At 55.6% G+C, this 55,531-nt stretch carries 60 protein-coding genes, 1 other RNA gene and 2 pseudogenes; 42 read left to right on the forward strand and 21 right to left on the reverse strand.

The features are described 5' to 3' along the window. Positions 1-263: 263 nt before the first annotated feature. The 24 genes from trxA (at position 264) to B5F88_RS01960 (ending at position 18,019) form a co-directional block, all read left to right on the forward strand. Positions 264-578 (forward strand): thioredoxin, encoded by a 315-nt coding sequence (gene trxA / locus B5F88_RS01845; RefSeq protein ID WP_087341294.1) that lies wholly within the window; start codon positions 264-266, stop codon positions 576-578. 10 nt (positions 579-588) lie between these two features. Beyond that, positions 589-1,512: a thioredoxin-disulfide reductase gene (gene trxB / locus B5F88_RS01850; RefSeq protein ID WP_087341365.1), complete on the forward strand. Its 924-nt coding sequence runs from the start codon at positions 589-591 to the stop codon at positions 1,510-1,512. 16 nt (positions 1,513-1,528) lie between these two features. Then, positions 1,529-1,972: an Rrf2 family transcriptional regulator gene (locus B5F88_RS01855; protein WP_087341295.1), complete on the forward strand. Its 444-nt coding sequence runs from the start codon at positions 1,529-1,531 to the stop codon at positions 1,970-1,972. Continuing rightward, the gene (locus B5F88_RS01860) at positions 1,962-3,227 is read left to right on the forward strand and encodes a cytochrome c biogenesis protein CcdA (RefSeq protein ID WP_087341296.1); all 1,266 of its coding nucleotides are present in this window, start codon (positions 1,962-1,964) and stop codon (positions 3,225-3,227) included. Before B5F88_RS01855 ends, B5F88_RS01860 begins: the two co-directional genes overlap by 11 nt. Before the next feature lie 99 nt (positions 3,228-3,326). Beyond that, positions 3,327-4,457 carry a tRNA guanosine(34) transglycosylase Tgt gene (gene tgt, locus B5F88_RS01865; RefSeq protein WP_087341297.1) on the forward strand — a complete coding sequence of 377 codons (1,131 nt, stop codon included), beginning with the start codon at positions 3,327-3,329 and terminating at the stop codon, positions 4,455-4,457. 166 nt (positions 4,458-4,623) lie between these two features. Then, positions 4,624-4,920, forward strand: coding sequence for a preprotein translocase subunit YajC (gene yajC, locus B5F88_RS01870; protein WP_087341366.1), 297 nt, complete (start codon positions 4,624-4,626; stop codon positions 4,918-4,920). A 63-nt stretch (positions 4,921-4,983) separates the two neighbouring features. Further along, a complete protein-coding gene (locus B5F88_RS01875) occupies positions 4,984-5,409 on the forward strand; it encodes a TIGR04086 family membrane protein (protein WP_242959588.1) in 426 nt (141 codons plus the stop codon). 58 nt (positions 5,410-5,467) lie between these two features. After that, positions 5,468-5,608 carry a six-cysteine ranthipeptide SCIFF gene (gene scfA, locus B5F88_RS01880; RefSeq protein WP_007489363.1) on the forward strand — a complete coding sequence of 47 codons (141 nt, stop codon included), beginning with the start codon at positions 5,468-5,470 and terminating at the stop codon, positions 5,606-5,608. Between the two features lie 66 nt (positions 5,609-5,674). After that, on the forward strand, positions 5,675-7,054 hold the full coding sequence (scfB, locus tag B5F88_RS01885; protein ID WP_087341299.1) for a thioether cross-link-forming SCIFF peptide maturase: 1,380 nt from the start codon (positions 5,675-5,677) through the stop codon (positions 7,052-7,054). Between the two features lie 342 nt (positions 7,055-7,396). Next, positions 7,397-7,999: a hypothetical protein gene (locus B5F88_RS01890; protein WP_242959589.1), complete on the forward strand. Its 603-nt coding sequence runs from the start codon at positions 7,397-7,399 to the stop codon at positions 7,997-7,999. A gap of 25 nt (positions 8,000-8,024) precedes the next feature. After that, positions 8,025-8,903 (forward strand): site-specific tyrosine recombinase XerD, encoded by an 879-nt coding sequence (gene xerD, locus B5F88_RS01895; RefSeq protein ID WP_087341301.1) that lies wholly within the window; start codon positions 8,025-8,027, stop codon positions 8,901-8,903. 106 nt (positions 8,904-9,009) lie between these two features. Beyond that, the gene (gene ruvC, locus B5F88_RS01900; protein ID WP_087341302.1) at positions 9,010-9,543 is read left to right on the forward strand and encodes a crossover junction endodeoxyribonuclease RuvC; all 534 of its coding nucleotides are present in this window, start codon (positions 9,010-9,012) and stop codon (positions 9,541-9,543) included. Between the two features lie 11 nt (positions 9,544-9,554). After that, a complete protein-coding gene (gene ruvA / locus B5F88_RS01905; RefSeq protein WP_087341303.1) occupies positions 9,555-10,157 on the forward strand; it encodes a Holliday junction branch migration protein RuvA in 603 nt (200 codons plus the stop codon). A 16-nt stretch (positions 10,158-10,173) separates the two neighbouring features. Further along, positions 10,174-10,506 carry a DUF3784 domain-containing protein gene (locus B5F88_RS01910; protein ID WP_087341304.1) on the forward strand — a complete coding sequence of 111 codons (333 nt, stop codon included), beginning with the start codon at positions 10,174-10,176 and terminating at the stop codon, positions 10,504-10,506. Between the two features lie 4 nt (positions 10,507-10,510). Then, positions 10,511-11,569 (forward strand): Holliday junction branch migration DNA helicase RuvB, encoded by a 1,059-nt coding sequence (gene ruvB, locus B5F88_RS01915; protein WP_087341305.1) that lies wholly within the window; start codon positions 10,511-10,513, stop codon positions 11,567-11,569. Positions 11,570-11,578: 9 nt separating this feature from the next. Then, the gene (locus tag B5F88_RS01920; RefSeq protein WP_087341306.1) at positions 11,579-11,956 is read left to right on the forward strand and encodes an SdpI family protein; all 378 of its coding nucleotides are present in this window, start codon (positions 11,579-11,581) and stop codon (positions 11,954-11,956) included. A 6-nt stretch (positions 11,957-11,962) separates the two neighbouring features. Next, positions 11,963-13,315: a phosphoglucosamine mutase gene (gene glmM, locus B5F88_RS01925; protein WP_087341307.1), complete on the forward strand. Its 1,353-nt coding sequence runs from the start codon at positions 11,963-11,965 to the stop codon at positions 13,313-13,315. Positions 13,316-13,389: 74 nt separating this feature from the next. Further along, positions 13,390-14,022, forward strand: a complete 633-nt coding sequence (locus tag B5F88_RS01930; protein WP_087341308.1) for a sigma-70 family RNA polymerase sigma factor — start codon at positions 13,390-13,392, stop codon at positions 14,020-14,022. Between the two features lie 76 nt (positions 14,023-14,098). Beyond that, positions 14,099-14,380, forward strand: coding sequence for a zinc-ribbon domain containing protein (locus tag B5F88_RS01935; RefSeq protein ID WP_087334122.1), 282 nt, complete (start codon positions 14,099-14,101; stop codon positions 14,378-14,380). Positions 14,381-14,505: 125 nt separating this feature from the next. Beyond that, on the forward strand, positions 14,506-14,712 hold the full coding sequence (locus tag B5F88_RS01940; protein ID WP_087341309.1) for a DUF1858 domain-containing protein: 207 nt from the start codon (positions 14,506-14,508) through the stop codon (positions 14,710-14,712). Between the two features lie 56 nt (positions 14,713-14,768). Next, entirely contained in the window at positions 14,769-15,482 is a 714-nt protein-coding gene (locus tag B5F88_RS01945) for a class I SAM-dependent methyltransferase (protein WP_087341310.1), read from the forward strand. After that, the gene (locus B5F88_RS01950) at positions 15,470-16,267 is read left to right on the forward strand and encodes a Nif3-like dinuclear metal center hexameric protein (RefSeq protein WP_087341311.1); all 798 of its coding nucleotides are present in this window, start codon (positions 15,470-15,472) and stop codon (positions 16,265-16,267) included. The genes B5F88_RS01945 and B5F88_RS01950 overlap by 13 nt, the downstream gene beginning before the upstream one ends. A 72-nt stretch (positions 16,268-16,339) precedes the next feature. Then, positions 16,340-17,068, forward strand: a complete 729-nt coding sequence (locus tag B5F88_RS01955; RefSeq protein ID WP_087341312.1) for a YebC/PmpR family DNA-binding transcriptional regulator — start codon at positions 16,340-16,342, stop codon at positions 17,066-17,068. 78 nt (positions 17,069-17,146) lie between these two features. Further along, positions 17,147-18,019, forward strand: coding sequence for a putative ABC transporter permease (locus B5F88_RS01960; RefSeq protein WP_087341313.1), 873 nt, complete (start codon positions 17,147-17,149; stop codon positions 18,017-18,019). 111 nt (positions 18,020-18,130) lie between these two features. Here the strand turns inward: B5F88_RS01960 and rnpB are convergent. Then, positions 18,131-18,480: RNase P RNA component class A (gene rnpB / locus B5F88_RS01965), an RNA gene on the reverse strand. A 118-nt stretch (positions 18,481-18,598) separates the two neighbouring features. Between rnpB and murD the strand changes: the two genes are divergently transcribed. The 8 genes from murD (at position 18,599) to ligA (ending at position 27,778) form a co-directional block, all read left to right on the forward strand. Then, a complete protein-coding gene (gene murD / locus B5F88_RS01970; protein ID WP_087341314.1) occupies positions 18,599-19,990 on the forward strand; it encodes a UDP-N-acetylmuramoyl-L-alanine--D-glutamate ligase in 1,392 nt (463 codons plus the stop codon). A gap of 25 nt (positions 19,991-20,015) precedes the next feature. Further along, the gene (locus B5F88_RS01975; RefSeq protein ID WP_242959590.1) at positions 20,016-21,050 is read left to right on the forward strand and encodes a M42 family peptidase; all 1,035 of its coding nucleotides are present in this window, start codon (positions 20,016-20,018) and stop codon (positions 21,048-21,050) included. Further along, on the forward strand, positions 21,047-22,072 hold the full coding sequence (locus tag B5F88_RS01980; protein ID WP_087341315.1) for a M42 family metallopeptidase: 1,026 nt from the start codon (positions 21,047-21,049) through the stop codon (positions 22,070-22,072). Before B5F88_RS01975 ends, B5F88_RS01980 begins: the two co-directional genes overlap by 4 nt. A gap of 2 nt (positions 22,073-22,074) precedes the next feature. Further along, positions 22,075-23,070 (forward strand): M42 family metallopeptidase, encoded by a 996-nt coding sequence (locus tag B5F88_RS01985; protein ID WP_087341316.1) that lies wholly within the window; start codon positions 22,075-22,077, stop codon positions 23,068-23,070. A gap of 34 nt (positions 23,071-23,104) precedes the next feature. Then, positions 23,105-24,358, forward strand: coding sequence for a methionine gamma-lyase family protein (locus tag B5F88_RS01990; protein ID WP_087341317.1), 1,254 nt, complete (start codon positions 23,105-23,107; stop codon positions 24,356-24,358). Positions 24,359-24,400: 42 nt separating this feature from the next. Next, positions 24,401-25,096, forward strand: a complete 696-nt coding sequence (yunB, locus tag B5F88_RS01995; protein WP_087341318.1) for a sporulation protein YunB — start codon at positions 24,401-24,403, stop codon at positions 25,094-25,096. A gap of 83 nt (positions 25,097-25,179) precedes the next feature. Further along, the gene (locus B5F88_RS02000; protein ID WP_162612092.1) at positions 25,180-25,854 is read left to right on the forward strand and encodes a VanZ family protein; all 675 of its coding nucleotides are present in this window, start codon (positions 25,180-25,182) and stop codon (positions 25,852-25,854) included. Then, positions 25,796-27,778 carry an NAD-dependent DNA ligase LigA gene (ligA, locus tag B5F88_RS02005; protein WP_087341320.1) on the forward strand — a complete coding sequence of 661 codons (1,983 nt, stop codon included), beginning with the start codon at positions 25,796-25,798 and terminating at the stop codon, positions 27,776-27,778. Before B5F88_RS02000 ends, ligA begins: the two co-directional genes overlap by 59 nt. A 46-nt stretch (positions 27,779-27,824) precedes the next feature. Here ligA and B5F88_RS02010 read toward each other — a convergent pair whose 3' ends face one another. Further along, positions 27,825-28,418 carry a helix-turn-helix domain-containing protein gene (locus B5F88_RS02010; protein ID WP_087341368.1) on the reverse strand — a complete coding sequence of 198 codons (594 nt, stop codon included), beginning with the start codon at positions 28,416-28,418 and terminating at the stop codon, positions 27,825-27,827. 146 nt (positions 28,419-28,564) lie between these two features. Between B5F88_RS02010 and B5F88_RS02015 the strand changes: the two genes are divergently transcribed. From B5F88_RS02015 to B5F88_RS02025, 3 genes are read left to right on the forward strand one after another with little or no spacing between them, the layout of a single operon-like run. Next, on the forward strand, positions 28,565-29,464 hold the full coding sequence (locus B5F88_RS02015) for a DNA/RNA non-specific endonuclease (RefSeq protein ID WP_087341321.1): 900 nt from the start codon (positions 28,565-28,567) through the stop codon (positions 29,462-29,464). Between the two features lie 15 nt (positions 29,465-29,479). Beyond that, a complete protein-coding gene (locus B5F88_RS02020) occupies positions 29,480-30,760 on the forward strand; it encodes a 2-hydroxyacyl-CoA dehydratase family protein (RefSeq protein ID WP_087341322.1) in 1,281 nt (426 codons plus the stop codon). Beyond that, on the forward strand, positions 30,757-32,412 hold the full coding sequence (locus B5F88_RS02025) for an acyl-CoA dehydratase activase (protein ID WP_087341323.1): 1,656 nt from the start codon (positions 30,757-30,759) through the stop codon (positions 32,410-32,412). Before B5F88_RS02020 ends, B5F88_RS02025 begins: the two co-directional genes overlap by 4 nt. A gap of 40 nt (positions 32,413-32,452) precedes the next feature. Here B5F88_RS02025 and B5F88_RS02030 read toward each other — a convergent pair whose 3' ends face one another. From B5F88_RS02030 to B5F88_RS02040, 3 genes are all read right to left on the reverse strand, one after another. Then, positions 32,453-33,052: a manganese catalase family protein gene (locus tag B5F88_RS02030; protein ID WP_087341324.1), complete on the reverse strand. Its 600-nt coding sequence runs from the start codon at positions 33,050-33,052 to the stop codon at positions 32,453-32,455. Further along, positions 33,052-33,519: a spore coat protein CotJB gene (locus B5F88_RS02035; protein WP_242959591.1), complete on the reverse strand. Its 468-nt coding sequence runs from the start codon at positions 33,517-33,519 to the stop codon at positions 33,052-33,054. Before B5F88_RS02035 ends, B5F88_RS02030 begins: the two co-directional genes overlap by 1 nt. A 130-nt stretch (positions 33,520-33,649) precedes the next feature. Then, entirely contained in the window at positions 33,650-34,108 is a 459-nt protein-coding gene (locus B5F88_RS02040; RefSeq protein ID WP_087341326.1) for a YhcH/YjgK/YiaL family protein, read from the reverse strand. A 160-nt stretch (positions 34,109-34,268) separates the two neighbouring features. Here B5F88_RS02040 and B5F88_RS02045 point away from each other — a divergent pair, with 160 nt between their 5' ends. Then, positions 34,269-34,970: an N-acetylmuramoyl-L-alanine amidase gene (locus B5F88_RS02045; RefSeq protein WP_087341327.1), complete on the forward strand. Its 702-nt coding sequence runs from the start codon at positions 34,269-34,271 to the stop codon at positions 34,968-34,970. A gap of 21 nt (positions 34,971-34,991) precedes the next feature. Next, positions 34,992-36,353, forward strand: coding sequence for a DNA repair protein RadA (gene radA, locus B5F88_RS02050; RefSeq protein ID WP_087341328.1), 1,362 nt, complete (start codon positions 34,992-34,994; stop codon positions 36,351-36,353). A 63-nt stretch (positions 36,354-36,416) separates the two neighbouring features. On the opposite strand, the gene B5F88_RS02055 is transcribed toward radA, so the two are convergent. Further along, a complete protein-coding gene (locus tag B5F88_RS02055; RefSeq protein ID WP_087341329.1) occupies positions 36,417-37,664 on the reverse strand; it encodes a 6-phosphofructokinase in 1,248 nt (415 codons plus the stop codon). 128 nt (positions 37,665-37,792) lie between these two features. On the opposite strand from B5F88_RS02055, the gene fba reads away from it, so the two are divergent. Continuing rightward, a complete protein-coding gene (gene fba / locus B5F88_RS02060; RefSeq protein ID WP_087341330.1) occupies positions 37,793-38,758 on the forward strand; it encodes a class II fructose-1,6-bisphosphate aldolase in 966 nt (321 codons plus the stop codon). 102 nt (positions 38,759-38,860) lie between these two features. Then, complete coding sequence (locus B5F88_RS02065; protein ID WP_087341331.1) at positions 38,861-39,376, forward strand: amidase domain-containing protein; 516 nt, start codon at positions 38,861-38,863, stop codon at positions 39,374-39,376. Here B5F88_RS02065 and B5F88_RS02070 read toward each other — a convergent pair. The 3 genes from B5F88_RS02070 to purB all read right to left on the reverse strand — a co-directional run bounded on the left by B5F88_RS02070 (position 39,373) and on the right by purB (position 42,995). Continuing rightward, positions 39,373-40,290 carry a tyrosine recombinase XerC gene (locus tag B5F88_RS02070; RefSeq protein ID WP_343286445.1) on the reverse strand — a complete coding sequence of 306 codons (918 nt, stop codon included), beginning with the start codon at positions 40,288-40,290 and terminating at the stop codon, positions 39,373-39,375. The genes B5F88_RS02065 and B5F88_RS02070 overlap by 4 nt on opposite strands. 254 nt (positions 40,291-40,544) lie before the next feature. Then, the gene (pfkA, locus tag B5F88_RS02075; RefSeq protein WP_087341333.1) at positions 40,545-41,528 is read right to left on the reverse strand and encodes a 6-phosphofructokinase; all 984 of its coding nucleotides are present in this window, start codon (positions 41,526-41,528) and stop codon (positions 40,545-40,547) included. A gap of 30 nt (positions 41,529-41,558) precedes the next feature. After that, complete coding sequence (gene purB / locus B5F88_RS02080) at positions 41,559-42,995, reverse strand: adenylosuccinate lyase (protein ID WP_087341334.1); 1,437 nt, start codon at positions 42,993-42,995, stop codon at positions 41,559-41,561. A gap of 161 nt (positions 42,996-43,156) precedes the next feature. Here purB and B5F88_RS21915 point away from each other — a divergent pair, with 161 nt between their 5' ends. Together B5F88_RS21915 and B5F88_RS21920 are read left to right on the forward strand one after the other, a co-directional pair. Next, positions 43,157-43,777, forward strand: coding sequence for a hypothetical protein (locus B5F88_RS21915; protein WP_343286446.1), 621 nt, complete (start codon positions 43,157-43,159; stop codon positions 43,775-43,777). Between the two features lie 161 nt (positions 43,778-43,938). Next, positions 43,939-44,612, forward strand: a pseudogene (locus tag B5F88_RS21920) (hypothetical protein). Between the two features lie 65 nt (positions 44,613-44,677). Here B5F88_RS21920 and B5F88_RS02090 read toward each other — a convergent pair. The 6 genes from B5F88_RS02090 to leuC form a co-directional block, all read right to left on the reverse strand. Then, positions 44,678-45,868, reverse strand: coding sequence for a pyridoxal phosphate-dependent aminotransferase (locus B5F88_RS02090; RefSeq protein ID WP_087341335.1), 1,191 nt, complete (start codon positions 45,866-45,868; stop codon positions 44,678-44,680). Positions 45,869-46,029: 161 nt separating this feature from the next. Continuing rightward, positions 46,030-46,617: an ECF transporter S component gene (locus B5F88_RS02095; protein ID WP_087341336.1), complete on the reverse strand. Its 588-nt coding sequence runs from the start codon at positions 46,615-46,617 to the stop codon at positions 46,030-46,032. A gap of 90 nt (positions 46,618-46,707) precedes the next feature. After that, a complete protein-coding gene (locus B5F88_RS02100; RefSeq protein ID WP_087341337.1) occupies positions 46,708-47,496 on the reverse strand; it encodes a type III pantothenate kinase in 789 nt (262 codons plus the stop codon). Between the two features lie 99 nt (positions 47,497-47,595). Further along, complete coding sequence (gene leuB, locus B5F88_RS02105; protein WP_087341338.1) at positions 47,596-48,672, reverse strand: 3-isopropylmalate dehydrogenase; 1,077 nt, start codon at positions 48,670-48,672, stop codon at positions 47,596-47,598. Next, positions 48,669-49,154, reverse strand: coding sequence for a 3-isopropylmalate dehydratase small subunit (locus B5F88_RS02110; protein ID WP_087341339.1), 486 nt, complete (start codon positions 49,152-49,154; stop codon positions 48,669-48,671). Before B5F88_RS02110 ends, leuB begins: the two co-directional genes overlap by 4 nt. A gap of 13 nt (positions 49,155-49,167) precedes the next feature. After that, positions 49,168-50,427 carry a 3-isopropylmalate dehydratase large subunit gene (leuC, locus tag B5F88_RS02115; protein ID WP_087341340.1) on the reverse strand — a complete coding sequence of 420 codons (1,260 nt, stop codon included), beginning with the start codon at positions 50,425-50,427 and terminating at the stop codon, positions 49,168-49,170. 98 nt (positions 50,428-50,525) lie between these two features. On the opposite strand from leuC, the gene B5F88_RS02120 reads away from it, so the two are divergent. Then, entirely contained in the window at positions 50,526-51,140 is a 615-nt protein-coding gene (locus tag B5F88_RS02120) for a Crp/Fnr family transcriptional regulator (RefSeq protein WP_242959592.1), read from the forward strand. Positions 51,141-51,181: 41 nt separating this feature from the next. Here the strand turns inward: B5F88_RS02120 and B5F88_RS02125 are convergent. The 6 genes and pseudogenes from B5F88_RS02125 to B5F88_RS02150 form a co-directional block, all read right to left on the reverse strand. Beyond that, positions 51,182-51,466, reverse strand: a pseudogene (locus B5F88_RS02125) (sporulation stage IV protein A); the annotation flags it as partial. Continuing rightward, positions 51,454-53,109, reverse strand: a complete 1,656-nt coding sequence (locus tag B5F88_RS02130; protein ID WP_087341342.1) for a recombinase family protein — start codon at positions 53,107-53,109, stop codon at positions 51,454-51,456. The gene B5F88_RS02130 and the pseudogene B5F88_RS02125, both read right to left, overlap by 13 nt. 330 nt (positions 53,110-53,439) lie before the next feature. After that, positions 53,440-53,652, reverse strand: a complete 213-nt coding sequence (locus B5F88_RS02135; protein ID WP_204244415.1) for a DUF3791 domain-containing protein — start codon at positions 53,650-53,652, stop codon at positions 53,440-53,442. A gap of 2 nt (positions 53,653-53,654) precedes the next feature. After that, positions 53,655-53,894, reverse strand: a complete 240-nt coding sequence (locus B5F88_RS02140; protein WP_087240396.1) for a hypothetical protein — start codon at positions 53,892-53,894, stop codon at positions 53,655-53,657. Then, positions 53,894-54,385, reverse strand: a complete 492-nt coding sequence (locus B5F88_RS02145) for a DUF3990 domain-containing protein (protein ID WP_087341343.1) — start codon at positions 54,383-54,385, stop codon at positions 53,894-53,896. Before B5F88_RS02145 ends, B5F88_RS02140 begins: the two co-directional genes overlap by 1 nt. Before the next feature lie 2 nt (positions 54,386-54,387). Continuing rightward, entirely contained in the window at positions 54,388-54,672 is a 285-nt protein-coding gene (locus tag B5F88_RS02150) for a hypothetical protein (protein WP_140402036.1), read from the reverse strand. Positions 54,673-55,531 lie beyond the last annotated feature (859 nt).

The following is a 55,531-nucleotide window of genomic DNA, read 5'->3' on the forward strand; positions in this document are numbered from 1 at the left end:
GGACAGGGGGGCGGGCAGCAGCCTGGCGGACAGCGGCAGGCTGCGCCCTCTTGCTTCCGGTTCCACTCCCAATCGGTGGGATGATAGTGATTCATGATATACTCCTTTATCCGCTTGGCTTGTGGCTATGCCACATGACCAATTTATGCCGTGCATAATAGGATGGTGCGTGGGCAAAAAAGGATTGACAAAGCAAACTGTAACTGTTATAGTTACAGTACAAATTGAAACCAAAAAAGTTACAGATGGAAAGGATGTTCTATATGACTCCCATTACGATTACAAAAGAGAATTTTGAATCTGAGGTCCTTCAGTCCAAGCTGCCTGTGCTGATTGACTTCTGGGCGCCTTGGTGTGGATACTGCCGCCGGATTGCTCCTGTACTGGATCAGCTGGCTGAGCAATATGATGGACAACTGGTGGTTGGAAAGGTGGACATTGACGAGCAGCCTGAGCTGGAGGCCCGGTTTGGGGTAGAAATCATTCCAACTTTGTATCTGTTCCGGGATGGAAAAGCCAGTGAACCCATTGTCAACCCCGGGTCTAAGGCCCAGATCGTGGAGTGGGCCGGACTCTGATGGAGGAGGGATTCCTGTGAAAATCTATGATGTGCTGATTGTCGGCGGTGGGCCGGGTGGTTACGCGGCGGCACTGTATGCGGCCAGAAGCGGACTGTCTACGGTGGTTCTGGAGAAGCTGTCTGCCGGAGGCCAGATGGCTACGACCAGCCAGATTGACAATTATCCCGGATTTCCGGATGGAGTAGACGGGTTTGAATTGGGGCAGCAAATGGAGCGGCAGGCCCACAAATATGGCGCGGAAACCATTTATGGCGAGGTAACCGGCGTAGAACTGCAGACGGATCCCAAACTTGTACACAGCAGCGAGGGGGATTTTGCCGGCAGGACGGTGATCCTGGCTACCGGGGCCTATCCCAGGGAACTGGGCCTTTCTGGAGAGCAGGAACTGAGAGGCAAGGGGGTGGCCTACTGCGCCACCTGCGACGGCATGATGTTCCGGGGCAAGACAGTTGTGGTAAACGGCGGAGGCAATACAGCGGTGGAAGACGCGCTTTACCTCTCCAAGCTATGTGCCAAAGTCTATCTCGTTCACCGGCGGGACCAGCTCCGGGCCTCCGCTGTATATCGCAAGGCTCTTGACGAGCAGGGCGTGGAAATTATATGGAACAGCCGGGTGACTGGTCTGAAAAAAGAGACCAGACTGACCGGTGTGGAGCTGGAGAATGTGCAGACCGGGGAAAAGCGGGAGCTGGCCTGCGACGGCATCTTTGTGGCCATCGGGCGGGTGCCGGATACCGGAGTATTTGCCGGTCAGGTGAAACTGGATCCTGCTGGATACCTGGAGGCAGACGAAACCTGCCGCACCAGCGTCCCTGGTGTGTTTGCAGTGGGGGACGCCCGGACCAAGGCGGTGCGCCAGGTGGTTACGGCGGCGGCAGACGGTGCCAACGCCGCGCATTTTGCGGAGGAATATCTGCTGAACAAGATGTAAAGGGGAAACACCTAACATGAACGGAGTGTTTTGTGTGGCGGTGCACGCCCTGATCTATTTGGACAAACGGAATTGTATGCTTTCCAGCGAAGAGCTGGCAGCCAACATTTGCACCAATCCCGCCAGAGTGCGGCGTGTGATGTCCAAGCTGAAAAAAGCGGGATTGGTAACAACCAAAACTGGAAATGAAGGTGGCTATCATCTGCTGCGCAAGGCTGGAGAAATCACGCTGAAGGAGATTGCGGATGCGTTGGAGGTCCGGTTTGTGGAGCTGGCCTGGCACAGCGGGGGAACGGACCTGCCCTGCATGGTGGCCTCCGGCATGGCGGAGGTCATGGACGGGCTATTTGATGACTTGGACCAGCGCTGCCGGGACAGGATGGCTCAGCTTCGGCTGTCAGACCTGGAAACCCAGCTGGAGCACGCCGCCGCCCGAAAGGAGATGACCCATGGGCTTTGATCTTGAAACCAGCGTACCGGCCATTACCGTCTTTATACAGGGCGTGCTGAGCTTTTTCTCTCCTTGTGTGCTGCCACTGGTACCTCTCTATGTCAGTTATCTGGCGGGCGGAACCGGCGTGGTGGATGAAAACGGGAACATCCGCTATCCAAAGGGAAAAGTGCTGCTCAATACGGTGTTTTTTGTGCTTGGAATAAGTTTTGCCTTTTTCCTGCTGGGATTTGGGTTTACCGCTTTAGGTCGGTTCTTTTCCGATTATCAGACCTGGTTTGCCCGGGTCAGCGGAATCATTATGATCCTCTTCGGTATCTATCAGTTTGGATTTTTTGGCCAATCCGCCGCCCTGGGCCGGGAACGTAGGCTGCCATTCCGCCTGGACCGCTGGGCCATGAATCCTCTGGTGGCTCTGATTCTGGGATTTACCTTCAGCTTTGCCTGGACCCCCTGTGTGGGTCCCACCCTGAGCAGCGTGCTGCTGATGGCCTCGTCTGCCTCCAGCGCATCCAAGGGCTTTTTGCTCATCGGGGTCTATACCGCCGGCTTTGTCATTCCCTTTTTGACGGTGGGGTTGTTTACGGGCACGGTGCTGGGATTTTTCAAGCGGCATCAGAAAGTGGTGCGCTATACGGTCAAAATAGGAGCGGCGCTGCTGATTCTGATGGGTGTAATGACGCTGACGGGATTTATGAACGGAATTACCGGTTATCTGTCCAGTGCAGTTGGCAGCGTTTCGCCCCAGCAAACTGAGGCAGCGGAGAGCGCGGAGCCGGAGGCCTCGCCGCAGGCCAGCCAGCGTCCTGTGGTGCCTGCCCCTGACTTTACCCTCACCGATCAATACGGCAATACCCATACCCTCTCTGATTACAAGGGCAAAACGGTGTTCCTCAATTTCTGGGCCACCTGGTGCGGGCCGTGCAAAAGCGAGATGCCGGACATTCAGAAGCTTTACGAGGACTATGGGGAAAATGGGGGAGATCTTGTGGTGTTGGGTGTGGCCAGTCCTAGAACAGAGCAGAATCCTTATACCAACGAGGGAACCCAGGAGGAAGTGGAACAGTTCCTGGAGGACAACGGTTACACCTTCCCGGTGGTGATGGACCTGACGGGGGAGACCTTGTACTACTATGCCATCTCCGCCTTTCCTACCACGTTTATGATTGATTCCAACGGTAATGTATACGGGTATGTACCTGGCGCGCTTACCGGAGATATTATGGAATCCATCGTGCAGCAGACCATGGACAGCGTATCATAAACAGCAGGAGGGGACTTCGCTGCGGCGAGTCCCCTCTTGTTATTTGTTCCGCGGTCTGGTATGATGGAACCAATTTATGATAAAGGGGTTTTCTTGACTGTGTTTGAAGTGATCCGGACAGAAGGCAAGGCCCGGCGGGGCGTGTTTACCTGTGCGCACGGTACGGTGCAGACGCCGGTGTTTATGAATGTGGGAACTCAGGGCGCCATCAAAGGGGCTGTGTCCGCTCTGGACCTGAAGGAGATTGGGTGTCAGGTGGAGCTGTCCAATACCTACCACCTCCATCTTCGCCCCGGCGACCAGGTTGTTCGCCAAATGGGAGGACTGCACAAATTTATGAGGTGGGATGGACCTATCCTCACCGATTCCGGCGGCTTTCAGGTATTTTCCCTGTCTGGACTGCGGAAGATCAAGGAGGAGGGGGTCACCTTTGCCTCCCATATTGACGGTCGGCGCATTTTTATGGGGCCGGAGGAGTCCATGCAGATCCAGTCCAACCTGGGCAGCGACATTGCTATGGCGTTTGATGAGTGCGTGGAAAATCCAGCTACCTATGAGTATGCCAAGGCTTCCTGTGAGCGCACATTGCGGTGGCTGGAGCGGTGCAAGGCGGAACATGACCGGCTGAATGCCCTGCCCGATACAATCAACTCAAGCCAGATGCTTTTCGGCATCAATCAGGGGGCCACGTTTGAGGAACTGCGGGTCTGGCACATGAAGGAAATCTCCAAAATAGACTGCGAGGGCTATGCCATCGGCGGTCTGGCAGTAGGGGAGCCCACCCAGGTGATGTACGACATCATTGACGCGGTGGAGCCTCATATGCCCGTGGACAAGCCCAGATATCTGATGGGGGTTGGTACCCCCTCCAATATTATCGAGGCGGTGGCCCGCGGCGTGGACTTCTTCGACTGTGTGATGCCAGCCCGCAATGCCCGCCATGCCAAGCTGTTTACCTGGTCGGGCGCCCTGAACATCCGCAACGAAAAGTACAAACTGGATGAGCGGCCCATTGACCCCGACTGTGATTGTTCGGTATGCCGAAATTTCTCCCGGGCCTATCTGCGCCATCTGTTTGTGGCGGAGGAGATGCTGGCTATGCGTCTGGCGGTGCTCCACAATTTGTATTTTTATAATAAGTTGGCGCAGCGTATCCGGGACGCGCTGGACAGTGGCGTATTTGCCGCTTTTCGGGAGGAATACAGCGAGAAGCTGGCGGGACGGGTATAAGGTTTTGGAAAATTAGCGGAAAATGCTTGTCAAATCCTGAGATTCGTTTTATAATGTCCCATTGATGACATACCACATCAAGTAACTATCGGAGGGGATCAATTTGCTGACACAGGTTGCAGGCGCGATGCTGACGCAGAGCGGAGCTGCGGGCGGTGGCGTGAGCATGATTATTATGGTCGTGGCGATGCTCGCGATCTTCTATTTCCTGCTCATTCGTCCCGAAAACAAGAAAAAGAAAGCAGCGGCCCAGATGCGCTCTGAGCTGGCGGTGGGGGACCAGATCACCACCATCGGCGGCGTCGTAGGCACTATCTGCGCGGTGAAGGAAGATACCATCGTGATCGAAACCAGCGCCGACCGGGTCCGTATGGAGTTTACCAAGTGGGCCGTTTCCACTAAGGGCACTCAGACCACTGAGAACGGCGTCGGTGAGACGAAGGACAGCAAGGACAAAAAGTAAGACATAAGAACGCCCTCCCTGCATAGGTTTCAGTAGGAACCGATGGTAAGGGAGGGTGTTTTTATGCGGAAAAAAGAGGAAGACCAGAGCGCCCGCCTCATCCGCTGCGGATTGGGTGTTCTGCTGGGCGGTATACTTGCGTTGGCGATCTGCTGTCTGTTTTTATTGGGTTGCTCGGTAGCCATCTCCAGCGGCGCGGTAGGGGAGGGGCTGGGGTATCAGCTCACGATCGTGGGGTGCGTCTTGGGTGGCTTTGGAGGCGGTTTGTTTGCGGTGGGACAGTGCGGAGGGGGCTTGTTTACCGGTTTGACGGTGGGCGGGATCCTGTTTCTGTTGCTCCTCACGATCGGTGCACTTTTCTTTGAGACTATGGCACTGGAAGCGGGTGGGATCGGTCTGCTGTGCGGTGGGCTGTGCGGAGGCGCCGCCGCCGGACTGCTGGGCCATGAAAAAGGAAGGCCATCCCGGAAAAAACGCAGAAAACGTTGAAATCCCCTGGTCCATATGCTATAATACCTTCAACCTTTGTTAGAGGAGGGAAATCGAAATGAAGCATGTTAAGACGCTCAACGGCGCGACGTTGAAGAAGAGCGCCGCCCACGGCGGCTGCGGGGAGTGCCAGACCTCCTGCCAGTCCGCCTGTAAGACCTCTTGCACCGTGGCGAATCAGAAGTGCGAGAATCAGTAAACATACAGGGGAAAGGGTGGGTGTGCAGCCCACCCTTTTCTATGCCCTGAGGAAGGAATCAAATATATGGTACATACCTTTCGTTGCCTCGGCGTGAATATCGCCGTGGATGTAAACAGCGGCGCTGTTCATGTGCTGGACGGGCTGATGTATGACCTGCTCACCGCACTGGCGGAACGGGATGAGAGCGGCAAGCTTCTGTCCGGTCCCATGCCGGAGGAGCTGTTGGCGCGGCTGCCTCAGCACGACCCCGCCGCGCTGAAGGAGGCCTGGGCTGAGCTGGGTGAGCTGCGGGAGCAGGGGCTTCTGTTTGAAGAGGATGATTATATAGACCGGGAAAAGGCTGCCTCCATGCAGCAGCAGGCTCTGGTAAAGGCGCTCTGCCTCCACGTGTCCCATGACTGCAACCTGCGGTGCAAATATTGCTTTGCCTCTACCGGCGACTTCGGCACCGGCAAACGCATGACCATGGATGTGGAGACCGCCAAAAAAGCCATTGATTTTGTCATTGCCAAATCGGGGAATCGCCGCAATATCGAAGTGGACTTCTTCGGCGGAGAGCCACTGATGGCGATGGATACCGTAAAGGCCACCGTGGAGTACGCCCGCTCCATCGAGAAGGAGCACAATAAATGTTTCCGCTTTACCATTACCACCAATGGCGTATTGCTCGATGATGAGAATATCGCGTACATCAATCGGGAGATGTCCAATGCGGTGCTCTCTCTGGATGGGAGAAAAGAAGTCAACGACGATCTGCGTCCCACTGTCAACGGCAAGGGTTCTTACGATGTGATCGTGCCCAAGTTCAAAAAACTCATTGAGGGCAGAGGCACCAAAGATTATTATTTGCGGGGCACCTTCACCCGCTTCCATAAGGATTTTGCTGAGGATGTAAAGGCCCTGGCGGCCATCGGAAAGCATGTTTCTGTGGAACCTGTGGTAGGGAAGGAGGATGATCCCTACGCTCTTCAGGAGGCCGATCTTCCGGAACTCAAGGCAGAGTATGAGCGGCTGGCGGAATATTTGAAGGATCACCGGGAGACAAATTTCTTCCACTTTAATGTGGATCTAGCCCAGGGGCCTTGTGTGATCAAGCGGCTGCGCGGCTGCGGCGCGGGCTGCGAGTATGTGGCTGTCACGCCGGATGGGGATATTTACCCCTGCCATCAATTTGTGGGCAACGAGGACTACAAGCTGGGCAGTGTATATGATGGCACCTTTGCCAAGGAGCTCTCCAGCCAATTTGCCGCCCTGAATATTTACACCAGGGAAGAGTGCTCCCACTGTTGGGCAAGATTTTACTGCTCTGGCGGATGCTCGGCCTCCAACCTGCTTGTCAACGGCGACATAAAGCATCCTCATAAAGTGGGGTGTGAGCTGGAACGCAAGCGGCTGGAATGTGCCATTGCGCTGCGCGCCCTGGCTGCTGGTATGGCGGAGTGACCTATACAAGATGTAATTATACATTTCGTAATCGTTTGCGCAAATGGATCGGTATATATAGACCTGTAATCACCTAAAAACACAAAATATAGAAGCAAGGGCGGCACCTCTAACGGGGTGCCGCCCTTGCTTCTATATAAAGTTTACATAAATAAGTATACATAATTCGTTGTCATAATAGACAAAAATAATATTTTTCCTTGAGACTTCTTGCACAAATCCAGTTGGTGGGATATAGTAATATAAAATTGGGTGCGTTTTCCGGTTCTGGTGCCGTCTGCTCAGGCATAAAATGCCTTGAGGTGATATCGGATGCGCAGAGCGGTAGGTGGCGCCTGGAACATGCCGGAGGAGCGTATTCTGCCTGCTCTGGCAGTGATATCGGTCAGCTTTTTGGTGGGCGGCCTGGCAGGTTCTCTGATGTCCACATTTGTGGGAGGAGCGGGGCAGGAGAGCCTGAGAAATTATTTGGAAGTGTTTTTAGTCTCTGCTCAGAGCGGTGAAATGTGCGTCCCGGGTCTGGCGGTTCAGCTTTGGGACCTGCTCCGGTGGCCTGCTGCCGCGTTACTGCTGGGATTTACAGCACTGGGCGTGTTGGGGCTTCCGTTGCTGTTTGCGGTTCGCGGTTTTTTACTGGCCTTTTCCATTGCGGCCTTTGTGCAGATATTTGGAAGTGCCGGATGTCTGATGGCTTTTTTAGTCTTTGGAATCGGTGGCGGTATTTCGGTATCCGCCCTGTTTGTGCTGGGCGTTCAGAGTCTGGCGGCTTCCCGCAGATTGGCCAGCCGTTTTTTGGGCGAGGGGAAGGAGCCTTCTCCATATGGAAGGGCCTATTTCCTGCGCTGCGGCGGCTGCGCCGTCGCCTTGTGTGTGTGTCTTTTTTTGGAGCGCTTTGCTGTACCTGTGCTGGTATCCGGTGCAGCTGGTGCGATTTTGGGTGGATAGAGAAAAGTAAGAAGGTGTTGGATGGATGGAGTATCTGACAGAATATGAAAGGTATTTGGCAGAGCGCAAGAAAGCCTCTCCCAATACGCTCAGCTCCTATTTGCGGGACATCCGGCAATACCTTGCCTGGCTGTCTGAGGAAGGGCTCACCCCGGAACAGGCGGCTCAGAGCGATGTGGAGCGCTATATCAAGGTGCTGACCAGCAAGGGGAAATCTGCGGCCACAGTGACCCGTTCTCTGGCATCTCTGAAATCCTTTTATACATATCTGCTTGGAACGGGAAGAGTTCTGGTCAATCCCGCCAAGGGTCCCGCTCCCGCCAAGGTGGAGCGAAAGCTGCCCCACATTCTCACCGCAAAAGAGGTAGAGCTGTTTTTGGAGCAGCCGGACGCTTCTGACGCCAAGGGGTGCAGAGACCGGGCTATGCTGGAACTGCTGTATGCTACGGGCATCCGGGTTTCGGAGCTGATCGGCCTGAACCTGGATAACGTCAATCTGTCCGCAAGCTTTATCCGCTGCTCCAGCCGGGGAAAGGAGCGGATCATCCCGCTCTACCCCGCAGCGGTCAGGGCGCTGCAGGACTATCTGGAGCACGTGCGTCCGCAGGTGATTGAGCACGTGGATGAAAGGGCCCTGTTCGTCAACATGAACGGGGAGCGCATGAGTCGTCAGGGCTTTTGGAAGATCATCAAGCACTATCAGGAGACGGCGGGTATCCAGAAGGACATTACCCCACATACCCTCCGCCACTCCTTTGCCGCCCATCTGCTGGAAAACGGCGCGGACCTCCACTCCATTCAGGAGATGCTTGGACATGCCGATATTTCCTCCACCCAGATTTATGCGCAGCTGGTTAATCAAAAATTGAAGGATGTTTACCAAAAAGCCCATCCCAGAGCATGAAAAGAGAGCCGGCCCCATCTGGGCCGGCTCTCTTTTTCGTCTTGCGCAAGGGGTAAACCCCGTGGTAAAATAAACTCTGTATGGATGCAGGAAAGGAGCAAAACCGATGCTGATTCTGGGGATTGATCCTGGCTTTGCCATCGTGGGGTTTGGACTGGTGGAAACCGCCGGCAGCAGACAGCGTCTGGTACAGTGCGGCGCCATCACCACGCCGGCAGGGGAGCCTCTGCCCGCCCGCCTGAAACAGATTTCCGACGACATGGGGCTTCTCCTGAGTCAGTTTAAGCCGGACGTTATGGCCATCGAGGAGCTGTTTTTTAATAACAACATCACCACCGGAATCGGTGTGGCCCAGGCCAGAGGCGTGCTTCTCCTGTCCGCAGAGCAGCACGGGGTTCCAATCTATGAATACTCACCCAGCCAGGTTAAGCAGGCGGTGGTTGGATACGGAAAGGCGGAAAAGAGGCAGGTCATGGATATGACCCGTCGGCTATTGAATTTAAAGGCTGTCCCCAGGCCGGACGACGCCGCCGACGCTGTGGCGATTGCCCTCTGCCACGCCAGATCCTTTACCTCTCGGCTTCAAAGCCCTGACGCTGCCCGGCCGGGCAGCGGGCGTTACGCAGTACATCATGATTAGGAGTTTGCGGTATGTTTTATTATGTAAAAGGAGTAGTGGCCCACACTGCGCCATATTTGGCGGTTATCGACTGTAATGGTGTGGGCTATGCCTGCCGTACCACCAACAATACCCTTTCCAGGCTGAAAAAAGGGGAGAGCGCCAAGCTGTTTACCTATCTGAATGTCCGGGAGGACGCTATGGAGCTCTATGGCTTTGTCTCCGAGAACGAGCTGAACTGTTTTCAGCTGCTGATCTCGGTGTCCGGTGTGGGTCCCAAAGCCGCTCTGTCTATTCTGTCCGCCGCCACGCCGGAGTCACTGGCTATGAGCATCATCACTGGAGATGAGAAAGCGCTCACCGTCGCCCAGGGCATCGGAAAGAAAATTGCCCAGCGGATCATTCTGGAATTGAAGGATAAGCTGGCCAAAGGTCAGATCACGCCCGGCGGAGAGGCTTACGGCGGCACCGCTGTCACCGTCATTCCGGAAAACAAGTCCTCTGAAGCTGCCGCAGCCCTGGCGGTGTTGGGCTACTCCCAGACCGAGATCGGTATGGCCCTCAAGGGTATCGATTTGGAAGCCCTAAGCCTGGAGGAAATCATCAAGCAGGCCCTCAAAAAAATGGTGAAATAGTAGAGGGAAAGCGACTATGGACAAGATCATTGCATTTGTCATACAGTTGGCTTTCATCGCTCTGCTTGTCATTTTAGGAATTGTATTTTCCAAAAGGAAGGGGAGTTTCCTCATCGCGGGCTACAATACCGCCGGCCCGGAGGAAAAGAAAAAGTATGACGAAAAAGCGCTCTGCCGGTTTATGGGTAAGCTGATGTTTATTCTGGCCGGCTGTTATGCCGTGATCATGTTTGCCACTGTTCTGGATCGCACGGAGTTCATATGGGGTGGAATTGTCCTGATTCTGGTCATATGTGTTTGGGCGGTGATCTACGCAAATACCGGAAACCGGTTCCGGAAAAGGAAGTGAGACTTTGAGTATCGCGTTTTCTGAGGATGGATTTGAGACTGAGGAGCCTCTGGTAACCACCTCCCTGACCAGGGACGATGAGAACGAGGGTTCTCTGCGGCCCAAGACATTAAATGAATATATCGGTCAGCAAAAGGCGAAAGGGAATCTGGAGGTGTTTATCCAGGCAGCCAAGATGCGCAATGAACCTCTGGACCACGTTCTGCTCCACGGCCCTCCGGGACTGGGCAAGACCACCCTGAGCAATATTATTGCCAATGAGATGGGGGTCAATATCCGCATTACCTCCGGCCCTGCCATTGAAAAACCGGGAGACTTGGCCGCGCTGCTGACCAACCTTGCGGAAAACGATATCCTGTTTGTGGACGAAATTCACCGGCTGAACCGGCAGGTAGAGGAAATCCTTTATCCTGCCATGGAGGATTTTGCCATTGATATTATCATCGGCAAGGGTCCGTCCGCTAACTCCATCCGGTTGGATCTGCCCAAGTTCACCCTCATCGGCGCGACCACCCGGGCAGGGCAGCTTTCCGCGCCGCTGCGGGACCGCTTCGGCGTAACCCTGCGTCTGGAGCTGTATACGCCGGAGGAACTGGCCCTCATCGTCACCCGATCGGCGGGTATCCTGGGGGTTCCCATTGAGGCGGATGGTGCCATGGAGATTGCTAAGCGAAGCCGGGGGACGCCTCGTATTGCCAACCGGATGCTTCGTCGGGTACGGGATTTTGCCCAGGTGAAAGCAGGAGGCGTTATAACCCGCGATGTGGCGGATGCCGCTCTCACCGCTCTGGAGGTAGACCATCTGGGCCTGGACGCCATTGACCGCCGGATGCTTTCCAGCATCATCCACCACTACAGCGGCGGTCCTGTTGGCCTGGAGACGCTGGCCGCCACCATCAATGAGGAGGCGGTCACCCTGGAGGATGTGTATGAGCCCTATCTCATGCAGATGGGATTTCTCACCCGTACGCCCCGGGGCCGGTGTGTCACCCGGCGCGCCTATGAGCATCTGGGCCTGCCGGTTCCAGGCGGGAGCGGCATGGAGCAGCTTACCTTTTCTTAGGAGGGCTTGATGAGCTTTTGGATTTTTTGCCTGGTAATGAACCTGCTGCTTCCTGCCGTCATGCTCTGTTTCGGCAGGCGTTTTCAAAGAAAACCGCCTGAACGGATCAACAGCGTTTACGGCTATCGCACCGCACGCTCCATGAAGAGCCAGCAGACCTGGGACTTTGCCCATCGGTATTGCGGCAGACTCTGGTTCCGTTTGGGGCTGGTTCTGCTGCCGGTGAGCATATGTGCTACGCTGCTGTCTCTGGGCAAGGAAATCGACACAATCGGCATCTGGTGTGCCGTGGTGGAAGGAGTTCAGCTGGTAGTGCTGATAGGGAGTATTTTTCCTGTGGAGCGGGCATTGAAACATAATTTTGATGATTTGGGCAGAAAGAGGTAATCAATTATGGGTAAACTGTTTGGAACCGACGGTATTCGCGGTGTGGTAAACGCTGGCCTGGATGCGGAACTGGCCTTCCAGGTTGGACTGGCTGCCGCTTATGTGATGGCACAGGAGAAGGAAGGGGGGCAGCCCCGTTTTGCCATTGGTAAGGATACCCGCATTTCCTCCGATCTGCTGGAGGGCGCGCTCATTGCCGGACTGTGCTCCGCTGGAGCGGACGTCCTTCATCTGGGCGTGATCCCCACCCCCGGCGTGGCCTGGGTGACGGTGGACAGCGGCTGCGACGCCGGTATCGTCATTTCCGCTTCTCACAACCCCTTTGAACATAACGGCATTAAAATCTTCAACAGCCAGGGCTTCAAGCTGTCCGATGAGCTGGAGGGGAAAATCGAAGATATCATCTTGAATAACGTGCAGGTTCCGCGCAAAACCGCCGGAGAGATCGGCAGAGTGGTGTATGCCGATCAAAAGGAGAGTCAGGACTACATTGATCATCTGGTGTCCACCATTAACTCCGATCTGGCTGGCCTGCATATCCTGGTGGACTGCGCCAATGGAGCCTCTTCCGCCACCGCCGGACGGCTGTTTGATCAGTTTGATGATCTTCACGCTGATATCATCAATGCAGACCCTGATGGAGTGAATATTAACAATGGATGCGGATCTACCCATCTGGATAGTCTGAAGGCTATGGTAACGGCGGGAAACTATGATCTGGGCATTGCCTTTGACGGTGATGCCGACCGCTGCCTGATGGTGGACGAGACAGGGGAGGAGATTGACGGCGACCAGGTGATCGCCGCCTGCGGGCTGGACCTTCTGAACCGGGGCAAACTTCCTGGGAGCGCCATTGTGGGCACGGTCATGAGCAATTTGGGCCTGCATGTGTTCTGCAGAGAACACGGCATGGAGCTGTTCTGTACCGCCGTGGGAGACCGGAACGTGCTGGAGAAGATGGAGGAGAGCGGCTATGTTTTGGGCGGGGAACAGTCCGGCCATACCATTTTCCGCAAATATGCCACCACGGGGGACGGTCAGCTGACCGCGCTGCAGTTCCTGGCGCTGCTGCATCGTTCCGGGAAAAAGGCGTCTCAGCTGGTAGAGGGCTGCAAGCGGTATCCCCAGGTGTTGATTAACGTCCCTGTGGCGGATAAGGCAAAAAAAGAGGCCATCATGGCGGCCCGGACGATTCAGGACGCGGTGGCGGAACAGGAGGCTATGCTGGCCGGTTCCGGACGTGTTTTGGTCCGCCCCTCCGGCACGGAAGCGTTGATCCGGGTCATGGTAGAGGCCAGCAGCCAGACGGATGCACAGAAAATTGCAGAGCACTTGGCAAATGTGATAAAAAATTACTGAGGAATTGGAAATATTTTTCGTAAATGCTTGACAAAATGGCAGCGCGACGCTTATAATGTGCAAGGAGAAACAGCATGACACCAGAACAGATTTACCAGGAACCCAGTGATGAAATCCTGTGCGCCCAGGCCGCGGCGGGTGACCGCATGGCGGAGGAGTCCCTTGTTTTGCGCTACAACCGTTTGGTGCGGATGTGCGCCCGGCCGTATTTTCTGGCCGGGGGGGACAGCGAGGATTTGATCCAGGAGGGAATGGTGGGCCTGCTCAGCGCAATCAGAGAGTATGATCCGCAAAAGGCTGCGTCTTTTCGTACCTATGCGGAGGTTTGCGTAAAAAATCGGCTGTTTTCCGCCGTCAAAGCAGCAGCAAGAGATAAGCACACACCGCTGAACAACTCAGTTTCATTCGAAACCCCTCTTTTTAGCGGAGCCGGTGAGCGTTTTGCCTGTGGTGCGCCCGGCCAGCAAGCAGAGGACCCGGAGGAGATTTTCCTGAGCAGAGAGTCGTTCCGAGAGCGCATGGATGCGCTTAACGGCCAGCTGTCTGGTTTCGAAGCAAGTATACTCAGGTTGTATCTGAAGGGGCTGTCCTATGCTGAGATTGCGGTCGAGGTAAACAAGTCCCCCAAATCGGTGGACAACGCTGTCCAGAGAATCCGTCGCAAGCTGGCGCAGCGATCTGTATCTGGCGATATCAGCGCAAGCTGATCGCATATTACAACTGACCCAGCACGATCGGATCTTCCGGAGGACCTGGGCAAAGAAGCAAAGAGAGGGTATCATCATGTACGAAGACAAGACTCTGGTATGTAAGGAATGTGGCCAGGAGTTCGTGTTCACCGCCGGTGAGCAGGAGTTCTACGCCGAGCGCGGCTTCCAGAACGAGCCCCAGCGCTGCAAAGCCTGCCGCGACGCTCGCAAGGCTGCTTCCCGCGGCCCCCGGGAGTACTTTACCGCCACCTGCGCTGCCTGCGGCGGTGAGGCGAAGGTTCCCTTTGAGCCCAAGTCCGACCGTCCTGTGTACTGCAGCGACTGCTTCGCCCGCATGCGCGGCGAGCAGCACTAAGCTACGCAAGAGAAGGGCGCCCTCTGCGGGCGCCCTTTTTGTTTACGGAAATTGCAAAATCGCTTGCCAAACGGAAGAAAATAGGATATACTACTGATATCCTAGAAATTTGGAGGTATTACCCCATGGCTCAGATTACCAAAGATACTATCATCGGCGACATCCTGGATATTGCCCCTGAGACCGCTCCCATCTTCCTGTCTATCGGCATGCACTGCCTGGGCTGCCCCTCTTCCCGCGGTGAGACTGTGGAGGAGGCCTGCATGGTTCACGGTGTGGATGTGGACGAACTGCTGGCCAAGATCAACGCCAGTGTGGGCTCCGCCCAGTAAAACGCCATAAAAAAGGAGCGGTACAACCGCTCCTTTTTTATCAGGAGGTGCTACCAATGCGGACATTGGAACTTTCCCCAAGACTACATTCAGTGGCAGGCCTGGTGCCCGAAGGGGCCCGTCTAGCCGATGTGGGGACGGATCACGCCTATCTTCCCGCCTGGCTTATTCTGCGGGGCATTATCCCCGGAGCCATTGCCACCGATCTGCGGAAAGGCCCGCTGGAGCGGGCAAGAGCCACAGCGGAGAGATATGGGTTGACCGATGTTATGGATTTCCGGCTGTGCAATGGTCTGGCCGGCGTTTCTCCGGATGAGACGGACGCTGTGGCCATTGCCGGTATGGGCGGGGAAACTATTGCGGAGATTTTGTCGGCGGCGCCCTGGCTTCAGATGGGAGGTAAGACGATCCTGCTCCAGCCCATGAGCGCCCAGCCGGAGCTGCGCCGCTGGCTACAGTGCCATGGGTATACCATCAAGCAGGAGCTGCTGAGCAAGGAAGGGGAGACCATTTACGTTGCCTTCCAGGTATATGCCGGAGCAATGGAACCGCTGACGCCCGGGGAACAGTGGGCCGGACGGCAGCACCGGGATATGGATGCCCCCCTGAGAGGCGCGTATCTGGACCGGCTGGCCGCACAGGTCCGGCGGGCGCTGGATGGACTGAACCGCTCCAGCCGGAGCTCGGATCAGGTCCGTCTGACAGAAATGAAGGCGGTTTATCAGGACCTCCTTCGGCTAAGTGAGGAGTGGTCAACATGGCAACAGTAAGAGAGATCTATCAGTACCTGGACGGACTGGCTCCGTTTTCGCTGCAGATGGACTTTGATAACGCCGGATTTTTGGTGGGCAGGGGAGACCGGCAGGTGGACAAGCTGCTGGTAAGCTTGGATATCACCGAGGAGGTGGCGGTGGAGGCGGCCGGACTGGGCTGTCAGCTCATCGTCTCACACCACCCGGTCATTTTCTTCCCGGCCAAATCCATCACGGACGGCGACCCCACCGGACGGATCCTGCTGTCTCTGGCGGAGCATCAGGTCGCCGCCATCTGCGCCCACACCAACCTGGATGCGGTCCACGGAGGCGTCAACGATGCTCTGGCCCAAAAGCTGGGACTCACCCAAATCGAGCAGCTCAAGCAGGATGGGGTAGACGCCTCTGGCCGGCCATACGGCATCGGACGGGTGGGCAATACCGCCGGTGTCCCTATGTATGCCCCTGCTTTCGCCGCCTTTGTAAAGGAGGCCCTGGGGGCAAACGGCGTACGCTATGTGGACGCCCGCCGTCCGGTGCGCCGGGTGGCGGTGGGCGGCGGCGCTTGTGCCGATATGCTGCAGGACGCTCTGGCTATGGGTTGTGATACCTTTGTCACCGCAGATGTGAAGTATAACGGCTTTCTGGATGCCAAGGCCCTGGGGGTCAACCTGATCGACGCCGGCCACTATCCCACCGAGCAGGTGGTGGTGCCGGTGCTGGCAAAATGGCTGGCGTCCGGGTTCCCCAAAGTGGAAGTTCTGACCACACAGCAGCACAAAGAGGCCTTTTCCTATCTGTGAGGGGTTGCCAAGCGGAAGTAAACGTGATAAACTAGATGCGCTGATTTTCGACGAGGAAGGGAACGAGTACCAATGTCAGGACATTCCAAGTGGCATAATATCCAGAAGACCAAGGGCGCGGCCGATGCCAAGCGCTCCCAGATTTTTACCAAGATCGCCCGCGAGATGATCGTGGCCGTCAAGACCGGCGGCAGTGGCGACCCCAACAATAACTCCCGCCTGGCCACCGTTATCGCCAAAGCCAAGGCGGCCAACATGCCCAACGACAACATCAAGCGCACCATTGACAAGGCGTTGGGTTCCGGCAACGCCGACGCCTACGAGAACGTGGTGTATGAGGGCTATGGTCCCTCCGGTGTAGCTGTTATTGTGGACGCCCTCACCGACAACCGCAACCGTACCGCTCCCGAGGTGCGCCATCTGCTGGACAAGTACGGCAAGGGGCTGGGTGCCACCGGCTGTGTGTCCTGGTCCTTTGACCGCAAGGGCGTTATCGTCATTGAGAAGGAGGACCTGGACGAGGACACCGTTATGATGGATGCGCTGGACTGTGGTGCCGACGATATGCAGGTGGAGGATGAGGTGTTTGAGGTATACACCGATCCCGACTCCTTCGGCACTGTGCTGGCCGCTATGGAGGAAAAGGGCTACACCTTTGTTCAGGCCGCTGTGGAGATGGTCCCCCAGAACTATGTCAAGCTGGAAAATGAGGAAGATATCAAGAATATGGAAAAGCTCATTGACCTGCTGGAGGACAACGACGACGTACAGAACGTCTGGCACAACTGGGATCAAGACTGAGTTTGAGTAACTGCAATCGAAAAGCGGGAAAGCTCCGTGCTTTCCCGCTTTTTCCGTTTGATTCAGAAGGGGGTACTTATGGATCTGTCGCTGTTATGGATGCTTGTACCGGAGTTTTTTCTGTTTTCCTGCCTGGGCTGGGTGATGGAAGTCACCTTGAAGTACATTCAATTTCACCGCTTCATCAACCGGGGGTTTCTCATCGGTCCCTATTGCCCCATCTATGGCTGGGGTGTGGTGACAGTCACTCTGGTGGTGGGCGGCCTGGCCGTCCGAAGGGGAACATTGGGGGAGACATTTTTGGCGGGTATGGTGCTCTGTGGAGCGTTGGAATACTTTACCTCCTGGTACATGGAGAAAAGGTTCCATGCCAGATGGTGGGATTATAGTCAGAAGCCAATGAACCTGCACGGCCGCATCTGGATCGGTAATCTGCTGCTCTTTGGAGCTGCCTGTGTGGTGATTGTCCATGTTATCGACCCTGTATTTTTTCGATGGATGGACAGCTGGGATCCGCGCCTTCTGAAACTGGCTGCATGGGGCGTGCTTGCCCTTTTGGCCGCGGACTATATCACCGCCCACTTCCTGATGGGCGTGGTTCGCCGGGAGATCGACAGCCAGGTTGGGGACAATACAGAGGAGATCAGCCGGCAGATTCATGCGTTGCTCCATGACCGGAATCTGCTCATTCGCCGTATTCATCAGGCATACCCCAACCTGCAGGCCCGTCCCAACCGCTTGACCCAGCAGCTGCGTGAGGCACGAAAGGTGTATAAGCAGGCTGCCAAACAGGCCAAGCAGGCCCTAAAGGATATGGCCCGGAATACCAGGGAAGATGTACGGTCCGATTTGGAGCAGGGGCTTCAGCAGGCTGTTGCTGCCCGTAAAGCCGCCCGTGCCCACCTGCGGGAGATCCAGAAAAAACTGATCATCCGCCGTGAGGACGACTAAAAGATACTGCCCCTGCATAAGCAGGGGCAGTATCTTTCTAGGGAAAGCGTCAAGAAAACATCCGAAAAAAGAGAAAAATGCGGCCCGGAGCGCTGTGCTCCGGGCCGCCATATCGCAAGTAAGCCTGTAAGCCGGGTTCTGTCATTTAAGACAGCCATCTATCTCGACGTACCGTCGCCGGTACGCTCAAGCCGCCTCCTCGGGACGGCCGGGCCAGCCTTATGTCCCTCCACGGCGTTGCTCCGGATAGAGTTTACAGCGATGGACGCTTGGCACGCCATCGGGTGAGCTCTTACCTCGCCTTTCCACCTTGACCGGCCAAAGACCGGCAGACTATTTCTGTTGCACTTTTCCTGGGGTCGCCCCCGGCGGGTGTTACCCGTTATCCTTGCCCTGTGGAGCCCGGACTTTCCTCACAGCCGGGCCTTTCGCCCCGGCCGCGCGGCTGTCCAGCTTGCTTGCGTAGGGTATTTTACCGTATTCCCATCCAATTGTCAAATCAAAAGCCGCTTCTGATTGAATTTTCACTCCAGGTAGGATATAATAAATTGGTTAAACTATGAAAAGGGAGGAACTGTTATGAAGCGTTCCACCATACAGGAATATTTGGCGGGCCTGAAGGGCAAGCGGGTGGCTGTCATCGGAATCGGGGTGTCCAACACTCCGCTGGTCAAGATGCTGCTGCGGGCAGGGGTAAAGGTAACCGCCTGTGACAAAAAGCCAAAGGAGTCCTTTGCGGGGCTGGCGGAAGAGCTGGAGAGCCTTGGCGCTCAACTCAAGCTGGGGCCGGACTATCTGAAGGATCTGGACTTTGAGGTGATCTTCCGCACACCCGGTATGCGGCCCGACCTGCCTGAGTTGGTGGAGGCGCTCCAGCGCGGCGCGATCCTCACCTCTGAGATGGAGGTATTTTTCCAGGTCTGTCCCTGCAAAACCATTGCAGTGACGGGCAGCGATGGGAAAACCACCACCACCACCATCATTGCCGAACTGCTGAAAGCCGCGGGCCAGACTGTGTATGTGGGCGGGAATATCGGTAAACCTCTGCTGCCGGACGTAGACGGCATGGAGCCGGGTGATGTGGCAGTGCTGGAGCTGTCCTCCTTCCAACTGATGACCATGCGGCAAAGTCCGGATATTGCTGTGGTCACCAATCTGGCTTCCAACCATCTGGATGTACACAAATCTATGGAGGAGTATGTGGACGCCAAGCGGAACATCTTCCTCTATCAGAACCCGGATGGTCTGTTGGTACTGAACCAGGATAACGAGATTACCCGCGGCTTTGCCCCGGAGGCTCCGGGACATGTGACGCTCTTCAGCCGCCGTCAGGAGCTGGAAAAAGGAGTATTTCTCAAGGACGGGGTCATCTGGGTGCGCAACGCCATGCATGAGCGGCCTGTATTACCGGTGTCTGATATCCTGTTGCCCGGCGACCACAATGTGGAGAACTATATGGCCGCCATCGCTGCTTTGGACGGCTTGATCCCCGACCAGGTCATCCGGGAGTTTGCAGCAAAATTCGCCGGAGTGGAGCACCGTATTGAGCTGGTGCGTACGCTGAATGGCGTAAAGTACTATAACGATTCCATCGCCTCCAGCCCCTCCCGCACCATCGCGGGCCTGCGCTCCTTCCGGCAAAAGGTTATTCTCATCGCCGGCGGCTACGATAAGCACATCCCCTTTGACGTGCTTGGCCCTGAAATTACGGAACATGTAAAGGAATTATTCCTTACTGGAGATACCGCTGCCAAGATCCGTTCTGCAGTGGAACAGACGCCTGGCTATAGCCCGGCACAGCTCCCCATCACTGTGATTGACGACTTTGAGGAGGCGGTGCTGGCGGCTCATCGCGCTGCTAAGTCTGGAGACGTGGTAATTCTCTCTCCCGCCTGCGCCTCTTTCGACAAATTCAAGAACTTTATGGAGCGGGGCGCCGCCTTTAAAAAGATTATCTACGTCTTATCGTAACATCAAAAGGAGCGTGAATATTCTGTTGGATATCAAAACAGTTCTGGAGGAGCTGTGCGGCTGCACAGCTCCCTCCGGCTTTGAAGCCCCTGCGGTTCAGGTTGCCTCCCGTCTGCTGGAGCCTCTGGTGGACGAGCTGCAGGTGGATCGGATGGGAAACCTGATCGGCGTCCGCCGCTGTGGCCGCCCTGGGGCGAAAAAGCTGCTGCTGGACGCCCATCTAGATGAGATCGGCCTTCTGGTGACCGGTGTGGCGGATGGGTTTCTGCGTTTCCGCTCCATTGGCGGGGTAGATCCCCGTATGCTGCCCGGCCGGGAGGTATGGGTCCTTACCCAGCCACCCCTGCCCGGCGTGGTAACTTGTCAGCCCCCTCATCTTCACGATGGAGAAGAGGAAAGCAAGTCCATTCCGCTGTCCGACCTGCGCATTGATGTGGGCATGTCCCAGGAACAGACTGAGGCCAAAATCCCGGTTGGTACACCGGTCGTATACCGGGGCAGCTGCTTTTCCTTGGGCACGGAACAGATGTGCGGCAAGGCCCTGGATGACCGCTCCTGCTTTGTGGTGCTGCTGCGGACGATGGAGCTGCTGGCGAACCGCAAGCTGGATGTGGATGTGTACGTGATGGGCTCCACCCGGGAGGAGGTCTCCGGGGTGGGGGCCACTGTAGGCACCTGGTCCATACAGCCAGACTGCTGTGTGGCGGTGGATGTAACCCACGGCCGCACCCCTGACGGTCCCGCAGACAAGACCTTTACACTGGGCGGGGGACCAGCCATTGGAGTGGGGCCCAATATGACCCGCTGGATGACCAAACGCATGCTGGAGAAAGCGCAGGACAGGAACATACCTTACCAGCAGGAGGTTATGTCGGGCCACACCGGCACCAACGGCTGGGAGATGCAGATCAGTCGGGAGGGGGTAGCCACTTCTGTGCTTTCCCTGCCGCTGAAGTATATGCATACCCCCATCGAAACGCTGTCCCTCAGCGACTTGGAGCAAACTGCCCGGCTGTTGGCCGCGTTTACCGAAGATCTGGGAAAGGAGTGGCCGCTGTGAAAGACCTGGTCATGCAGCTGAGCGCCCTCAACGGCGTATCCAGCTGGGAAGACGAGGTGCGGGACTTTTTGTGTGCAGAGGCCGCGCCCTACGCCCAGGATATCCGTACCGATGCTTTGGGCAATCTGATCGTATTGAAAAAGGGTAAAAAAGCAGCAGAAAACAAGCTGCTGCTGTGTGCCCATATGGATGAGGTAGGACTGATGGTCCGCTACATTACGGATGAGGGCTACCTGAAATTTGATACCGTGGGCACGATTGACCGCCGGGTGCTCCTGGGTAAGCCGGTGCTGATCGGCGCCGCCCGTCTGCCCGGCGTTATCGGTCTGAAGGCCTACCATCTGGTGAGTCGGGGGGAGGAGAAAAAGGTCCCCAAGCTGGATGACTATTATATTGATATCGGGGCCAAAAACAGGGAGGAGGCTGAAAAGCTGGTTTCTCTGGGAGATGTGGCGGTTTTTACCACGCAGCCTGAACTCTTTGGTGACGGCCTGCTGAAAGGCAAGGCTCTGGATGACCGGCTGGGCTGCGCGGTGCTGCTTACGCTGCTGAAGGAAGAGCTGCCCATGGACTGTACCTTTGTCTTTACCGCTCAGGAAGAGGTGGGTACCCGTGGAGCTTTCGGCGCGGCCTTCTCAGTGATCCCGGAACTGGCCCTGGTGGTGGAGGGAACCACCGCCGCCGATCTGCCGGATACCGAGCCCCATCAGCAGGTGTGCGCCCTGGGCAAGGGTGCGGTACTCACCTTTATGGATCGGGGCTCTATTACGGACCGGGGACTGTTTGAGCGCCTTCGGGCGCTGGCTGAGGAAAACAGGATTCCCTGGCAGCTCAAGCAATTCGTGTCTGGCTCCAACGACGCCTCCGCCATCCAGCGCACCAAGGCTGGCGTCCGTACAGCGGTGCTCTCTGTGCCGGTGCGCTACGTTCACACCCCTGCCAGTGTGGCCTGCATCAGCGATCTGGATGCGGTGCTGGCTCTGGCCAGGGCGCTGATCCACGATGTGGCCAAGGAGGTTTAAACATGGATATTTTAAAGACACTGCAGGCGCTGAACGCCTGTCATGGGCCCTCGGGTGACGAGCAGCAGGTGGCCCAGGCCATTGAAAAGCTGGCCGCCCCCTTTGTGGATGAGATCACCACCGACACTCTGGGCAATCTGATCTGCCACAAGCGTGGAGGGGGAAAGCGGATCATGTTTGCCGCCCATATGGACTCCATCGGTTTTATTGTTACCCACATCGACGAAAAGGGCTTTCTGCGCTTTGGCCGTATCGGTGGCCTGTCCGCACATGAGGTGTTGGGCACTCCCATTCGCTTCAAAAACGGTGTGCGGGGCGTGGTAGCCTGTCCGGGTAAGACCGATCCCAAGGAGATGAAGCTGGACGACCTGTATCTGGATGTTGGCGCCCGGGACGAGGCGGAGGCCAAGGCTATGGTGCAGGTGGGGGATACCGCTGTCTATGACACCGCAGCCTTTGTGAGCGGCTCCCGGATCATTTCTCCCTATCTGGACGACCGCATTGCCTGTGTGGTGCTGCTGATGGCGATGGAGCAGCTGAAGGCCACGGAAAACGATCTCTACTTCGTCTTTACCGTTCAGGAGGAGGTGGGTATCCGGGGCGCACGGACCGCTGCGTATGGTGTGGACCCGGATTATGGTATCGCTGTGGACGTTACAGACTCCGACGACATCCCGGACGCCCCTCACGAATGCTCCAGCATGGCGGGGAAGGGAGCCGCGATCAAGGTGATGGACAGCTCTGTGATTTGCCATCCCGCTGTGGTGGCCAAGCTGGACACTTTGGCCAAGGAGCAGGGAATTGCAGCCCAAAAGGATATTTTAAAGGCGGGTGGTACCGATGCCGGAGCCATTCACCAGACCCGGGCGGGCGTGTACACCGGCGGCATTTCCATTCCCACCCGGTATGTCCACACCCCGCAGGAGATGGCCGACCTGGATGACATCAAGGCCTGCGCCAACCTGTCAGCGGCCTTTGCTCAGGCTAGGTTTGACTGAAGAAACATAGAAATATCAAGAAGGTTAAAGGAATATGTCTTTACAGATAAGTGATAAGGTCAAAACCTTGGCGGCTCAGGCCCAGGCTGACATTCGCCCCCAATTTGACCGCATTGACGCCATTGCGGAGGAGAATACCGCCAAAGTTTTGGCGGCCTTTCAGAAGCATCGGGTGTCCGAAGCCCATTTTGCCGGTACCACCGGATACGGCTACGATGACCTGGGCCGGGATACCCTGGATCTGATCTTTGCCGAACTGTTTCATACCGAGGATGCCCTGGTGCGGGTACAGTTTGTAAACGGCACCCACGCCATCTCCTGCGCCCTGTTCGGGGCGTTGAAGCCGGGAGATGTGCTGATCTCCGCAGTGGGGTCTCCCTATGACACCATGCTGGGCGTGATTGGTGTGGTTGACAAGGGGCCTGGGTCTCTGAAAAACTACGGAATTGAGTACAGGCAAGTGGATTTGGTTGACAACGCTCCCGACCCGGCAGGACTGGCGGAGGCGGTAAAAGATCCCCGGGTGAAGGCGGTGCTCATCCAGCGCTCCCGTGGCTATGCCACCCGAAACTCCTTGTCCGTGGAAGAGATTGGCTCTTTAGCTCAAGTGGTGAAGGACAATAACCCCCATGCGGCGGTACTGGTAGATAACTGCTACGGGGAATTTGTGGAGACCATTGAGCCCACTCAGGTGGGGGCTGATCTGGTGGTGGGTTCTCTGATCAAAAACCCCGGCGGCGGTCTGGCCCCCACCGGGGGATACATTGCCGGGCGGCGGGACCTGGTGGAAGGAGCCGCCATGCGGCTCACCACACCCGGCATCGGAAAGGAGTGCGGCTCCACCTTTGGCGCCAATCGCAGCCTCTATCAAGGCCTTTTCCTTGCCCCCCATACAACTGCCCAGGCAGTGAAAACGGCGGTCTTTGCCGCCCGCATGATGGAACTGCTGGGCTATCGGGTAGACCCCGCCTCTGATGCGGTCCGCCACGATATCATTCAGATGCTCCATTTCGGCGCTCCCGAACCCCTGAAGAAGTTCTGCAAGGGGATCCAGTTTGGCGCGCCAGTGGATTCCTATGTGACGCCGGAGCCCTGGGATATGCCGGGCTATGATTGTCAGGTTATCATGGCAGCCGGAGCCTTCATCCAGGGAGCATCCATCGAGCTGTCCTGCGATGCACCCATGCGGGAGCCCTACACTGCTTATCTCCAGGGCGGCCTGACCTATGAGAGCGGCAAAGCCGGGGTCATGCTGGCGGTGGAGGAGCTGCTGCGCACTCAGGTATAAGGGCAAGCATCTCCCGCATAGCCTCCAGCAGGAGGTGACGCTATGGTTGCCAGACCCAGATATCGCCCCTGGTTTCGCAAACCTCGGGCGGGACGCAGTATTCCAGCTATGCGGCGGGGCAGGGGACTGGTGCTGTCCGCCCTGCTGGGGGTAGGGCTGGCCCTGCTGGTCATTGTCGCTCTGGACAATGCGCTGCGGCCGATGGTTACCACTTTGGCCCAGGCCAAGACAGAAAATGTGGTCACCGGCATCATCAACGATGCGGTGATGGAGACCCTGTCGGCGGAGGCGGTAGCCTATCAGGACCTGGTGACCCTGGAGCGGGACAGCAGCGGCCAGGTGACGCTCCTTTCCACCAATTCAGCCAAGCTGAACGCCTTGCGCACCCAGATTCTGCAAACAGTTCTGGAGAAAGTGGACGCTCTGAACAGCGAGGACTTGGGCATACCTCTGGGCAGCATCACCGGACTGGCCACCGCATCTGACTGGGGACCGGATCTGCCGGTACAGGTGCTGGCCACGGCTACACCCACAGCAGAGTTTCGGAATGTATTTACCTCGGAAGGGATCAACCAGACTTTGCATCAGGTCATGCTGGATGTACAGGTGAAAATTACCCTTCTCATTCCCGGCGGAAAGACGGATACTCAGGTCAATGCGGAGGTATGTGTGGCGGAGACTCTGCTGCTGGGTCAGGTACCGGACACCTATCTGGAGCTGCCGGCGGCTGGTTCGTAAGAAAATCACAAGAAATTTACAAGGGAAGGCACAGATACCTTTCTTTTCTTTCTGGTACAATGAGGGAAAAGGAGGGATATACCATGTATCAAATTCCTTATTATCTGCGGGAAATGCTTATCATTGCGGTCCCGGCGGCTGTTGTGTTCTGTTGCTTCTGGCCCTATCGGAAACGGGCGCTTCAAGCCATGGGACTGCGGACCAGTCTAGGGCGGGAGATCGGACTGATCCTGTTCATCATGTGCCTGTTTGGCGTGCTGGCCGTAACCTTGTGGCCGGTCTACTGGATGGAAGATTCCCCCGGACTGTGGGGCGATATTGAACTGCTGGTAGACCGCCCCTCGTTATGGAGCAATGTCAACCTGGTTCCCTTCCGGATGTTTCAAGATTACTGGGAGGACCTGACCCGGGGCGGTGGTTTCTTTACCATCCTCAATTTCCTGGGTAACCTGGCGGTGTTTGTGCCTCTTGGCTTTTTTCCCGCTCTGCTGTTCCGAAACGCCAACTGGCGCCGCTCTGCCCTGGTTGGTCTGGGCACTTCCGTGCTGGTGGAAGTGGGGCAGTACTTTCTGATGCGCTCTACCGATATTGACGATGTTATTCTCAACACCCTGGGGGCGCTGTGCGGCTTCTGGCTGTATCTGCTGCTCAACCGCTTTGCGCCTTATCTCACTCAAAGATTCCAAGTGGAGGTCCGCCATGGACGAGAGACAGGAGATCCAACGCCTGCGCCAGGAACTGGAGCAGGCCAACTATGAGTACTATGTGCTGGACAATCCCAGCATGTCCGACTATGATTTTGACCACAAGCTCCGCCGTTTGGAGGAACTGGAGGCCAAGCATCCCGAATGGGTAACTCCAGATTCCCCCACCCAACGGGTGGGCGGTAAGGTGGCGGACGGTTTTTCCGAGGTCCGGCACCGCGTCCCGCTGGAAAGCCTTCAGGATGTGTTCTCCTTTGAGGAACTGAACGACTTTGATCAGCGGGTGCGGGACACCCTGTCAGGCGGGGTGGAGTATGATGTGGAGCCTAAGGTGGACGGGCTTTCTGTGGCTCTGGAATACGAAAACGGCCTGTTTTTCCGGGGCGCTACCAGAGGCGACGGGCAGGTAGGGGAGGACGTGACGGAAAACCTCAAAACCATCCCCTCCATCCCGCTGCGCCTGCCGGAGGCTCTGCCATCACTTATTGTTCGGGGCGAGGTCTTTATGCCGAAAGCGAGCTTTGAACAGCTCAATGCCGCTCGGGAGTTGAAGGGGGAAGCCCTCTTTGCCAATCCCAGAAACGCGGCGGCAGGCTCCCTGCGGCAACTGGATCCCAAAATCGCCGCCTCCCGTAAACTGGATATCCGGGTATTTAACATCCAGTGGGCAGAGGGCAAGACGTTTACCACACATACAGAAACCTTGGAATACTTGCGGGAACAGCGCTTTAAAGTAATTCCACATTACACTTGTTCCACCATCCAGCAGGTTGCGGAGCACATCGCCGCATTAGGAGACGGCCGGGAAGAATTCCCCTTTGACATTGACGGAGCAGTTGTAAAGGTAAATAGCCTGGCAGATAGAACCATCCTGGGCTCCACCGCGAAGTTCCCCCGCTGGGCGGCCGCCTATAAATACCCTCCCGAGCAGAAGGAGAGTGTGGTGGAAGATATTGTTGTGCAGGTGGGCAGAACCGGTGTTCTTACGCCCAAAGCGGTTGTAAAGGCTGTTCGCCTTGCAGGAACTACTGTTACTAACGCCACGCTTCACAACCAGGATTTTATTAGCGAAAAGGACATCCGCATTGGGGACACTGTGCTGGTGCAGAAAGCCGGGGAGATTATCCCGGAGATTGTGTCTGTGCTGAAGGAGAAACGTCCGGAGGGCACGGTACCGTATCATCTGCCCGACCACTGCCCGGTGTGCGGGGCCCCTGTGGCCCGGGATGAGGATGGGGCCCACATCCGCTGTACAGGCGCTGAGTGTCCTGCCCAGCGGCTGCGGCACATCGTTCACTTTGCCAGCCGGGACGCCATGGATATTGAAGGCCTGGGGCCTGCTGTGGTGGAGGCTCTGGTGGGGGCCGGACTGGTAAAAGGTCCCGGCGACCTCTACCAGCTGCAGGCCGGAGAGGTGGAGCCGCTGGAGCGGATGGGTAAAAAAAGCGCGGAAAATCTGATGGCCGCTATTGAAAAATCCAAGTCTGCCGGTTTGGGCCGCCTGCTGTTTGCGTTTGGCATCCGGCAGGTGGGACAGAAGGCGGGGAAGGTGCTGGCCGCCCGCTTTGGTACACTGGATGCATTGATGTCCGCTACCGAGGAGGAGCTGACCGCTGTACCCGATATTGGCGGTATTACCGCCAAGAGCATGCTCGATTGGTTCCAGAATGAACAGAGCCGGCATCTGATCCAGACCCTTCGGGAGGCAGGTGTGTCCTTTGACAGCGCAGAAGCTCCGGTAGGCGACAAGCTGGCGGGCAAGACCTTTGTCCTCACGGGCACCCTGGCCAACCTGGACCGGAAAGAGGCGTCCGCCCTGATCGAAGCCCAGGGCGGCAAAGTGTCCGGCTCGGTCTCCAAGAAAACCAGTTATGTGGTGGCTGGAGAGGCCGCCGGTTCCAAGTTGAAAAAAGCCAATGAACTGGGTATCCCAGTACTGACCGAGGAGGAGCTGATGAAACTGCTCTCCGAGGGATAATAAGCCAAAAGGACCCGGAAGCGTATGCTTCTGGGTCCCTTCTTATTCAGAACTTCAGCTTATGTTGCTGCAAACCGTGTTTGGTACAGTACAGATAAAGGAAGCCATCCCGCCTGCTGGCAGGAATACGGACCGCCGGCTCCTGTTCCGGATAAAGCCGGATCAGGAGTACCCGGTCATCCTGCACATAGGCGGCAAACTGTAAAAAGTGATCTTTTTCCATGGGATGCTCCCATGAAATATAGTAGTCAAGATCCATTTCCTCCATCCGCAGGTTCAGTGGTTCCGGCTGCGGAGTGGGGGACAGGGGCTCCACACTCCGACCACAGCAGAAGACCCCGCTGGCTCCGGTGCCAACCAGCAGATTCCCGCACACCGGACAGACGTAAAAACGCACTTTGGCCATATTGCCCGGATCCGGTCGGCTGGCATCCAGGTCTCCCTGAAGCAGTTTGAGCAGATCCGCACCCAAAAGAGCGGACAGTCTCTCCCATAAGGCCGAGTCCGGACAGCCCAGTCCGCATTCCCATTTGGAGACCGTCTTATGACTGACGTGAAGTCCATCTGCCAGCTGCTGCTGTGTCAGGCCCCGCTCCTGTCTCAGCTGCCGGATAGACGCCCCGATTTTTGTACAATCCATATTGTTCACCTCAGACCCCATTATACCGGACGCCATGCCAGCGCGCAATCCACGCAGCGCAGACATCCCTTTACGCGCCTTGCCAATCTGGTATGCAAAATGCTATAATGCTCCATATGTGAATCTATCAAAGAGGAGATACCACCATGAAACGAACTCGCACCTGGCTCGTGGTCCTATCCATGTTCTGTCTGCTGCTGTGCGGCTGTGAGCAGCTTTCCGCATTCTCTCCTGAAGCCAATGTGCCATCCTACACATTGGAGGATTTGCCGGAATACTCCGGAGAACCCTATGTAGTCCTAAATGAAAATGTCCCGGATTTTCCGCAGGAGGATGAGACTACAAATTCCTTTGAGCGCTATAGTCCCCTGGATGACCTGGGCCGCTGCGGGACAGCGTACGCCAATATCGGCACAGACCTGATGCCGACAGAGGAGCGGGGCAGCATCGGACAGGTAAAGCCCTCCGGCTGGCAGACGGTTAAATACGACTGTGTGGACGGAAAATACTTATATAACCGCTGCCACCTGATTGGCTATCAGTTGTCCGGTGAAAACGCAAATGAAGAAAATCTGATCACTGGTACCCGCTATCTGAATGTGGAGGGGATGCTACCCTTTGAGGATCAGGTTGCGGACTACGTGCAGGAAACGAACAACCACGTGCTCTATCGGGTTACGCCTATTTTTGAAGGGGACAACCTGCTGGCAAGCGGTGTGGTGATGGAGGCCAAAAGCGTGGAGGATGACGGCACCGGCGTGTGCTTCTGCGTCTATGTTTACAACGTCCAGCCCGGCGTAGTCATCGACTACGCCACCGGAGCAAGCTGGCTGGAGGAGGATGTCCCGACCTCTACTACGCAGCCGGAGGAGACTACTGCCGCAGAAGAGTCGCATTATGTGCTCAACACCAGCTCCATGAAGTTCCATCTGCCTACCTGCTCCGGGGTGGAGAGTATGAGCCCGAGCAACCGGCAGGACTACACCGGAACCCGTCAGGCTCTGCTGGAGCAGGGGTACACGCCCTGCGGCACCTGTAAGCCATAAGGAAGAAGGAATATCATGGCAGACATTGTGACTCACTTTGGAGAGATTATTCAGAAAGAATGCCGGAAAAATCCCCTGTTGGCCCGGCGTATGCTGCGCTTTGGCTATCGTGCCAAGAAACTGCAGCTTATGGCGGCCCCCGGAAAATATACCACAAAAGCCGCACAGATGGCGGCGGTCCAGACCATGACATCTATGATCGCGCCTCTGGCTCATCCAGAGCGGGCAGCTATGGCAAGCCTGTTTCTGCCCTGCGAACCCCTTCAGGTAGCGGGACTGTATCCCTACTCCTGCGAAGGATTCGGCTGCTTTTTGTCCGGAACACAGGCGGAACAGGAGTTTCTTCACTATGCGGAGAGCGAAGGCCTGCCGGAAACCTTCTGCTCCTACCATAAAATCTTTATCGGCGCGGCAGAAAAAGGATTGATGCCAAAACCCCGCTTTATTCTTAACACCACTTTGGCGTGTGACGCCAATCTGCTGACCTTCCGCCGTCTGGCAGAATTTTTTCAGGTGCCTCAGTTTGTGGTGGAGGTCCCTTATCAGCCAGACGAGTATGCGGTACGCTATGTGGCCGACCAACTCCGGGAGATGGTGCGGTTTGTGGAGAAGCAGACGGGCCAAAGCATTCCGGAGGAGCGTTTGCGGGAGGCGGTGTCCCGCAGCCAGAACAGCATGGAGCAGTTTGATCAATACATGACGCTCCGGGCGGATAAGAAGATCCTGGGCGAGTTGACGGGGGAGATGTTTTCCGCCTTTACGCTTCACACCCTGCTTGGCACGCCGGAAACCGAGGCCTATACCCGCCAATGTCTGGCGGAAATCCAAAAGGCCCCTCCGGCATCCGGTGTGCGGCTTTTGTGGATGCACACAACCCCTTTCTGGGTGGAGCCTCTGCGCCGGGTTACAGACTTCAATCAGGATGTGCAGGTAGTGGGCTGTGATATGTGCTTTGAGGGGCTGGTCAAGGCCGACCCGAACGATCCCTATGACGCCATGGCCCGGCGCGTGGTATATTCTGCTTTTAACGGGCCGGTGGAGCGGCGGATCCAGCGGGGTATTGCCGCCGCCAGACAGGTCAAGGCGGATGGTGTGGTCTGGTTCTGCCACTGGGGCTGCAAGCACACGCTGGGAGGCGCCCAACTGGCCAAGGAACAATTTGAGGCTGCCGGTCTGCCCTGTCTTGTACTGGATGGGGATGGATGTGACCGCAGTCACGGCGGGGAAGGCCAGCTGGCCACCCGCATGGATGCCTTTGTGGAAATGCTCCGGGCGGAAAAGGGGGAGAAGGTATGAGCACCACATGGTATATCTGCAAATACACCCCTGTGGAGCTGCTGGATGCACTGGGCGGAACCTGCCAGGTCCTGGATCATATGCCGGAAAACTTTGAACGGAGTGACGAAGTAAGCCACCCTAATCTGTGCGGCTTTGGAAAAGCGGTGATCGAGGCCTGTATGGAGGGCCGGGTGAAGGAGCTGGTTCTGGTCAACTGCTGCGACACCATCCGCAGCGCATATGATGTGTTGTTGGCCCATGGAAAGCTGGATTTCCTCTTTCTGATGGACATGCTCCACTGTGGGGACTCCTGCGCCAGGCAGAGAACCAAAGCGGAGCTGCTTCGCCTTGCGGAAGCCTATGCCGCTTATAAGGGAACGAAATTTCAACTCCAGCGGTTTCGGGATGCGTTTCATCCCTGGACGCCGCCCGTCGGCCCCTATCTCAGCGTACTGGGCGGCAGAGTGGGGGAGGAGCTCTTTTCCATGATGGAACAGACCATGCCTTTGCCTGTACGCAACGATACTTGTGTGCATAATCGGAGAGTATGCCCCCCTCCGGAGGAGTTGACGGATTTTGACAGTCTGATGGACTGGTATGCGGGGGAGCTGCTGGGGCAGATGCCCTGCATGCGCATGACAGATGCCGGTGGCAGAAAACGGCTGTATCAGGACCCCAATCTGCGCGGTGTCATCTATCATACCGTAAAATTCTGTGACTACTACGGCTTTGAGTATTCCAAGCTGCGCCATGAACTGACGGTGCCTATGCTGAAGCTGGAATCGGACTACACCATTCAAAGCAGCGGGCAGCTGCGCACACGGCTGGAGGCATTTGCGGAAGGTTTGACGCCTCAGGACCGGGAGAAGGGGACGAGAACAATGACCGGAGCGGGATATTATGTGGGAATCGACAGCGGCTCCACCAGCACGGACGTGGCCATTTTGGACCGGGACAAGCGGATCGTGGCCCAGGTGATTCTGCCAACAGGTGCGGGCGCCGCTGCGGGAGCTCAACGGGCCCTGGAGCAGGCCCTGGAACAGGCAGGGCTGAAGCAGGAGGATATTTCCGCCACAGTTACCACCGGATATGGGCGGAGCGCCATTCAGCAGGGAGACAAGTCCATCACAGAGATTACCTGCCATGCCAAAGGCGCCCATTTCCTGGACCCGGAGGTACGCACCATCATTGACATTGGCGGACAGGACAGCAAGGTCATCCGGGTAGACGAGCAGGGAAATGTGGTAAACTTTGTCATGAACGACAAATGCGCCGCTGGCACCGGACGATTTCTGGAGCTGATGGCCCGGACGCTGGAGCTGTCCATGGATGAGATGAGCGCTGCCGGGCTCTCCTGGAAGGAGGACATCACCATTTCCAGCATGTGTACGGTATTTGCCGAGTCTGAGGTGGTTTCCCTCATTGCGCAGAACAAATCCCGCGCTGACATTATCCATGGCTTAAATGAGTCGGTGGCCTCCAAGACATGTGCGCTCTGCCGCCGGATTGGCGGGGAACCAGTTTATATGATGACCGGAGGCGTATCCAAAAACAAGGGCGTTGCTCAAGCCATTGAGCGGCGGCTGGGGGCAGAACTGCGCATTTCCGAGCAGGCGCAGTTGAACGGGGCTCTCGGTGCGGCGCTTTTTGCGCTGGAGCTGGATCAATAAAGCAGACACGGGAGGCCGAAAGGCCTCCCGTGTCTGCGTCTTATGCCTTGTCAAACGCCGGATTGGTAAAATAGACGTTCTTTTGATCCATTTTTTCCTTGGCCAGGCGTACCGCCTCGCCAAAACGCTGGAAGTGTACCACCTCGCGGGCCCGTAAGAACTTGATGACATTGCTGACATCCGGGTCGTCGCTGAGCCTCAGGATATTGTCGTACGTCACGCGGGCCTTCTGCTCCGCGGCCATATTCTCCGTCAGATCCGCAATGATATCCCCTTTTACGCCAATCCCGGCGGCGTTCCAGGGCGCTCCGGAGGCAGCAGTGGGATAGATGCCCGTTGTGTGGTCCACAAAGTAGGGCGCAAAGCCGCTGGTACGAAGCTGCTCCTCGGTGAGATTGCGGGTCAGCTGGTGTACAATGGCTCCGATCATCTCCAGATGTCCCAGCTCTTCCGTACCGATATCGGTCAGGAGAGCCTGCAATTCCGGATAGGGCATAGAATACCTCTGAGAGAGATAGCGCAGAGAAGCGCCTAACTCGCCGTCCGGTCCGCCATACTGGCTGATGATATAGGAGGCCAGCTTGGGGTTGGGCGTGGTAATTTTCACAGGGTACTGCAGTTTTTTCTCATAGGAAAACATCAGCGGCTGCCTCCTTCCATCTGCTCCCAGGGCCAGGGATTTTTCAGCCACTCCATCCAATCGCCGCTCTGTGCCACAGCGGAGCGTGTAAGAGGTCCGTTGACCGCCTCATAACTGGCTCTGGCCTGGCGCTCCATATCCGCATACTGCTGATAGAGCGCAAAGGCCTCGCTGTCGTCGGCGTGCGTATCCAGATAGAGGGCCAACTCCAGCAGGACGAATTCCAGCGCCTGCAGCTCAGCTAAAGGCCCGCCCAAGGCCTGTTTGACCTCCTGCTTTACCCGGAAGGGAAGATCCAGTCCGGGAAAGAGGGTACCGGTAGCCAGCGCTTCCTGCTGTGGATAACGCTTGGGGTTTTTCTGCTGGAACGGCACATAGGGGACGGCCAACGGCGCGCAGGCGGGCAGGATGCCATTGGCGTCATCACAGGTGCCGGAGGATACTGAGGTCTGATTCTTGGGATACAAGTCATTTCCTCCTTTTATGGATTGGGAAAGGGAGGCCCCCCTCCCATCCATGCTATGCGGAGCGGCAAAAAATGTCCATTCCCGGCGAACATAAAAATCCCCTCACCTTTATGGTGAGGGGAAATGAAGTTCAGTCCAGCTTGACCTTGACCACCAGACGGCGGACCGGAGCAGGCGCACCCACCGCCACGCGTGGCGCATGGAGGTCCTGAGGCCAGACGATATAGAAGGTGCCGGGACGGATGGTAAGGGTATCCCACTGGGTAGTATAGAACTGGATGTCTCCATCCGGGTCATATTCCGTCAGCTGCTCCAGCGGAGCGTCGGGGAGGGCATAGCCCACACCTTCCAGCCCGGAGACCAGATACTGGATATCAGCGTAGTTTTTGTGGCACTCCAGCTTGCACGCCTCCACCGGCAAGGTGTCTACCGCGAAAAGAAATGCGTAAATCTCCTTTCCGTCCACCTCCACCCGCTCACCAGGGGTGAGAGTATCTGGATCCACCGTCTGCAGCCACTCCAGCGCCTTTTGAAATCTGGGTCCCAAGCCATTATACAAAGCGGCATGTTCCAATTTGTCAACCACCATAAAAGGCCACCTCCATTCAATTCTGACCTTATCATATCCCAGCCAGAGATGAAAGGCAACAAGAACTTGGACAAGGATCTGGATCTGTGGTATAATAAGTCCGCTCTTCTACCTGGCGTGACCCCCGCATATCCTCTGTTGAAGGAATGGGGGGAGTGGTTTGAAAAAACTGGGGTGTTGGATTCTGGTTGCCGCGCTGCTGGTTGTGGCGATCGGATGTATGGTGGTATATCCCAGACAGCGGCTCGCTGCTTTTGCGCCGGCAAACGGTGGACGGGTCTTGATCCTGGACGCCGGGCATGGCGGGGAAGACGGAGGTGCGGTTTCACTCACCGGCGTACCGGAGAGCGGAATCAATCTGTCCATCGTACTCAAAATAGATCAGCTTATGGGGTTCTGCGGGCAGGCTCCGGTGGTGCTGCGCACGTCCGACAGCTCGCTCCACGATTCCGATGCCGATACGCTGCGGGAAAAAAAGGCATCCGATCTGCATAACCGTGTAGCTGCAGTGGAACAGCAGGAAAACGCAGTCCTGCTGAGTATCCATCAAAACATGTTTACCGATCAGAAATATCATGGCGCACAGGTATTTTTTGCGCCGACAGCAGGCAGCCAGGAGCTGGCTGTCCACACGCAGGAGGTTCTGCGGAGCGCCGTGGACCCGGAAAACAGCCGGCAGGCCAAACCCATCCCGGATACAGTCTACCTGATGAATCACATCTCCTGCCCGGCAATTTTGGTAGAGTGCGGATTCTTGTCCAATCCGGCAGAGGAGGCGCTGCTTCGTACAGACGCCTACCAGACAAAGCTGGCTGCAGCCATGGCGGGAGCCTGGCTGCAATACGACTGGAAAATGAGCTAAAGAGAACGGGGGACTCTGGAAATGAAGTCCAAAGCGATGTTTTATTGTACAGAGTGTGGGAATGAATTGCCCAAGTGGGCGGGGCAATGTCCCGCATGTAAGGCGTGGAACACCATTGTGGAACAGCCTGCGGAAACCAAGCGGCGCTCCGTCGTATCTGCGGGAGAAACTCGCCATTCCGTTTCCCGCCCTAAACCTATGGCGGAAGTGGAGACTGGACAGGAGCTGCGCTTTGAAACCGGGATGCGGGAACTGGACCGAGTTTTGGGAGGGGGTGCGGTGCAGGGTTCTCTGGTTCTGGTGGGAGGCGCGCCTGGTATCGGGAAGTCAACCCTGATGCTCCAAATCTGCGACCACCTGTGCCGGTTTGCCAAGGTGCTTTATGTATCCGGCGAGGAATCTGAGCGTCAGATCAAGCTGCGGGCCGACCGGCTGCATGTACAGGGTACACAGCTTTACCTTCAGGCGGAAACCAATCTGGAGGAGATTTTGGAGTCTGTGCGGGAACTAAAGCCCGATATACTCATTGTGGACTCTATCCAGACTTTGTACAATGGGGAACTGTCCGCCGCTCCCGGCAGCATCGGCCAGGTCAAAGACTGCACCATGGCCCTGATGCAGCTGGCAAAAGGGCAGGGGGTAACGGTTTTTGTCATCGGTCATGTCAATAAGGAGGGATCCATTGCCGGACCCAAGGTGCTGGAGCACATGGTAGACTGTGTGCTCTATTTTGAGGGAGAACAGCAGAATTCCTACCGAATCCTGCGGGCGGCGAAAAACCGGTTTGGCGCCACCAATGAGATCGGCGTATTTGAAATGGGAGACTCCGGTTTGCGTGAAGTACCAAATCCCTCGGAAATGCTGCTGGCGGGACGGCCACAGGATACGCCGGGCACCTGCGTTACCTGTGTGATGGAAGGTGTACGCCCCGTTCTGGCAGAGGTGCAGGCCCTTTTGGCCCCCACCAGCTTTAATGTACCCCGGCGCACCGCCAACGGCTTTGATTTTAACCGTACCAATCTGTTGCTGGCGGTGCTGGAAAAGCGGGGCGGGCTGATGGTCAGCACCTGTGACGCCTATATCAACGTGATTGGCGGCCTGTTTTTGGATGAACCGGCGGCAGACCTGGCAATGATAATTGCCATGGCCTCCAGCTTCCGGGACAAACCGGTACCTGGTGATCTGGCAGCAGTGGGGGAGGTGGGCCTAACCGGTGAGCTCCGCTCCGTCAATGCCCTCGGACAGAGGCTGAGCGAGGTCCATAGGCTGGGATTTACCAAATGCCTTGTCCCCGCCCAGGCAGGAGGAAAGCTGGAGGTTCCGGACGGTCTGCAGCTTATCAAGGTGCGAAATATCAGGGAGGCTCTGGCCGCTATTATTTGAGTAGATAATAAAAAATGGGATTCGGAAAAGAGTTTTCCGAATCCCATTTTATTTGTCTCATGATCAGCCGTCTATGTCAGTGGTCAATACCTTTTTCAGCTTGGCAAAACGGGGGAGAGAGGCCTCTCTGAGCGCGTCCGGCTCACCCTGGATGAGGGGCAGCACATAGTCAATGAAGGGCTGCTCCACACCGTTGCCTGCGGCATTGATCCATTCACGGGGCACTTTCTTCTCAAAGTTGGCTACGATGTCCAAGGGCTGCAGGATCGTCTCACAGTGGTAGCCGCCCTCACGCTTGCAGAGGAACGCCACCATTTTATCCGTAACGCCGGAGACCGCCGCTTCAACAGCAGCCTTGCCTGCCAAGTAGGCCTCTTCAATATCCGTTTTGGAAGCGGTATGGGAACCGCAGCGCTGCAGCAGAGACAGCTCAATTCCCCGCACCTTCGCGCCAGTCTCCATCTTGATGGCATCGGCCAGCATGGCGGCTAGACCGCCCAGCTGGGCATGTCCAAAACCATCGGTAGCGGAGATCTTCGCCTCGGACACAAAGGAGCCATCAGGATGGTGAATACCCTCAGAAACAGCCACCATACATTTACCAGTATTCCGGTAGATACGGGCAACGTCATCCAGGAAATCCGTCAGGTCAAAGTCGGTTTCCGGCAGATAGATCAGGTCGGGACCATAGCCGGCCCAGGTAGCCAGACCGGCGGAGCCAGCCAGCCAGCCAGCGTGGCGACCCATGATCTCGATTACCGTAACCATGCCGGTATCATATACGTGGGCGTCCCGATGGACCTCCATGCAGGTAGTGGCGATAAACTTAGCCGCAGAGCCGAAGCCAGGGCAGTGGTCGGTACCGTTCAGGTCGTTGTCGATGGTCTTGGGCACGCCCATGATCCGACATTCATATCCCACTTTCTGCATGTACTTGGAAATCTTGTTGCACGTATCCATGGAGTCGTTGCCGCCATTGTAAAAGAAATAGCGTACATCATACTTCTGGAAAATCTCCAGGATCCGCTTGTAATCGCTGTCATCCTCATCCGGGTCCTTCAGCTTGTACCGGCAGGAACCCAGGGCAGAGGAGGGAGTATACTTCAAAAGCTCCAGCTCAGCCGCGTCTTCTACGCCCATATCGTACAGCTTTTCATCCAAAACGCCCCTGATACCATGGGCAGCGCCCAGAACACGGGTGATACAGTCGGTATCCAGGGCCGTGCGGATCACGCCCAGCGCGCTGGAATTGATAACTGCGGTCGGACCACCGGACTGTCCGATGATACAGGCGCCCCTTAACTCACTCATGAATTTGCCTCCTGATGTTTCATTTTTGGAAAATTTGACGGTTTGCCAAATAATCATACCACGTCCTCTTGAAATTATCAATGAGAACTGTTAGAATCATGTAGAGTTAAGAAAAGGAGATGAGCCTTATGCCACTGGTTACCACTAAGGAAATGTTTGAAAAGGCCTATCATGGCGGCTACGCTATCGGCGCTTTCAACGTCAATAACATGGAGATTGTGCAGGGCATCACTGAGGCAGCCAAAGAAGTCAACGCCCCCCTGATCCTTCAGGTCTCCAAGGGCGCCCGTGCCTATGCCAATCACACCTATCTGATGAAGCTGGTGGAGGCCGCTATTATTGAGACCGGACTTCCCATTTGCCTGCATCTGGACCATGGTGACAGCTTTGAGCTGTGCAAGAGCTGCATTGACGGCGGCTTTACCTCTGTTATGATCGACGCCAGCTCCAAGCCCTTTGCCGAGAATATTGAGATTACCAAGCAGGTGGTGGAGTATGCCCACGACCACGGCGTGGTGGTAGAGGCTGAGCTGGGTGCTCTGGCCGGCGTGGAGGACGAGGTCAGCGTGTCCGCTGAGGATTCCCACTACACCCGTCCGGAAGAGGTGGAGGAGTTTGTCGCCAAGACCAACTGCGACTCTCTGGCTATCGCCATTGGCACCAGCCACGGCGCATATAAGTTTACCGCCGCTCAGTGCACCCGCAATGAGAAGGGCGAGCTGGTTCCTCCTCCGCTGCGCTTTGACATTCTGGACGAAGTGGTCAAGCGTCTGCCCGGATTCCCCATTGTGCTCCATGGCTCCTCTTCCGTACCCCAGGAGTATGTGAAGATGATCAATGAAAACGGCGGTAAGATGCCCGATGCCGTTGGCATTCCCGAGGAGCAGCTCCGCCAGGCCGCCCGGGGCGCCGTGTGTAAGATCAACATTGACTCCGATCTGCGTCTGGCCATGACCGGCACCATCCGTCAGTTCTTTGCCGAGCATCCTGACAAGTTTGACCCCCGCGAGTATCTGAAGCCCGCCCGCGCCAATATCAAGGAGCTGGTGAAGCATAAGCTGATCCACGTGCTGGGCTGCGACGGCAAGGCGTAATGTTTCTTTTATAGGTATAAAAAAGGAGAGGGGAGACCCTCTCCTTTTTATACCCATATCTCCCACCCAAGCATAAGATAAGAGGGGAGGGGAGAACGTATTATGTTAGAACAAATCGCCTATCACCGCCGGGCAGCGGTGGCCTATGCCCACAGATGGGCTTTTCAACGCAATCCAGCCTTCTATGATTATGAGGATATCGGAGGCGACTGCACCAACTTTGCTTCTCAGTGTTTGTATGCTGGCTCCGGCGTCATGGATTTCACGCCCGACTTTGGATGGTACTATCTCAATGCCAACGACAAGGCTCCGGCATGGACCGGCGTGGAATACTTTTATCGCTATCTGACCCGACAGATACCAACACCAGGCCCGGCGGCCCAATCAGTGCGCCTGCGGCAGCTGGTACCCGGAGACTTTGTACAGCTCAACGCCAATGGGGAGGCGTTCACACACACCGCCATTGTGGTCCAGATACTGGGACAGCCCACGCTTCGCAATACGCTGGTTGCCTCCCACTCTTATGATACAGACTATCGGCCATTAAGTACCTATTCCTTCCGAAGCGCACGCTTTCTGCATATTACCGGGGTATGGAGGACGATAGAATCCCTTTAATCTTCTTTTTTTGCTGGATGTGCGGACTTGAGACGACCCAGCGGGTTTGCTTTGGCGGCGGCACGCAGATTTTCATTGTCTACATGCGTATAAATCTGGGTGGTATTCAGGTGCTCATGACCCAGCACTTCCTGCAAAGTACGTACATCCACGCCATTCTGGAGCATTAGTGTGGCTGCCGTATGCCGGAGTTTGTGGCTGGAATACAGGGAGGCGTCCAGTCCAGCTTTTTTCAGCCGCTGCTTTACCATATAGTGGACAGCGTCAGTAGTCATTCTGGTGTGCCTTCTGGTGAGAAACAGAGCGTTTTTATCGGCTGCGGCGCATCGGCTCCGCTCCTCCAGCCAGGCCCGGATCGCCTCCATACAGGCATCGTTAAGAAAAATCATCCGTTCCTTGTTGCCCTTGCCCAGAACCCGCAGCTGATCATCACGCACATCCGTCAGATTAAGTGAAACTAACTCTGAAATCCGCAGCCCGCAGTTTAAAAACAGAGTCAAAATACAATAGTCTCTGGCTTGATTCGGTTCATCCACAGATTCCAGCAGCTGGATGCTTTCATCCAGGTCCAGATAGCGCGGCAGAGATTTTTTCAGCCTGGGGGAATCCAGATCCTGCATGGGATTTTCCGCGATCAGCTTGGCCTTATTGGTGAGATATTTATAAAAGGAGCGTATGGCGGCAATCTTACGGGCACGGGCAGAGGCTTCCAGCCCATAACCGGTCATCGGGCTGTTGGCGTGTTTGGCCCGATCACGGCTGAGATAATTCATGTAGCTGTAGACGTCGCTGAGGGTTACAGAGCGGACAAACTCCAGGTCCACATCATCAATAGAAATCTCATCCAGCTCAGCTGTCCTGGGTACGAGGCCTTTTTCCATTTTTAAATACCGAAAGAAGTTGCGCAGATCCAAATAGTACTCATCCACGGTTTTGCGGGAGTGGCCCTGGATGGTCTCATGGTAGACCAAAAAGTCCCGGAGGACCTGTGGGGCGGTCTGTCTGTCGTCTGACACCGGTTTAGCCTCCCTTCAACTCAACAAAATTTTTATTTTGTTGAGTTAACAATCTAAATTCATAGCCGCCCCCCTACGGGGTCGGCACAGCTGATTTTATATCTCCGGACCTTGCGCTATTCACGCAAGGTCCGGAGCGCTTGTTCGCGTTTTTATTGTACGCCAGTCAATGCACGCATAACGGTGTAGGTCTGCTGATCCAGACCCTTGTGCATCTTCAGCGCCTCCTCGATATCATAATCCACATAGGATTCGCCGTCCATCGCCACCACACGGCAGGTTTTGCCCTCGGCCAACAGCCGGACAGCCTCATAACCCATATATGTAGCCGCAATCCGGTCACGGACCGTTGGCGCACCACCGCGCTGCACGTGACCCAGGATGGTTACGCGGGTATCCAGAGACGTGGCCTCATTGATCTGCTTGGCCACCTCATAGGCGCCGCCTTCCACGCCTTCCGCCACAATGATCATAAAATGGGTCCGGCCGGCCAGACGAGACCTGCGGATGGGCTCCATCAGATCGTTTTCATAGTCTACCTTCTGCTCCGGCACCAACACGGCGGTTGCGCCGCAGGCCACGCCTACGTTCAGGGCCACATGACCGGCATGCCGGCCCATTACTTCCACTACAGAACAGCGCTCATGGGACTGCATGGTATCCCGCAGTTTATCAATGGACTCCAAGGCGGTGTTGCAGGCGGTGTCATAGCCAATGGTATAGGTAGAGCAGGCGATGTCGTTATCAATCGTTCCGGGAATGCCAATGACGCTCAGGCCCTGCTGTGCCAGAGTCAGCAGACCGCGGAAGGTACCGTCGCCGCCAATGCCCACCAGAGCGTCCAGACCCAGCAGCTTGCAGGTGGCTACCGCCCGCTCCCGGCCCAGCTGGGACTTGAAATCCTCGCTGCGGGCAGAGTACAGCATGGTTCCGCCCTTTCTGGACAGGCCGCTGACGCTTTCAAAGGTCAGAGGCACAAAGTCCCCGTTGATCAGGCCGTGATAGCCCCGACGGATTCCGATACACTCAATGCCCATATGCAGTGCGGTACGAACAACAGAGCGGATGGCTGCGTTCATGCCCGGGGCATCTCCCCCACTGGTAAATACACCAATACGGCGAACAGATTTCTCCATCACAAGCATCTCCTACCTTATAATATCGTTTTATACCTTCAGTTCGGCTTCCCGTGTCTTCAGTGCCTCGGAGTAGCGCTCCAGAACGGGGTTGACCTCAGCCTGCAAAAAGGCATCCACCTGTTCCGGGCAGCGGCCAATATAGCGGGCGGGGCACATATGAGCGGTCAGTTCCTCCTTGTTCAGTCCAAACAGCGGGTCCGCGGCAATCAGGTCAATGAGGTTGTTGGCCTCTCCCCTGTCCTTCACATTGGCCCCTGCCTGCTGGGAGAGCACCCGGATACGTTCATGAAGCTGCTGACGGTCGCCGCCCTTTTTGACCGCGTCCATCATAATATTTTCGCTGGCCATAAAGGGCAGCTCCTCCATGACGTGCTTTTCAATGACCTTTTCATGAACCACCAGGCCGTCAGCCACATTGGCGTAAATATTCAGAATAGCGTCCACCGCCAGGAAGGCCTCCGGGACAGACAGTCGCTTGTTGGCCGAGTCGTCCAGCGTACGCTCAAACCACTGAGTCGCCGCGGTAACGGCCGGATTGAGGGCGTCTGCCATGACATACCTGGCCAAGGAGCACATCCGCTCGCACCGCATGGGGTTGCGTTTATAGGGCATGGCGGAAGAACCAATCTGATGGGCCTCGAAGGGTTCCTCCACCTCCTTCAGGTTGCACAGCAGCCGCAGATCAGTGGCGAACTTGCTGGCCGATTGGGCAATACCGGAGAGTGTGGAGAGCACGGCATAATCGGTTTTTCTGGAATAGGTCTGGCCGGAAACCGGAACTGTCGCTTCAAATCCCATCTCAGCTGCAATCTTACGATCCAGCTCCATACATTTGTCATGATCGCCGTCAAACAGCTCCAGGAAACTGGCCTGGGTACCGGTGGTACCCTTGCAGCCCAGCAGCTTCAGGGTGGAGATCCGATGCTCCACTTCCTGAAGGTCCATCAAAAGCTCGTTCATCCAGAGTGTAGCCCGCTTCCCTACGGTTACGAGCTGTGCCGGCTGGAAGTGGGTAAAGCCCAGCGTGGGCAGAGCCCGGTAGCGCTGTGCAAAAGCCGCCAGATGACCCAAAACCCGTACCAACTCATCCCGGACCAGGCAGAGGGCCTCACGCATCAGGATCACATCTGTGTTGTCCCCCACGTAGCAGCTGGTGGCACCCAGGTGAATGATGGGCATGGCCTTGGGACACTGGAGACCATAGGTGTGTACGTGGGCCATCACATCATGACGCAGTTCCCGTTCAAATTTTGTGGCTGTTTCATAGTCAATGTCCTGGACGTGAGCTTCCAGCTCGTCCACCTGTTCCTGCGTAACAGGCAGTCCCAGCTCCATTTCCGCCCGAGCCAGCGCCACCCACAGCCTGCGCCAGGTGGTGAATTTTTTGTCCGGGGAAAAGAGATACTGCATCTCATCGCTGGCATAACGGGAACAAAGCGGCGATTCATACTTATCTTTCTTCATGGATACCCTTCTTTAAGCATAAAAATGGCAATTCACTACAGCGGCTAGTATATCACAAAAGCCTTTTTGTAACAAGAGGTACTTTTACACACCACCCTTGCCAGGACTGCGGAACGGGTGTAAACTGGACGCAGCCACAATCCAGCAAAGGAGGCCGTACTATGTTGAAAAACTGGGCGTTTGACGAAGGAAAACCAGACAAAGACACCTGTAAGGCACGGCTGAAGCAGCTGCGGCAGGAACTGGCTGGGCTGCAGCAGCGTCTGCGCCAGGCCCAACTGCCGGTCGTTATTCTGCTGGAGGGCTGGGGCGCCGCTGGAAAGGGCAGTGCGATCCGGTCTCTGATCCGGGAATTGGATCCCAGATTTTTTAAGGTTCTCACTGTAAACCAACCCACCAAGGAGGAGCGGCGGTGGCCTTTTCTGAAGCGCTACTTCTCCTCCATTCCGGAGTCTGGAAAGCTTTTGTTCCTGGATTCCGGCTGGATCAGCGAGACAGTGCAGGATTACCTTTGCGGAGAACTGTCTGAGACGGAGTTTTTCCGGCAGCTGGAGAGCATCCAGACTATGGAGCGTCAGCTTACCAACGGCGGGTATCTTCTGGTCAAACTGTTCTTTCACATTGACGCCACGCAGCAGCATGACCGTCTGTACAAACTCGCCTCCCACCGGGATACCTCCTGGCGGGCCAGCGAGGCGGACTGGCGTCAGAACAAAAGTATCTGGACTGCTTTGACCGTTGCCTGGAGGCCACTGATACCCCATGGGCTCCCTGGAAGGTGATCGACATCAGCCATAAAGTTTCAGCGCAGCTGCAGGCGGCGGAGTGGCTGTATCAGCAGATCTGCGCCGCTCTGGAATCCAGGCCGGAAACCTGTATGCCGGAATACCACTGGCCGCTGGAGCCCTCCCCCCTGCTTGCGCAGGTATCGCTGGATAAAACCATGGAGGACAAGCGGTACCGCAAAGAATTAAAGGCCTGCAAAAAGCGCCTTGCGGAACTGCACAATGAACTGTACCGGAAAAAGGTCCCTGTGGTATTGGTATACGAAGGCTGGGATGCAGCCGGAAAGGGCGGAAATATCAAGCGTCTGGCCTCCGCGCTGGATCCAAGGGGCTATGAGGTCATTCCCATTGCCTCCCCCACTCCGGATGAGCTGTCCCGCCACTACCTTTGGCGGTTTTGGACCCGCCTGCCCAAAACGGGACACATCGCCATCTTTGACCGCAGCTGGTACGGCAGAGTGATGGTAGAGCGTCTGGAGGGCTTCTGCTCGGAGGACGACTGGAAACGGGCCTATGATGAACTCAACGAGTTTGAGCGGGAGCTCACAGACGCAGGCACAGTGGTGCTGAAGTTCTGGGTGCATATGACAAACAGACTCAGCTGGAGCGGTTTCAGGACCGGCAGCAGGACCCGGCCAAACAGTGGAAGATCACCGAGGAGGACTGGCGCAACCGGGAAAAATGGGACGCCTATCAGAAAGCCGTGGATGAAATGCTCCAAAAGACCAGCACACAAAACGCACCCTGGCATATCCTGGAATCGGCGGATAAGCGGTATGCCCGCATCAAAGCGATGAAACTGGTGATCCACGCCATTGAACAGGCCCTGTAAGTCATTGGAAAGGGCCCGTAACAGCTGCCTTCCCGCAGCCGTTACGGGCCCTCTCTTTCTGCATTTTACTCCGCCAGGAATTTCTCCAGTCGGTCCAGCCCCTCCTTGATATTTTCAATGGAGGTGGCATAAGACCAGCGGACAAAGTTAGGCGCACCAAAACCGGAGCCAGGCACCACCGCTACCAGGCCGTATTTCAGGAACGCGTCGGCAAACACATCGTCGTTGGTAATTTCCACCCCGTGGATGGTCTTTCCAAGCAGCTTTTCCAGATTCATCATCACGTAGAAAGCTCCCTCCGGCTTGATGCAGCTGACGCCGGGGATGGAATTCATCCGCTCCACGATGTAATTCCGCCGCTCCTCAAAGGACTGGCGCATGGCCTCAACCTCATCCTGAGGGGCATTGAGCGCCACCACAGCTGCCTTCTGGGAAATAGCCACCGGAGAGCCGGTGGAGTGGCTGACGTAGTTGGCCATGATCTTGGCGATGGTATCATTGGCGCAGGCATAACCAATTCGCCAGCCGGTCATGGCGTAGGACTTGGACACGCCGTTAATGAGTATGGTCAGCTCCTTGACCTCGGGGCTCAGTGCGGCAAAGCTGGTGAACTCCATTCCATCATACACCAGGCCATAGTAGATCTCGTCAGAAATCACATAGACCTCATGCTTCAGGCAGACGGCGGCAATGGCCTCCAGCTCTTCCCTGCTGTACGTCATGCCGGTGGGGTTGGAGGGGTTATTGAGAATAATGGCCTTGGTCTTGGGGGTGATGGCAGCCTCCAGCTTCTCAGCGGTAAGCTTGAAATGCTCGGCTTCCGTCGCGGTAACCACCACAGGCACACCGCCCACCATGCGGATGAGCTCAATGTAGCTGACCCAGAAGGGCGCGGGCAAAATGATCTCGTCCCCCGGGTTTACCAGAGCGCGCAGAGCCAGATATACCAGATGCTTTGCGCCGCTGCTCACCACCACCTGGCTGGGCTTGTAGTCCAGACCGCAGTCAGCCTTCATCCGGTCACACACCGCCTGACGCAGCTCCACCGTACCGGCGGCAGGGGTATAGCGGGTAAAATTATTCTGAATGGCCTCAATACCCGCCTGCTTGATGGCGTCAGGCGTATTGAAGTCGGGCTCGCCGGCGCCAAAGCCGATCACATCAATACCATCGGCCTTCATCTGCTTGAACATGGCATCAATGGCCATGGTGGTGGACGCCTGTACGGCCTGTGCGATTCTGGACAGCTCTTTCACTGGAATCTCTCCCTTGTTCTCAAAGTTCTTGACATATTATATGCGCCGTCTTGCAAAAAAGCAAGTGTTTATTGAAAAAACTTCTCGAATTTTGAATGCACAAGAAATTATTAATGCAAAAACAAGGCGTCCGCCAAACTGACGGACGCCCTGAAAGGTATTTATGCGTGTTTTCTTGCAGACACGACACGGACAATGACTGTGCTGAGGGCCAGATTGATCACCAGCTCCAACAAAAAGTTCAGGCCTACCAGGCCGGTGATCACATAGAAAACCAAATTGGTGCCGCCGGCCCAGGCTACTAATGTATCGTGGTAGAAAAGCGCCAGTGCCGCGCAGAAAATACCAGTATTCACCACCGGGCAGATAATACCGGAAGTGAGCGACGCGCCCATGGGGCTATGAAGCTCCAGCGCACGGTATACCGCTCCCGCCACCAAGCCAGCGGCAGCTCCCTTGACAATGCACAAGGCGAAGGTCAAAAACGGATTGGCGGTAAACAGGACGTTGCCGCCTCCATCCCATCCGGCCACGCAGGCCAAAAAGACCACAATGCCAAACACGGCTCCCAGCCACGCCCCCGCGCTCACGCCGTACAGGGCAGCGCCAATAATAATCGGTGCCAGTGCCAGGGTGGGCGCCACAATTCCCACCCGGACAAACATGCTGGCGACTAGCTGCAGGACCACAACGATGGCTGTCATCAGGGCCAGTCCTGTCAGGCGTCTGCTCTTCTCACTTGCTCTCATATGAACTTACCTCCTGCTGCCGCTCCTCTTGGTGAGGATGCAGCGCAACATTTATTTACCCACGGCAGATACCGTTGAGTACCATGGTAATTACATCTTGCGAGGCTTGCGGGTATTCTTTTGATACAGCAGATAGAGTCCCTTCATTACCAGGTCGGCGTCATATTGAATGGTACGTTTGCAGTAGCGCAAAATGCGAGGCGCATTGCCGCCGGTGGCTACCACCGTCACCGACTGACCGATGCTCTCCTCGATGCGCTCCACCATACCGTCCACCATGCTGGCATGACCATAGAGTACACCGGAGCGCATGGCCTCCTCCGTAGTGTGGCCCAGCAGGCCCAGCTGGGTGGGACTTTCAATGGAGATCGGCGGCAGAGCGGCCGCCCGCTCCGACATGGCCTCCAGTGCCAGGGTCAGGCCCGGCATGATCATGCAGCCCTCATACACGCTGCCCTGGATCAGGGACAACGAGGTTGCCGTTCCCATGTCAATCATGACAATCGGGCTCTGATATCCGGCGATGGCCGCCACCGAGGAGGCCACAATATCGCTGCCCAGCTGGTCGTGAATCTCCGCCTTGATATTCAGGCCGGTTTTGATACCGGGCCCAACCACCAGCGGCGCCTTGCCGGTCAGACGGTTGACCGCGTCGGCAAACACAGCGGTCAGGGGCGGTACCACGCAGGACAGGATTCCGCCGGATACCTGGGCCATCTTTCCGCCATATAGTTGAAAGACACCCAGCAGATCAATGGCACACTGATCCCTGGTCTTATTCCGGTAAGTTTCCAGAGTCGAGCGAAAAATCAGCTTTCCTCCCTGGTCGAACAGTCCCACCGTTGTGTTGGAATTGCCCACATCTACCGCCAGGATCATCACGCCATGCCCCCTTCCCTGTTGTCAAACCGATTGTATCAGCTATTTCCCCCTCCGTCAAGCAGCGGGGCGGCTTAAGAGCCGCCCCGCCGTCTTCGTTCAGATCTTTTTACAGATGAGCTCGCCCATCTGCCGGGTGCCGATGGGCGTAACGCCCGGCTCGGCAATATCGGCGGTACGCCAGCCCTCGGCCAGCACGGCGTCTACCGCTGCCTCCACCGCGTCGGCCTCGGCGGCCAGGTGGAAGGAGTAGCGGAACATCATGGCCACCGACAGGATGGTGGCGATGGGGTTGGCCTTGTCCTGACCCGCAATGTCCGGCGCCGAGCCGTGGATGGGCTCGTACAGGCCGGGAGCGGTATCGCCAATGGAGGCGGAGGGCAGCAGACCGATAGAGCCGGTCACCATAGAGGCCTCATCGGACAGGATATCGCCGAACATATTTTCGGTAACCACCACATCAAACTGGCTGGGATCCCGGACCAGCTGCATGGCGCAGTTGTCCACTAGCACGTCCTCGTAGGCCACATCAGAGTACTCCTCCGCCAGGCGATGCATGACGGAGCGCCACAGGCGGGACGTCTCCAGCACGTTGGCCTTGTCCACGCTGGACACCTTTTTACGGCGGAGCCGGGCCAGCTCGAAGGCCCGGCGGCCGATGCGTTCGATCTCCTTTTCAGAGTAGGCCATCCGGTCGGCGCACTCCATGCCCCGATCCTCGGTCTGATACTTTTCCCGCTGACCGAAGTAGATGCCGCCGGTCAGCTCCCGGACCATCATCAGGTCAATCCCCTTCTCCGCCGTTTCCTTTTTCAGCGGGCAGGCGTCCGCCATGGCGGGCCGGAGTGCGGCGGGGCGCAGATTGGCATACAGGCCCAGATCCTTGCGAATCGCCAGCAGCGCAGTCTCGGGCCGCTGCTCGGCGGGCTTGTCGGAGCCCCATTTGGGTCCGCCCACGGCGCCCAGCAGCACAGCGTCGCAGGCCTTGCACTTCTCAGCGGTGCCGTCGGGGTAGCTCTTCCCCACCGCATCGGTGGCACAGCCGCCCAGCAGCACATCCTCATAGGTAAAGGTGTGGCCGAATTTCTTGCCTACGGTATCCAGGACCTTGACAGCCTCCCCGACTACCTCGGGACCGATGCCGTCGCCCCGGATCAGGGCGATTTTATAGTTCATTTCGCCACACCCCTTGCTTTCAGAGAGTTGAGCAGGCCTCCGGCCTCAATGATCCGGTTCACAAACTCCGGGAAGGGCGCCGCCTGCCAGGTCTTTCCCTGGGTTTCATCGGTAATAATGCCGGAGGCAAAATCCACGCTTACCGTATCCCCTGCCTGAATGGCTTCCGCGGCCTCCGGACACTCCATAATGGGCAGGCCGATATTAATGGCGTTGCGGTAAAAGATGCGGGCAAAGGAAGGTGCAATGACACACTTGACGCCGCAGGCCTTGATTGACAGAGGCGCATGCTCCCGGGAAGAACCGCAGCCGAAGTTGTTGCCCGCCACAATGATGTCCCCCTGCTCCACAGTGGAGGCAAAGCTGGCGTCAATGTCCTCCATACAGTGGGAGGCCAGGGATTTCTCATCAGGTGCGTTCAGATACCGGGCGGGAATGATCACGTCGGTATCCACGTTATCGCCGTACTTATATACTTTCATGCCAAAACCTCCCTTACAGCTTCCGTGGATCGGCCACGCAGCCCGCCACGGCGGAGGCCGCGGCTACAGCGGGGTTGGCCAGAATGATCTCGGAGGACACGGGACCCATGCGGCCCACAAAGTTGCGGTTTGTGGTGGAGATGGCCCGCTCGTTGTCGGAGAGCACGCCCATATGTCCGCCCAGACAGGGGCCGCAAGTGGGGGTGGACACGGCGCAGCCCGCTTCAATAAAGATCTGAATCAGGCCCTCGGCCATGGCATCCAGGGTAATCTGCTGAGTGGCGGGAATGACAATACACCGCACTCCGTCAGCCACCTTGCGGCCCTTGAACACCGCCGCCGCCTGCCGCAGGTCGTCCAGACGGCCGTTGGTGCAGGAACCAATAACCACCTGGTCGATGTGGGTACCCTCCACCTGATCAATGGTGCGGGTATTGGAGGGCAGATGGGGCAGCGCCACTGTGGGCTGGAGGGTGTTCAGGTCGATGACCACCTCCCGCTCGTACTCAGCGTCAGGGTCCGCCTCCACAGCCTCCCAGGGGCGGTTCACCCGTCCCTCCAGATAGGCCCGGGTTTTGTCGTCCACCGGGAAGATACCATTCTTGGCTCCAGCCTCAATGGCCATATTGGCGATGGTGAAGCGGTCGTCCATGGACAGCTCACTCACCCCTTCCCCGGCAAACTCCAGGGATTTGTACAGGGCTCCATCCACCCCGATGGTGCCGATCAGATGGAGCACCACGTCTTTACCGGACACATAAGGCTGCAGCTTACCCTTCAGGGTGACCTTGATGGCGGCGGGTACCTTGAACCAGGCAAGGCCGGTAGCCATACCGGCGGCCATGTCGGTGGAACCCACACCGGTGGAGAACATACCCACCGCGCCGTATGTACAGGTATGGGAGTCGGCGCCGATCATACACTCGCCGGGGGCAGTCAACCCCCGCTCCGGCAGCAGGGCATGTTCCACGCCCATGCAGCCCACGTCGTAAAAATGGGTGATATCAAACCGCTTGGCAAAGGCTCTGGCCTGTGCGCACAGCTGAGCAGACTTGATATCCTTGCAGGGCGTGGAGTGATCCAGCACCAGCGCGATCTTGTCCTTGTCAAATACCTGAGTCAGCCCCGCTTTGTCAAACTCGGTGATGGCCACCGGAGCGGTAATATCATTGCCCAGCACCAGATCCAGCTTGGCCTCCACCAATTGGCCGGGGACAACGTGGTCCAAGCCGGCGTGTTTGGCCAGGATCTTTTGCGTCATGGTCATTCCCATGGTTGGGTGCCTCCTTCTCAATCGTTTGAAAATAAGATACCATGGGGCTTGTCAAAAGAATGTAAACCATGCTACAATTTTGCCGGGAGGGAAACGCCATGCTGCGCAATATCTGGACCACACTGGCCGACGGTCAGCCCATTCAGCATAAGGAGCCCGGCCAACTGATCTATCTGCAGGAGACCAGAGCCGAGTGCTTTTATTACATCATTTCCGGCACAGTAAAGTGTTATATCAGTTCGCCGGAGGGCGAAGAGCGCATTCTGACCCTTCCCCATGCCGGCGAGTTGATTGGCGAGGCCGCTTTTTTTGACCAGCAGCCCCGCATGTCCTCGGCCATGGCGGTAACCAAATGCGAGTTAGTGGCGGTGGACCGGCAGCGGCTGGAACAGGTGTTCGCCACCCATCCCGGTCTGGCCATTGCCATGCTGGAGGACCTGGCCCGGCGGGTACGGCTGCTCTCAGGGCACGTGGACGGAGAGTTTCTTCAGGCGGACAAGCGAATCGCCCGTCATCTGCTGGCGCTGATCCCGGAGGCCGACGGCAGGCTCCGGTGTACCCATGAGGAGATCGGCTCGTCGGTAGGGGTAAGCCGGGTCACGGTAAGCCGGGTTCTGGGCGAGTTTGACCGGAGAGGCTGGGTACAGACCGGCTACAAGCTCCTGCGGCTTCTGGACCGCCCTGCACTGGAGCGCTTTTTACGGGATGAATAAAACGGAGCGGAAGGGCTTTACCTCTTCCGCTCCGTTCCTTATTACAGAATAATACAGATCAGTCCGCCGGAGCCCTCGTTGATGATGCGCTGAAGGGTTTCCTGCAGTTTGGCCCTGGCATCCTCCGGCATCCGCTTGAGCTTTCCGTTCAGATCCTCGCTCACCAGCTCATGGAAGGACTTGCCGAAAATATTGGACTGCCAAATGGCCTTGGTGTCCCCCTCAAACTCCTGGAGGAGGAAGTTGACCATTTCCTCGCTCTGCTTTTCATTGCCCACAATGGGGGATACCTCTGTCTCAATGTCCGCCCGGATCATATGTATTGTCTGGTACAAACAGAAGTCCTTCCACGTCCACGTTGGATGGTAAATTTCTCTTCCTCAGAAATCACCTTGAGATAAACGGAAATATGAATCTCGTTTTTCTTACCCTCTTCTTGGGGATGTACTTCGATGTGGTCCAAAAGCGTGTCAATCACGCCGATGGAAAACCCCTCGGAAAAGTCTAATTCCTTGGTAATGGCCTGCCGCAGCATGTCTATGGATTGGAGCATCTCCCGATTCTTCAACTGCTCCTGCTCCAGTTCGTCGAGCCGTACCCGCAGCCTGTCGATCTCCTTATTGAAGTGGCTGTTGCGCTGGGTAAATTCCTCATCTGAAATATGTCCATCAATGTTCAGGTCGAGAAGCTTATCCTTCCTCTTCAAGATCCCTTCTATATTGACCTTACATTTGGCAATGTCCTCTTCGGTTTTACTGCCATTTCCAATAGAAGTGTAAATCCGAATTAAATCATGAATAATCTCCGCCTTATTGATCGAAAGTTCTTCCAGCACCTGACGCATGATCGTGTCCAGCTCAGAAGTATAAAGGACAGGAGCTGTGCAGCCCTCTCTTCCCTTTCGACTGTACTCCTGACACTGCCATATCTCTTTGTTCCCGCTTTTATAACGATAGAGAGTGCGATAGTACGGCAACTTGTGAACGCCACAGATAATTTTCCCGCTATATGGATAACGGCTTTGATAGCCCGTCTTATCTTCCGCACTCTGCTTAATGGAACGCTTTTCCAAAATCAAATTTGCTTTGTCCCACAACTCCTCTGAAACAATGGCGGGAACAATCTGCCCACTCTCATCCTTGTACATGACCCAGTCCTCTGGGTCAAACACTTTAATATCCTTTGTGCGGTAGTCCAGCTTGCTGCTCTTTCTCCCGCAGTAATACCCTTTATATTTGGGGTTTGACAGGATTCCCCGAATTGTGCTGAACGAAAAATCGTTGCCCCGGGTGTTTTTATATCCCATGCTGGAGAGATGCTGCGCAATTCCGCGGATTCCTAAACGCTCATTGGCATAGAGATTAAAAATGATGCGGACAACCTCGGCCTCTTCCTCATTGATGACTAAGCGACCATCTTTCTTTTCATAGCCCCAGATTTTATTGTTCCCCAGCACAACGCCGTTTTCAATGGCCCGCTTAAAGCCGAATTTTACACGCTCTGAGATTTTACGCACTTCATCCTGTGCAATGCTGGACATGATTGTCAATCGAAGTTCTGCATCAGGCATGAGGGTATTGATGTTATCTGATTCAAATAGGACTCCCACGCCATAGCGAAGTAGATCTTGCGTATATTTAATACTGTCCAGGGTGTTGCGGGAGAAACGTGAAATCTCCTTTGTTACAATGAAGTCAAAATGGCCGGCCTCAGCATCTTGTATCATCCGAAGAAAATTTTCCCGCTTTCCGACTGTTGTGCCGCTAATACCCTCATCAACGTATCCTTCCACAAATATCCATTGAGGGTTTCTCTGGATATACTCCGTATAATAGCGGACCTGAGCCGCCAGAGAATGAAGCTGCTCGTCCTTATCTGTAGATACACGGGCATAGTAGGTCACCCTCAGAGGAAGATCATAAATGCTCTTTCCTGAGTTGAGCGCAGTACGAATATCATATAAATCCAAGGAACGTCCTCCTTAACTTCTGTTTGTTCCATTATAAAATCAATTTGCGCGGTAGTCAATAGGTGTTTTCAATCTTAGAAGAAGCTATACAAAGACCAACTGGTTTTCAATTATGTTGACTATCGTAAAAAAACATAAAAAATACACCCCCTTCTAGAGCGCCGGAGATTGGTTTTCCCATGTGGAAGTAGCTGGCTATGTAAAAGATGCTGTGCTTTTTTAGATATAAAAAGGCCGACTGGATTGCTTACTCCAATCGGCCTTTGCAGCATATGTTTTGCATTTTATGTGCAAATATAAATGGGAAATGGGCGTCTTTCGGCAGAATCTTTAAGCCATAGCGGGTTTTCTTGCCTCGATATATAGGTCAATGTCCTCCACGATATAATTGGCTCCCGTGGTGTGCAGGGCTTCAAAGCAGGAATATACATAGTCCCATACACGGTAACTGGTAAAGAGTTCCGCCACCTGCTTGCCTGTCAAATGCTTGGCGTTTTTATAAGTTTCTACACAATAAATGAGGAAATCTCCCTGCCTGCTCATATTCATACCTCCTCTGGTATCTCAAAGTTTCCTGTCTTTTTTTCTTCGTCATACATGTTAAATAAGGTAAGCGGGCTGAAATGCCACAGTTTGGTGTCCTCCTGCTCCAGCAAAGAATATACCTTGGATTCATAAAATTCTTTAGACGCAGTCACTTCACCCATAGGGTAGTTCTCACAAATCAGCTGAACAATCTGGGGAACCAATAACGTTAAAATTGCTTCAAACTTTTTATCCGCCATCAAAATTCCTCCTTCGGTACTGTGCCGACAAACCGCAGATAGGACAGCGCCTTTTCCGTTGTCAACACCAACTGATTATATAGCTTCTTGATTTTGAGCTGTTCCAAGGTCTGATCCTTGGTTAATACGCCAGCGGAATAGAGGGTAAATGTGCGGTACACATCATCATTGGCAACTGGCCCAAAGATAAAATCATAGGCGTCCCCCTCATAATTTCCGGATCGGTTATCCGATACAAAATCCAGCCATGCTTCTCCCGGCCCATCAAAACGCAGGACAGAGCACTCTGAAAAAGCAATATTCTCGTCAATCTCATAAATGCTGACTTCCCTTTCGCCGTTTTTTCGGCGCTTAGTCACCTTGTCAGCAAAGCTGATTGCCTGAGCCTTATTGGTCGTGGTATAAAAACCAAATCCAAAATCCAAAAATCGATTTTGCTGGATCAGCTTGGGTTCCAATACAACCAGATTGCTGCCATGATATAAAATCATAATTATCCCTCCAATGCTTTCTCGGCAATTGCACGTTCCTCCTGCAAAGACCGGATCATCGTTTCGATATGCCTTCGTTTTTCTACTTGCTCCCGTACTGTCTCCACATCTTTTTGCGGAATGTACTTGGAAATTACTCGTTTTCCCTCACGGTATTTCAAATAAAAATAGGTAGACTGCTCGGCCTTTTTTTCAGAAATGGTGCCTTTGGGGAGCATTTCCAATTCCTCCTGGTATTTTGCAAGCATACGGTCGATGCGTTCTCTTTCCTGCAAGATGGTGCTCAAAATCAAATTCAACTTTATCACCCATCTCCATTATACACAACAAAATTAAAAAATCAACATTATGTTGTGTATTCCAGCGGAAGCCATTTCTTATTTTAGATGTAAAAACGGTGCGGAGCGCTCCGCACCGTTTCAAGGGGCCATTCCACTTTGAAAGTACCAATCTTCTTCAGATACTATCTATTTTAGATGTGATACAGTTTTATTCCCTTCCGAGATCTTTTCGGAGTTAGTAACTCCCGCCCTATATCTTCTACTGCTACACCCCTTTCTCTACAATCTTTATTTTTGTCTGTTCGTATAGTTCTCGACTGATTTCCCCTTTTATGTACAGATTTTTATTTATTTGCAGCATAATTTCTCGGATTAGCTCACTTCTCGCTTGTTCTAACATCCCATCCCCTCCATGGGACAACTATATGCTTCCTTGATTCTTTCCATGTATCTATGCTCCAGCGCAAAATAGTCTAAAAGAGGATATATTCCAACTCCCAGTAGATTTGGCTTCCGATCCGGACTTTCCGTAGGACAATAAGAAATGCGCACGGCTATTTCTTTTGTTCCCGCGAAAATCACCAAAGCGGGCCAAATAAGCCTCTAGCGCGATGATTCCACGCTAGAGGCTTATTTACTGGATGTCCTTTTGGCAATGTGTTCCCCACCGTATTAGGTGAAGAAATACAGAGGGATTCCGACAAAATGCGCCGGAATCCCTCTGTAACAACGCTAGAACAGAATATCACTGCTCCCGATAGTCTCGTTTGGGCGGTACTTTATATAAGGTTGGCAGTTCAATTTTTGTAGATTTATCGTGTATGCCCTTGTCAACCGTTGCTTTCATACGGATATAACAAGTTTT

The organism is Flavonifractor sp. An306, from assembly GCF_002159455.1.
Taxonomy (GTDB): Bacteria; Bacillota; Clostridia; order Oscillospirales; family Oscillospiraceae; genus Flavonifractor.

Excerpts from the sequence above, each read along its gene's own strand:
- glmM (WP_087341307.1), top strand. The coding sequence starts at position 11,963 with ATGGGTAAACTGTTTGGAACCGACGGTATTCGCGGTGTGGTAAACGCT.
- B5F88_RS01890 (WP_242959589.1), top strand. The coding sequence starts at position 7,397 with ATGCCGGAGGAGCGTATTCTGCCTGCTCTGGCAGTGATATCGGTCAGC.
- scfA (WP_007489363.1), top strand. The coding sequence starts at position 5,468 with ATGAAGCATGTTAAGACGCTCAACGGCGCGACGTTGAAGAAGAGCGCC.
- trxA (WP_087341294.1), top strand. The coding sequence starts at position 264 with ATGACTCCCATTACGATTACAAAAGAGAATTTTGAATCTGAGGTCCTT.
- yunB (WP_087341318.1), top strand. The coding sequence starts at position 24,401 with ATGGTTGCCAGACCCAGATATCGCCCCTGGTTTCGCAAACCTCGGGCG.
- B5F88_RS02030 (WP_087341324.1), bottom strand. The coding sequence starts at position 33,052 with ATGTTTTCCTATGAGAAAAAACTGCAGTACCCTGTGAAAATTACCACG.
- B5F88_RS02120 (WP_242959592.1), top strand. The coding sequence starts at position 50,526 with ATGCTGCGCAATATCTGGACCACACTGGCCGACGGTCAGCCCATTCAG.
- ligA (WP_087341320.1), top strand. The coding sequence starts at position 25,796 with ATGGACGAGAGACAGGAGATCCAACGCCTGCGCCAGGAACTGGAGCAG.
- radA (WP_087341328.1), top strand. The coding sequence starts at position 34,992 with ATGAAGTCCAAAGCGATGTTTTATTGTACAGAGTGTGGGAATGAATTG.
- B5F88_RS02025 (WP_087341323.1), top strand. The coding sequence starts at position 30,757 with ATGAGCACCACATGGTATATCTGCAAATACACCCCTGTGGAGCTGCTG.
- scfB (WP_087341299.1), top strand. The coding sequence starts at position 5,675 with ATGGTACATACCTTTCGTTGCCTCGGCGTGAATATCGCCGTGGATGTA.
- leuC (WP_087341340.1), bottom strand. The coding sequence starts at position 50,427 with ATGGGAATGACCATGACGCAAAAGATCCTGGCCAAACACGCCGGCTTG.
- B5F88_RS01910 (WP_087341304.1), top strand. The coding sequence starts at position 10,174 with ATGGACAAGATCATTGCATTTGTCATACAGTTGGCTTTCATCGCTCTG.
- B5F88_RS01940 (WP_087341309.1), top strand. The coding sequence starts at position 14,506 with ATGGCTCAGATTACCAAAGATACTATCATCGGCGACATCCTGGATATT.
- B5F88_RS02010 (WP_087341368.1), bottom strand. The coding sequence starts at position 28,418 with ATGGATTGTACAAAAATCGGGGCGTCTATCCGGCAGCTGAGACAGGAG.
- B5F88_RS02055 (WP_087341329.1), bottom strand. The coding sequence starts at position 37,664 with ATGAGTGAGTTAAGGGGCGCCTGTATCATCGGACAGTCCGGTGGTCCG.
- B5F88_RS02140 (WP_087240396.1), bottom strand. The coding sequence starts at position 53,894 with ATGGCGGATAAAAAGTTTGAAGCAATTTTAACGTTATTGGTTCCCCAG.
- B5F88_RS02135 (WP_204244415.1), bottom strand. The coding sequence starts at position 53,652 with ATGAGCAGGCAGGGAGATTTCCTCATTTATTGTGTAGAAACTTATAAA.
- B5F88_RS01930 (WP_087341308.1), top strand. The coding sequence starts at position 13,390 with ATGACACCAGAACAGATTTACCAGGAACCCAGTGATGAAATCCTGTGC.
- B5F88_RS02065 (WP_087341331.1), top strand. The coding sequence starts at position 38,861 with ATGTTAGAACAAATCGCCTATCACCGCCGGGCAGCGGTGGCCTATGCC.
- xerD (WP_087341301.1), top strand. The coding sequence starts at position 8,025 with ATGGAGTATCTGACAGAATATGAAAGGTATTTGGCAGAGCGCAAGAAA.
- B5F88_RS01985 (WP_087341316.1), top strand. The coding sequence starts at position 22,075 with ATGGATATTTTAAAGACACTGCAGGCGCTGAACGCCTGTCATGGGCCC.
- B5F88_RS02015 (WP_087341321.1), top strand. The coding sequence starts at position 28,565 with ATGAAACGAACTCGCACCTGGCTCGTGGTCCTATCCATGTTCTGTCTG.
- B5F88_RS01960 (WP_087341313.1), top strand. The coding sequence starts at position 17,147 with ATGGATCTGTCGCTGTTATGGATGCTTGTACCGGAGTTTTTTCTGTTT.
- leuB (WP_087341338.1), bottom strand. The coding sequence starts at position 48,672 with ATGAACTATAAAATCGCCCTGATCCGGGGCGACGGCATCGGTCCCGAG.
- B5F88_RS02095 (WP_087341336.1), bottom strand. The coding sequence starts at position 46,617 with ATGAGAGCAAGTGAGAAGAGCAGACGCCTGACAGGACTGGCCCTGATG.
- B5F88_RS02040 (WP_087341326.1), bottom strand. The coding sequence starts at position 34,108 with ATGGTGGTTGACAAATTGGAACATGCCGCTTTGTATAATGGCTTGGGA.
- ruvC (WP_087341302.1), top strand. The coding sequence starts at position 9,010 with ATGCTGATTCTGGGGATTGATCCTGGCTTTGCCATCGTGGGGTTTGGA.
- B5F88_RS01875 (WP_242959588.1), top strand. The coding sequence starts at position 4,984 with ATGCGGAAAAAAGAGGAAGACCAGAGCGCCCGCCTCATCCGCTGCGGA.
- murD (WP_087341314.1), top strand. The coding sequence starts at position 18,599 with ATGAAGCGTTCCACCATACAGGAATATTTGGCGGGCCTGAAGGGCAAG.
- B5F88_RS01955 (WP_087341312.1), top strand. The coding sequence starts at position 16,340 with ATGTCAGGACATTCCAAGTGGCATAATATCCAGAAGACCAAGGGCGCG.
- B5F88_RS01990 (WP_087341317.1), top strand. The coding sequence starts at position 23,105 with ATGTCTTTACAGATAAGTGATAAGGTCAAAACCTTGGCGGCTCAGGCC.
- B5F88_RS02020 (WP_087341322.1), top strand. The coding sequence starts at position 29,480 with ATGGCAGACATTGTGACTCACTTTGGAGAGATTATTCAGAAAGAATGC.
- B5F88_RS01935 (WP_087334122.1), top strand. The coding sequence starts at position 14,099 with ATGTACGAAGACAAGACTCTGGTATGTAAGGAATGTGGCCAGGAGTTC.
- yajC (WP_087341366.1), top strand. The coding sequence starts at position 4,624 with ATGATTATTATGGTCGTGGCGATGCTCGCGATCTTCTATTTCCTGCTC.
- ruvA (WP_087341303.1), top strand. The coding sequence starts at position 9,555 with ATGTTTTATTATGTAAAAGGAGTAGTGGCCCACACTGCGCCATATTTG.
- B5F88_RS21915 (WP_343286446.1), top strand. The coding sequence starts at position 43,157 with ATGTTGAAAAACTGGGCGTTTGACGAAGGAAAACCAGACAAAGACACC.
- B5F88_RS02000 (WP_162612092.1), top strand. The coding sequence starts at position 25,180 with ATGTATCAAATTCCTTATTATCTGCGGGAAATGCTTATCATTGCGGTC.
- B5F88_RS02100 (WP_087341337.1), bottom strand. The coding sequence starts at position 47,496 with ATGATCCTGGCGGTAGATGTGGGCAATTCCAACACAACGGTGGGACTG.
- B5F88_RS02110 (WP_087341339.1), bottom strand. The coding sequence starts at position 49,154 with ATGAAAGTATATAAGTACGGCGATAACGTGGATACCGACGTGATCATT.
- B5F88_RS01945 (WP_087341310.1), top strand. The coding sequence starts at position 14,769 with ATGCGGACATTGGAACTTTCCCCAAGACTACATTCAGTGGCAGGCCTG.
- B5F88_RS01855 (WP_087341295.1), top strand. The coding sequence starts at position 1,529 with ATGAACGGAGTGTTTTGTGTGGCGGTGCACGCCCTGATCTATTTGGAC.
- purB (WP_087341334.1), bottom strand. The coding sequence starts at position 42,995 with ATGAAGAAAGATAAGTATGAATCGCCGCTTTGTTCCCGTTATGCCAGC.
- B5F88_RS02145 (WP_087341343.1), bottom strand. The coding sequence starts at position 54,385 with ATGATTTTATATCATGGCAGCAATCTGGTTGTATTGGAACCCAAGCTG.
- B5F88_RS01920 (WP_087341306.1), top strand. The coding sequence starts at position 11,579 with ATGAGCTTTTGGATTTTTTGCCTGGTAATGAACCTGCTGCTTCCTGCC.
- B5F88_RS01950 (WP_087341311.1), top strand. The coding sequence starts at position 15,470 with ATGGCAACAGTAAGAGAGATCTATCAGTACCTGGACGGACTGGCTCCG.
- B5F88_RS01860 (WP_087341296.1), top strand. The coding sequence starts at position 1,962 with ATGGGCTTTGATCTTGAAACCAGCGTACCGGCCATTACCGTCTTTATA.
- pfkA (WP_087341333.1), bottom strand. The coding sequence starts at position 41,528 with ATGGAGAAATCTGTTCGCCGTATTGGTGTATTTACCAGTGGGGGAGAT.
- fba (WP_087341330.1), top strand. The coding sequence starts at position 37,793 with ATGCCACTGGTTACCACTAAGGAAATGTTTGAAAAGGCCTATCATGGC.